This window comes from Nocardia sp. NPDC004415 (assembly GCF_053602435.1).
Genome location: NZ_JBSGDP010000004.1, coordinates 1 through 55,846, shown reverse-complemented (window position 1 = coordinate 55,846; position 55,846 = coordinate 1). Strand labels below are relative to the sequence as shown.

General features: G+C 68.7%; 58 protein-coding genes (1 of these 58 cut by a window edge). 26 read left to right on the top strand and 32 right to left on the bottom strand.

What is annotated here, in order from left to right; all coding sequences use genetic code 11:
* Nucleotides 1-346 carry the 5' end (the start) of a glutamine-hydrolyzing GMP synthase gene (gene guaA, locus ACWEMY_RS03105; protein WP_375934583.1) on the bottom strand. Its footprint begins 1,229 nt before the window's first position, so the window shows 346 of its 1,575 coding nt (coding positions 1-346); its start codon is at nt 344-346; its stop codon lies beyond the left edge, outside the window.
* 81 nt (nt 347-427) lie between these two features.
* Between guaA and ACWEMY_RS03100 the strand changes: the two genes are divergently transcribed.
* Entirely contained in the window at nt 428-1,228 is an 801-nt protein-coding gene (locus tag ACWEMY_RS03100) for an alpha/beta fold hydrolase (RefSeq protein ID WP_452388653.1), read from the top strand.
* Here the strand turns inward: ACWEMY_RS03100 and ACWEMY_RS03095 are convergent.
* Both ACWEMY_RS03095 and guaB read right to left on the bottom strand, forming a co-directional pair.
* On the bottom strand, nt 1,225-2,379 hold the full coding sequence (locus ACWEMY_RS03095; protein ID WP_452388652.1) for a GuaB3 family IMP dehydrogenase-related protein: 1,155 nt from the start codon (nt 2,377-2,379) through the stop codon (nt 1,225-1,227). The two genes, ACWEMY_RS03100 and ACWEMY_RS03095, sit on opposite strands and share 4 nt — an antisense overlap.
* Before the next feature lie 111 nt (nt 2,380-2,490).
* A complete protein-coding gene (guaB, locus tag ACWEMY_RS03090; protein ID WP_278264994.1) occupies nt 2,491-4,035 on the bottom strand; it encodes an IMP dehydrogenase in 1,545 nt (514 codons plus the stop codon).
* Nucleotides 4,036-4,254: 219 nt separating this feature from the next.
* Between guaB and ACWEMY_RS03085 the strand changes: the two genes are divergently transcribed.
* Complete coding sequence (locus ACWEMY_RS03085) at nt 4,255-4,668, top strand: DUF5319 domain-containing protein (RefSeq protein WP_022567296.1); 414 nt, start codon at nt 4,255-4,257, stop codon at nt 4,666-4,668.
* A gap of 121 nt (nt 4,669-4,789) precedes the next feature.
* Here ACWEMY_RS03085 and ACWEMY_RS03080 read toward each other — a convergent pair whose 3' ends face one another.
* The 3 genes from ACWEMY_RS03080 to ACWEMY_RS03070 all read right to left on the bottom strand — a co-directional run bounded on the left by ACWEMY_RS03080 (nt 4,790) and on the right by ACWEMY_RS03070 (nt 7,371).
* On the bottom strand, nt 4,790-5,782 hold the full coding sequence (locus ACWEMY_RS03080; RefSeq protein ID WP_452388651.1) for an anti-sigma-D factor RsdA: 993 nt from the start codon (nt 5,780-5,782) through the stop codon (nt 4,790-4,792).
* A gap of 109 nt (nt 5,783-5,891) precedes the next feature.
* Complete coding sequence (locus tag ACWEMY_RS03075) at nt 5,892-6,470, bottom strand: sigma-70 family RNA polymerase sigma factor (RefSeq protein WP_278264992.1); 579 nt, start codon at nt 6,468-6,470, stop codon at nt 5,892-5,894.
* 157 nt (nt 6,471-6,627) lie between these two features.
* Nucleotides 6,628-7,371 carry a hypothetical protein gene (locus ACWEMY_RS03070; protein WP_452388650.1) on the bottom strand — a complete coding sequence of 248 codons (744 nt, stop codon included), beginning with the start codon at nt 7,369-7,371 and terminating at the stop codon, nt 6,628-6,630.
* 711 nt (nt 7,372-8,082) lie between these two features.
* On the opposite strand from ACWEMY_RS03070, the gene ACWEMY_RS03065 reads away from it, so the two are divergent.
* From ACWEMY_RS03065 to ACWEMY_RS03055, 3 genes are all read left to right on the top strand, one after another.
* Entirely contained in the window at nt 8,083-8,376 is a 294-nt protein-coding gene (locus ACWEMY_RS03065) for a WhiB family transcriptional regulator (protein WP_278264990.1), read from the top strand.
* A 125-nt stretch (nt 8,377-8,501) separates the two neighbouring features.
* The gene (locus ACWEMY_RS03060; protein WP_278264989.1) at nt 8,502-9,119 is read left to right on the top strand and encodes a sigma-70 family RNA polymerase sigma factor; all 618 of its coding nucleotides are present in this window, start codon (nt 8,502-8,504) and stop codon (nt 9,117-9,119) included.
* A 1-nt stretch (nt 9,120) separates the two neighbouring features.
* The gene (locus ACWEMY_RS03055; RefSeq protein ID WP_375934567.1) at nt 9,121-9,369 is read left to right on the top strand and encodes an RskA family anti-sigma factor; all 249 of its coding nucleotides are present in this window, start codon (nt 9,121-9,123) and stop codon (nt 9,367-9,369) included.
* A gap of 63 nt (nt 9,370-9,432) precedes the next feature.
* Here the strand turns inward: ACWEMY_RS03055 and groL are convergent, their stop codons facing one another.
* Together groL and groES are read right to left on the bottom strand one after the other, a co-directional pair.
* Nucleotides 9,433-11,043, bottom strand: a complete 1,611-nt coding sequence (groL, locus tag ACWEMY_RS03050) for a chaperonin GroEL (RefSeq protein WP_452388649.1) — start codon at nt 11,041-11,043, stop codon at nt 9,433-9,435.
* 84 nt (nt 11,044-11,127) lie between these two features.
* Nucleotides 11,128-11,427 (bottom strand): co-chaperone GroES, encoded by a 300-nt coding sequence (gene groES, locus ACWEMY_RS03045; protein ID WP_110037083.1) that lies wholly within the window; start codon nt 11,425-11,427, stop codon nt 11,128-11,130.
* Between the two features lie 361 nt (nt 11,428-11,788).
* Here groES and ACWEMY_RS03040 point away from each other — a divergent pair, with 361 nt between their 5' ends.
* Complete coding sequence (locus tag ACWEMY_RS03040; RefSeq protein WP_452388648.1) at nt 11,789-13,297, top strand: Hsp70 family protein; 1,509 nt, start codon at nt 11,789-11,791, stop codon at nt 13,295-13,297.
* A 5-nt stretch (nt 13,298-13,302) separates the two neighbouring features.
* Here ACWEMY_RS03040 and ACWEMY_RS03035 read toward each other — a convergent pair whose 3' ends face one another.
* Nucleotides 13,303-14,136, bottom strand: coding sequence for a helix-turn-helix domain-containing protein (locus tag ACWEMY_RS03035; protein ID WP_452388723.1), 834 nt, complete (start codon nt 14,134-14,136; stop codon nt 13,303-13,305).
* A 127-nt stretch (nt 14,137-14,263) separates the two neighbouring features.
* On the opposite strand from ACWEMY_RS03035, the gene ACWEMY_RS03030 reads away from it, so the two are divergent.
* Nucleotides 14,264-15,115: an aldo/keto reductase gene (locus ACWEMY_RS03030; protein ID WP_452388647.1), complete on the top strand. Its 852-nt coding sequence runs from the start codon at nt 14,264-14,266 to the stop codon at nt 15,113-15,115.
* A 42-nt stretch (nt 15,116-15,157) separates the two neighbouring features.
* Here the strand turns inward: ACWEMY_RS03030 and tsaD are convergent, their stop codons facing one another.
* The 6 genes from tsaD to alr all read right to left on the bottom strand — a co-directional run bounded on the left by tsaD (nt 15,158) and on the right by alr (nt 20,172).
* The gene (gene tsaD / locus ACWEMY_RS03025; protein WP_452388646.1) at nt 15,158-16,204 is read right to left on the bottom strand and encodes a tRNA (adenosine(37)-N6)-threonylcarbamoyltransferase complex transferase subunit TsaD; all 1,047 of its coding nucleotides are present in this window, start codon (nt 16,202-16,204) and stop codon (nt 15,158-15,160) included.
* Between the two features lie 40 nt (nt 16,205-16,244).
* Nucleotides 16,245-16,739, bottom strand: coding sequence for a ribosomal protein S18-alanine N-acetyltransferase (gene rimI, locus ACWEMY_RS03020; protein ID WP_375935704.1), 495 nt, complete (start codon nt 16,737-16,739; stop codon nt 16,245-16,247).
* 29 nt (nt 16,740-16,768) lie between these two features.
* The gene (gene tsaB / locus ACWEMY_RS03015) at nt 16,769-17,461 is read right to left on the bottom strand and encodes a tRNA (adenosine(37)-N6)-threonylcarbamoyltransferase complex dimerization subunit type 1 TsaB (RefSeq protein ID WP_452388645.1); all 693 of its coding nucleotides are present in this window, start codon (nt 17,459-17,461) and stop codon (nt 16,769-16,771) included.
* 65 nt (nt 17,462-17,526) lie between these two features.
* Complete coding sequence (tsaE, locus tag ACWEMY_RS03010; protein WP_452388644.1) at nt 17,527-17,982, bottom strand: tRNA (adenosine(37)-N6)-threonylcarbamoyltransferase complex ATPase subunit type 1 TsaE; 456 nt, start codon at nt 17,980-17,982, stop codon at nt 17,527-17,529.
* Nucleotides 17,975-19,033: an alpha/beta fold hydrolase gene (locus ACWEMY_RS03005; RefSeq protein ID WP_452388722.1), complete on the bottom strand. Its 1,059-nt coding sequence runs from the start codon at nt 19,031-19,033 to the stop codon at nt 17,975-17,977. Before ACWEMY_RS03005 ends, tsaE begins: the two co-directional genes overlap by 8 nt.
* Nucleotides 19,034-19,044: 11 nt before the next feature.
* Nucleotides 19,045-20,172, bottom strand: coding sequence for an alanine racemase (alr, locus tag ACWEMY_RS03000; protein ID WP_452388643.1), 1,128 nt, complete (start codon nt 20,170-20,172; stop codon nt 19,045-19,047).
* 99 nt (nt 20,173-20,271) lie between these two features.
* Here alr and ACWEMY_RS02995 point away from each other — a divergent pair, with 99 nt between their 5' ends.
* From ACWEMY_RS02995 to ACWEMY_RS02985, 3 genes are read left to right on the top strand one after another with little or no spacing between them, the layout of a single operon-like run.
* Complete coding sequence (locus ACWEMY_RS02995) at nt 20,272-20,583, top strand: hypothetical protein (protein WP_452388642.1); 312 nt, start codon at nt 20,272-20,274, stop codon at nt 20,581-20,583.
* The gene (locus tag ACWEMY_RS02990; RefSeq protein ID WP_452388641.1) at nt 20,580-21,776 is read left to right on the top strand and encodes a WXG100 family type VII secretion target; all 1,197 of its coding nucleotides are present in this window, start codon (nt 20,580-20,582) and stop codon (nt 21,774-21,776) included. The genes ACWEMY_RS02995 and ACWEMY_RS02990 overlap by 4 nt, the downstream gene beginning before the upstream one ends.
* Nucleotides 21,773-22,327, top strand: coding sequence for a hypothetical protein (locus tag ACWEMY_RS02985; RefSeq protein WP_452388640.1), 555 nt, complete (start codon nt 21,773-21,775; stop codon nt 22,325-22,327). Before ACWEMY_RS02990 ends, ACWEMY_RS02985 begins: the two co-directional genes overlap by 4 nt.
* Before the next feature lie 6 nt (nt 22,328-22,333).
* Here ACWEMY_RS02985 and ACWEMY_RS02980 read toward each other — a convergent pair whose 3' ends face one another.
* A complete protein-coding gene (locus ACWEMY_RS02980; protein ID WP_452388639.1) occupies nt 22,334-23,806 on the bottom strand; it encodes an NAD(P)H-hydrate dehydratase in 1,473 nt (490 codons plus the stop codon).
* A gap of 69 nt (nt 23,807-23,875) precedes the next feature.
* Between ACWEMY_RS02980 and ACWEMY_RS02975 the strand changes: the two genes are divergently transcribed.
* Nucleotides 23,876-24,298, top strand: coding sequence for a cupredoxin domain-containing protein (locus ACWEMY_RS02975; protein ID WP_452388638.1), 423 nt, complete (start codon nt 23,876-23,878; stop codon nt 24,296-24,298).
* A gap of 36 nt (nt 24,299-24,334) precedes the next feature.
* Here the strand turns inward: ACWEMY_RS02975 and glmS are convergent, their stop codons facing one another.
* Entirely contained in the window at nt 24,335-26,215 is a 1,881-nt protein-coding gene (gene glmS, locus ACWEMY_RS02970; protein ID WP_375934533.1) for a glutamine--fructose-6-phosphate transaminase (isomerizing), read from the bottom strand.
* 88 nt (nt 26,216-26,303) lie between these two features.
* Nucleotides 26,304-27,467, bottom strand: a complete 1,164-nt coding sequence (locus ACWEMY_RS02965; RefSeq protein WP_452388637.1) for an RNA-guided endonuclease InsQ/TnpB family protein — start codon at nt 27,465-27,467, stop codon at nt 26,304-26,306.
* 35 nt (nt 27,468-27,502) lie between these two features.
* Between ACWEMY_RS02965 and tnpA the strand changes: the two genes are divergently transcribed.
* Together tnpA and ACWEMY_RS02955 are read left to right on the top strand one after the other, a co-directional pair.
* Nucleotides 27,503-27,904 (top strand): IS200/IS605 family transposase, encoded by a 402-nt coding sequence (gene tnpA, locus ACWEMY_RS02960; protein WP_452388721.1) that lies wholly within the window; start codon nt 27,503-27,505, stop codon nt 27,902-27,904.
* Nucleotides 27,905-27,977: 73 nt separating this feature from the next.
* Nucleotides 27,978-28,832 carry a poly(ethylene terephthalate) hydrolase family protein gene (locus ACWEMY_RS02955; RefSeq protein WP_452388636.1) on the top strand — a complete coding sequence of 285 codons (855 nt, stop codon included), beginning with the start codon at nt 27,978-27,980 and terminating at the stop codon, nt 28,830-28,832.
* A 75-nt stretch (nt 28,833-28,907) separates the two neighbouring features.
* Here the strand turns inward: ACWEMY_RS02955 and ACWEMY_RS02950 are convergent, their stop codons facing one another.
* The 7 genes from ACWEMY_RS02950 to ACWEMY_RS02920 form a co-directional block, all read right to left on the bottom strand.
* Nucleotides 28,908-29,345 carry a PIN domain-containing protein gene (locus tag ACWEMY_RS02950; protein ID WP_452388635.1) on the bottom strand — a complete coding sequence of 146 codons (438 nt, stop codon included), beginning with the start codon at nt 29,343-29,345 and terminating at the stop codon, nt 28,908-28,910.
* Entirely contained in the window at nt 29,333-29,611 is a 279-nt protein-coding gene (locus tag ACWEMY_RS02945; protein ID WP_452388634.1) for a hypothetical protein, read from the bottom strand. Before ACWEMY_RS02945 ends, ACWEMY_RS02950 begins: the two co-directional genes overlap by 13 nt.
* A gap of 109 nt (nt 29,612-29,720) precedes the next feature.
* Nucleotides 29,721-30,065, bottom strand: a complete 345-nt coding sequence (locus tag ACWEMY_RS02940) for a hypothetical protein (protein WP_452388633.1) — start codon at nt 30,063-30,065, stop codon at nt 29,721-29,723.
* 25 nt (nt 30,066-30,090) lie between these two features.
* The gene (locus tag ACWEMY_RS02935) at nt 30,091-31,674 is read right to left on the bottom strand and encodes a hypothetical protein (protein ID WP_452388632.1); all 1,584 of its coding nucleotides are present in this window, start codon (nt 31,672-31,674) and stop codon (nt 30,091-30,093) included.
* Between the two features lie 51 nt (nt 31,675-31,725).
* Nucleotides 31,726-32,040 (bottom strand): hypothetical protein, encoded by a 315-nt coding sequence (locus ACWEMY_RS02930; RefSeq protein WP_452388631.1) that lies wholly within the window; start codon nt 32,038-32,040, stop codon nt 31,726-31,728.
* A gap of 85 nt (nt 32,041-32,125) precedes the next feature.
* Nucleotides 32,126-32,434 (bottom strand): DUF6802 family protein, encoded by a 309-nt coding sequence (locus tag ACWEMY_RS02925; RefSeq protein ID WP_452388630.1) that lies wholly within the window; start codon nt 32,432-32,434, stop codon nt 32,126-32,128.
* A gap of 90 nt (nt 32,435-32,524) precedes the next feature.
* Nucleotides 32,525-32,716, bottom strand: a complete 192-nt coding sequence (locus tag ACWEMY_RS02920; protein WP_375934462.1) for a PspC domain-containing protein — start codon at nt 32,714-32,716, stop codon at nt 32,525-32,527.
* 146 nt (nt 32,717-32,862) lie between these two features.
* Between ACWEMY_RS02920 and ACWEMY_RS02915 the strand changes: the two genes are divergently transcribed.
* Together ACWEMY_RS02915 and ACWEMY_RS02910 are read left to right on the top strand one after the other, a co-directional pair.
* Nucleotides 32,863-34,503 carry an ABC-F family ATP-binding cassette domain-containing protein gene (locus ACWEMY_RS02915; RefSeq protein WP_452388629.1) on the top strand — a complete coding sequence of 547 codons (1,641 nt, stop codon included), beginning with the start codon at nt 32,863-32,865 and terminating at the stop codon, nt 34,501-34,503.
* A gap of 4 nt (nt 34,504-34,507) precedes the next feature.
* A complete protein-coding gene (locus ACWEMY_RS02910; protein ID WP_452388628.1) occupies nt 34,508-34,933 on the top strand; it encodes a hypothetical protein in 426 nt (141 codons plus the stop codon).
* 56 nt (nt 34,934-34,989) lie between these two features.
* Here ACWEMY_RS02910 and ACWEMY_RS02905 read toward each other — a convergent pair whose 3' ends face one another.
* The 6 genes from ACWEMY_RS02905 to ACWEMY_RS02880 all read right to left on the bottom strand — a co-directional run bounded on the left by ACWEMY_RS02905 (nt 34,990) and on the right by ACWEMY_RS02880 (nt 42,143).
* The gene (locus ACWEMY_RS02905) at nt 34,990-35,340 is read right to left on the bottom strand and encodes a hypothetical protein (RefSeq protein ID WP_452388627.1); all 351 of its coding nucleotides are present in this window, start codon (nt 35,338-35,340) and stop codon (nt 34,990-34,992) included.
* 221 nt (nt 35,341-35,561) lie between these two features.
* Nucleotides 35,562-36,899, bottom strand: coding sequence for a phosphoglucosamine mutase (glmM, locus tag ACWEMY_RS02900; protein ID WP_452388626.1), 1,338 nt, complete (start codon nt 36,897-36,899; stop codon nt 35,562-35,564).
* 165 nt (nt 36,900-37,064) lie between these two features.
* Entirely contained in the window at nt 37,065-37,583 is a 519-nt protein-coding gene (rpsI, locus tag ACWEMY_RS02895) for a 30S ribosomal protein S9 (protein WP_375934447.1), read from the bottom strand.
* On the bottom strand, nt 37,580-38,023 hold the full coding sequence (rplM, locus tag ACWEMY_RS02890; RefSeq protein WP_022567307.1) for a 50S ribosomal protein L13: 444 nt from the start codon (nt 38,021-38,023) through the stop codon (nt 37,580-37,582). The genes rpsI and rplM overlap by 4 nt, the downstream gene beginning before the upstream one ends.
* Nucleotides 38,024-38,200: 177 nt before the next feature.
* Nucleotides 38,201-39,517 (bottom strand): hypothetical protein, encoded by a 1,317-nt coding sequence (locus ACWEMY_RS02885; protein ID WP_452388625.1) that lies wholly within the window; start codon nt 39,515-39,517, stop codon nt 38,201-38,203.
* Between the two features lie 82 nt (nt 39,518-39,599).
* On the bottom strand, nt 39,600-42,143 hold the full coding sequence (locus ACWEMY_RS02880) for an FHA domain-containing protein (protein WP_452388624.1): 2,544 nt from the start codon (nt 42,141-42,143) through the stop codon (nt 39,600-39,602).
* Nucleotides 42,144-42,250: 107 nt separating this feature from the next.
* On the opposite strand from ACWEMY_RS02880, the gene ACWEMY_RS02875 reads away from it, so the two are divergent.
* On the top strand, nt 42,251-43,696 hold the full coding sequence (locus tag ACWEMY_RS02875; protein WP_452388623.1) for a neutral zinc metallopeptidase: 1,446 nt from the start codon (nt 42,251-42,253) through the stop codon (nt 43,694-43,696).
* Between the two features lie 3 nt (nt 43,697-43,699).
* Here the strand turns inward: ACWEMY_RS02875 and ACWEMY_RS02870 are convergent, their stop codons facing one another.
* On the bottom strand, nt 43,700-45,016 hold the full coding sequence (locus ACWEMY_RS02870; RefSeq protein ID WP_452388622.1) for an FHA domain-containing protein: 1,317 nt from the start codon (nt 45,014-45,016) through the stop codon (nt 43,700-43,702).
* Nucleotides 45,017-45,161: 145 nt separating this feature from the next.
* On the opposite strand from ACWEMY_RS02870, the gene ACWEMY_RS02865 reads away from it, so the two are divergent.
* The 10 genes from ACWEMY_RS02865 (at nt 45,162) to ACWEMY_RS02820 (ending at nt 55,742) form a co-directional block, all read left to right on the top strand.
* Nucleotides 45,162-46,358: a DUF7373 family lipoprotein gene (locus tag ACWEMY_RS02865; RefSeq protein ID WP_452388621.1), complete on the top strand. Its 1,197-nt coding sequence runs from the start codon at nt 45,162-45,164 to the stop codon at nt 46,356-46,358.
* Between the two features lie 177 nt (nt 46,359-46,535).
* Nucleotides 46,536-47,741, top strand: a complete 1,206-nt coding sequence (locus ACWEMY_RS02860) for a DUF7373 family lipoprotein (protein ID WP_452388620.1) — start codon at nt 46,536-46,538, stop codon at nt 47,739-47,741.
* Complete coding sequence (locus ACWEMY_RS02855) at nt 47,738-48,982, top strand: DUF7373 family lipoprotein (protein WP_452388619.1); 1,245 nt, start codon at nt 47,738-47,740, stop codon at nt 48,980-48,982. Before ACWEMY_RS02860 ends, ACWEMY_RS02855 begins: the two co-directional genes overlap by 4 nt.
* Nucleotides 48,983-49,070: 88 nt before the next feature.
* Nucleotides 49,071-50,639 (top strand): serine/threonine-protein kinase, encoded by a 1,569-nt coding sequence (locus ACWEMY_RS02850; protein ID WP_452388618.1) that lies wholly within the window; start codon nt 49,071-49,073, stop codon nt 50,637-50,639.
* A 180-nt stretch (nt 50,640-50,819) separates the two neighbouring features.
* On the top strand, nt 50,820-51,995 hold the full coding sequence (locus tag ACWEMY_RS02845) for a DUF7373 family lipoprotein (protein ID WP_452388617.1): 1,176 nt from the start codon (nt 50,820-50,822) through the stop codon (nt 51,993-51,995).
* A gap of 28 nt (nt 51,996-52,023) precedes the next feature.
* Nucleotides 52,024-53,292, top strand: a complete 1,269-nt coding sequence (locus tag ACWEMY_RS02840) for a DUF7373 family lipoprotein (protein ID WP_452388616.1) — start codon at nt 52,024-52,026, stop codon at nt 53,290-53,292.
* 328 nt (nt 53,293-53,620) lie between these two features.
* Nucleotides 53,621-53,944: a WXG100 family type VII secretion target gene (locus ACWEMY_RS02835; RefSeq protein WP_452388615.1), complete on the top strand. Its 324-nt coding sequence runs from the start codon at nt 53,621-53,623 to the stop codon at nt 53,942-53,944.
* A 39-nt stretch (nt 53,945-53,983) separates the two neighbouring features.
* Nucleotides 53,984-54,286, top strand: a complete 303-nt coding sequence (locus tag ACWEMY_RS02830) for a WXG100 family type VII secretion target (protein ID WP_452388614.1) — start codon at nt 53,984-53,986, stop codon at nt 54,284-54,286.
* Between the two features lie 627 nt (nt 54,287-54,913).
* Entirely contained in the window at nt 54,914-55,291 is a 378-nt protein-coding gene (locus tag ACWEMY_RS02825; RefSeq protein WP_452388613.1) for a hypothetical protein, read from the top strand.
* Between the two features lie 202 nt (nt 55,292-55,493).
* Entirely contained in the window at nt 55,494-55,742 is a 249-nt protein-coding gene (locus ACWEMY_RS02820; protein ID WP_452388612.1) for a helix-turn-helix domain-containing protein, read from the top strand.
* The last annotated feature ends 104 nt before the right edge of the window (nt 55,743-55,846 follow it).

Sequence of the window (55,846 nt, the reverse complement as noted above, 5' to 3'; positions counted from 1 at the left end):
CGATATTGAGTTCGGTGCGGCCGTATTCGCGGGTGCCGGTGTGCGCGACGGTGCCGCCCAGGGCCTGCGCCATCGCCTGGAAGCCGTAGCAGATGCCGAACACGGGCACGTCCAGCTCGAACAGCCGGGCGTCGAGTTGCGGTGCGCCCTCGGCGTACACGCTCGACGGGCCGCCGGACAGGATCACGGCCAGAGGCTGCTTCTCGGCGATCTCCTCCACCGTGGTGGTGTGCGGAATGACCTCGGAGAACACCCGCGCCTCACGCACCCGGCGGGCGATCAGCTGGGCGTACTGTGCGCCGAAGTCGACGACGAGGACCGGTCTCTGAGTTTCTGCCACCGCCACAGTTTAGTGACGGCACACGACAGCCGAGCTGGCGGCCCATTCCTTGCGCGCGGGCCGGTGGGGCTGGCTATCCTCGTGCACGTGCCATTCGCCCGCGCGATCGATGCCGACATCTACTACGAGGACAGCGGTGGCACGGGGCCGGTGGTGTTGCTGGCCCACGAATTCTTCATGGACCGCACCATGTTCGCCTCCCAGCGGGCCGCGCTGGCACCGGAATTCCGCATCGTGGCCTGGGACGCGCGCGGGCACGGACGCACCAGGGATCAGCGGCTGCCGTTCACCTACTGGACCGCCGCGCGCGACGCGCTCACCGTGCTCGACACCCTCGGGGTGGAACGCGCCGTCGTCGGCGGCACCGCGCAGGGTGGGTTCACCGCGCTGCGCACGGCGCTGGTCGCGCCGGAACGGGTCGCCGCGCTCATCCTGATCAGCACCGAGGCCCACGGCCCCACCCGGGAACAGTCGCGCGCCACCCAGCGCTTCCTCGACGAATGGCACGACCGCGGCTCACGCGCGGAAGCCGCGGGCAGGCTCGCGGACTGGCTGATCGGCGACGACGACTGGTATCGCGGCATCTGGACCCGCCGCTGGGTCGGCGACGCCCACAACGGCCTCGACGCCGCCGTGGGCTGCCTGCTCGGCCGCGATTCGGTGCTCGACCGGTTGCGCGAGATCACCTGCCCCGCGCTGATCATCCACGCCACCCACAGCGGCATCACCGGCGACCGGGCGCGCACGCTGGCCGACGGGCTCACCGCCTCCACCTACGTGGAGATCGACGGAGCCCGCCTGGCCGTCACGATGACCCACCCGGAACCGGTGAACACCGCGATCGCCCGGTTCCTGCGCGACCGGGTCTCGCTGACGCCCGCGCGTTAGCGGACGCTGAGCCCGACCTTCTGGAATTCCTTGAGGTCGGAGTAGCCCGCCTTGGCCATCGACCGGCGCAGGCCACCGACCAGGTTCAGCGAACCGAACGGGTCGTCGGAGGGGCCGTAGAGCACGCGCTCGAGGCTCGGACGCGCGGCGGCGCCGTCGGGACCGTCCAGCCAGGACTCGTCGACCGGCAGGAACGAGCCGCGCGGCACCGAGGGATGCGCGGTGGCCGAGGGCCAGTACCAGCCGCGACCGGGCGCCTCGGCGGCGGCCGAGAGCGGCACACCCAGCATCACGGCGTCGGCGCCGCAGGCGATGGCCTTGGCCAGCTGGCCGGAGGTGGCCACGTCACCGTCGGCGATGACGTGCACGTAGCGGCCGCCGGTCTCGTCGAGGTAGTCGCGGCGCGCGGCGGCGGCGTCGGCGATGGCGGTGGCCATGGGCACGCCGATGCCGAGCACCTCACCGGTGGTGGTGGCGCCGGGGAAGGAGCCGTAGCCCACGATGACGCCCGCGGCGCCGGTGCGCATCAGGTGCAGCGCGGTGCGGTGATCGCTGACGCCACCGGCCACGACCGGCACATCCAGCTCGGCGATGAAGGTCTTGAGGTTGAGCGGCTCGCCGTCGCCCACGTGCTCGGCCGAGATGATGGTGCCCTGCACCACCAGCAGGTCGACACCCGCCTGCACCAGCGCGGGGGTCAGCGCGCGGGCGTTCTGCGGGCTCACCCGCACCGCGGTGGTGACCCCGGCCGCGCGCACCTCGGCGACGGCGGCGGCCAGCAGATCGGGCTGCATCGGCGCGGCGTGCAGTTCCTGCAGCAGCGCGATGGCCTTCTCGTAACCCCCCTTGTCGACCAGATCGATGAGCTGGTCGATCTTGGACTGCACGTCGGCGTGCCGGGCCCACAGGCCCTCGCCGTTGATCACACCGAGGCCACCACGGCGGCCCAGCTCGATCGCGAACCGCGGGGAGACGAGCGCGTCGGTGGGGTGCGCGAGCACCGGGATCTCGAAGCGGTAGGCGTCGAGCTGCCAGGCCAGCGAGACCTGCTTGGACGAGCGGGTCCGCCGCGAGGGCACGATGTCGACGTCATCGAGCTCGTAGGTCCGCCGAGCGACCCTGCCCATACCGATTTCCACCATGTCACGCACAGTTGCTCCCTGTGTTCGGGCGCGCGTGTGCGCGCGTTTTCACGATCCTGAACGACCGCATGGCTGTGCGCCGGGAGCGTACCTCCCGGCGCACAAACGCATCTATTGTACTCAGCCGCGGCCGGTGTAGTTCGGGGCCTCGACGGTCATGGTGATGTCGTGCGGGTGGCTCTCCTTGAGGCCCGCGGCGGTGATCTGCACGAACTGGGCGTTCTGCAGGTGCTCGATGTTCTGCGAGCCGGTGTAGCCCATCGCGGCGCGCAGGCCGCCGACGAGCTGGTGGATCACCTGGTTGACCGGGCCGCGGAACGGCACACGGCCCTCGATGCCCTCGGGGACCAGCTTGTCCTCGGCGAGCACGTCGTCCTGGAAGTAGCGGTCCTTGGAGTAGGACTTGGCCTGGCCGCGGCCCTGCATGGCGCCGAGGGAGCCCATGCCGCGGTAGCTCTTGAACTGCTTGCCGTTGACCAGGATCAGGTCACCGGGGGCCTCGGCGGTGCCGGCGAGCAGCGAGCCGAGCATCACGGTGGAGGCACCGGCGGCGATGGCCTTGGCGACGTCACCGGAGTACTGCACGCCACCGTCGGCGATCACCGGCACACCGGCAGGCTTGCACGCGGCCACGGCCTCGAGGATCGCGGTGATCTGCGGCGCGCCGACACCGGCGACCACGCGGGTGGTGCAGATGGAGCCGGGACCGACACCCACCTTGACAGCGTCCACGCCCGCCTCGACCAGCGCCGCGGCGCCCGCCCGGGTGGCGACATTGCCGCCGACGATCTGGATGCGGTCGCCGACCTCGGCCTTGACCTTGGACACCATCTGCAGCACCTGCGACTGGTGGCCGTGCGCGGTGTCGACGATCAGCACGTCGACCCCGGCGTCGGCCAGCGTCATCGCGCGCGACCAGGAGTCCTCGCCGACACCGATCGCGGCACCGACCAGCAGGCGGCCGTCGCGGTCCTTGGTGGCGTTGGGGTACTGGTCGGTCTTGACGAAGTCCTTGACGGTGATCAGGCCACGCAGGCGGCCGTTGCCGTCGACGATCGGCAGCTTCTCGATCTTGTGGCGGCGTAGCAGGCCGAGGGCGGCCTCGGCGGTGACGCCCTCCTGGGCGGTGATCAGCGGCGCCTTGGTCATCACCTCGTCGACGCGGCGGTCCTGATCGACCTCGAAACGCATGTCGCGGTTGGTGATGATGCCGACCAGCGCGCCGGTCTCGTCCACCACGGGCAGACCCGAGATGCGGAAGCGCGCGCACATGGCGTCGACCTCGGCGAGGGTGTCGGTGGGACGACAGGTGACCGGGTCGGTCACCATGCCCGCCTCGGACCGCTTGACCGTCTCCACCTGGGCGGCCTGATCGGCGCCCGAGAGGTTGCGGTGCAGCACACCCATGCCGCCGGCGCGGGCCATGGCGATGGCCATGCGCGCCTCGGTGACGGTGTCCATCGCCGAACTCACCAGCGGGGTGCGCAGGGTGATGTCACGGGTGAGCCTGCTCGAAGTCTCGACGGAGCTGGGGATGAGATCCGAGGCCGCGGGCAGCAGCAGCACGTCGTCGAACGTGAGGCCCAGCATGGCGATCTTGGTCGGATCGTCGCCACCCGTAGGAGGGCGCACCGCGATTCGTTCGCCCGGCACGGGATTACTCATTCGGATCGACCCCTCCTGGTCGTCGGAGCCACCGACGCTGGAGATGCAACGCGACGACAGCTGGAACGGGAACGCTTGGATGGTCGGTGAGAACAAAGTCGCCGACGCCTGCATTCCATGGTATCCGGCGGGTGTTTCGCCCTGCGAAGTGAGCCCTTCCGCAAAACTTGCCCGGTGCATCGCTGGCGCAGACCACCGAGTACTGCGTACCGTGGGGATGTGCGTGACCATCTACCACCTGGCCTGCCGCCGGATCCCTTCGCCGGAGACCCCTCCGACCCGTCTGCCGCGCTCGACGCTATCGAGCCCGGTGAGCCGCTGGATCCTCATGAGCGCCTCGCGGTCGAGGAAGATCTCGCGGACCTCGCCGTCTACGAAGCCCTGCTGGCCCATCGCGGGATCCGCGGGCTCGTCGTGAGCTGTGAGGATTGTCGGCAAGATCACTACCACGACTGGGACATGCTGCGGGCGAACCTGCTGCAGCTACTCGTCGACGGCACCGTCCGTCCGCACGAGCCCGCCTACGATCCCACCCCCGAGGCCTACGTCACGTGGGACTACTGCCGCGGCTACGCGGACGCGTCCATGAACGAGGCGTTCCACGGCGACGGATTCGACGGCTTCGACAACTGAGCACGCCGCTCGCGGCATCGCTCCCCCGCTCCGGTCACGCGTGCGCGGGGGACGATGCGCCGGGCACCCGGACATACGACGAAGGCCCCGAACCAGCTGGTTCGGGGCCTTCGTCGTCGATTCAGGAAACCGGGACCGAGGGCGGCGGCACCGGCAGATTGGTCACCGCGGGCGGTGTCTGCAGGGTCGGTGGCACCGTGGGCGGCAACGGCTTCGAGGTCGGGACCACCGTCGGCACGGTGACCGGCGGCTCGACGACGGTCGTCGGCGGGTTGGTCGTCGCCGGGGCGGTCGGTTCGACCGTCACCGGCGGCGGGGTGGTCACCGGGGGTTGCGTCGGCTCGACCGGCTTGGTCTCCGGGGCGGGCGTCTGCATGATCACCGGCGGCTCCGGGTCGGTGGTGCCCGGCTCCGGCGAGGTGCCGGGACCGGTCGGCGCGACCGGGGCCGTGGTGGCCGGGTTGGGCGAGGGTTGCGGCTGCGCCGGCGACGGTGAGGTCGGCTTGGTCTCGCCGGGATTCGACGGCACCGTGGTCGGCAGCTGCGCGCCGATCTCCGGCGCCATCCGGACCAGCTGATCGCGCAGGATGTTCCACAGCGCGATCATCTCGTCGCGCTTGGCCTTGTCGTCGATCTGGCCCGCGGTGGCCGAGGCCTGCTCGAGGCGGGCCCGCGCCTGCTCCGCGTTGCCCGTGTCCAGCAGGCTCTGCGCGGCGGCCAGGTCGTCGCCGGCGTACTTCACGACCGTCGACTGGGCCTGCTCGCTGAACACGACCTCCTTGACCCGCCACAGCGGATCACCGGGAGCGGCATTGTAGGAGAACGCCGTGATACCGCCGAAGACCACGGCCAGCGCCGCGGCGGCTCCGAGGAGCGGGCGTACCAGACGTAGACGTCCGCGCGAGGATGCACCGACTCGAACCTGCCGCGCGCCGATCTCCTGGTTGACCGCCGCGAAGACGGTGTCCAGATCGGGGCCCGCGGGCATCGGTTCGGCCAACAGGTCGGCTCGCCAATCCGCGAGCAGCGACGCCAGCTGGAATTCTTCGGGGCTGTCGGTACGGACCGGTCCGTCGCTCGCGATCGCGTCGATCAGCGCATCGTCGCTGCGCACCGCCGCGATGTCGACCGGACCGGAATCACCGGCTTCCTCGGCGGCTGAGGGACCGCTGTCGTGCGACCCACGCCAAACCTTCCGGTCGCCTCGACCGCGCTCGCCATCCCTAGCCATACATTTCACCTGCCCTCGCCACTTGTGACTTCAGTTTCGCGAGTGCCCTGTGCTGGGCTACCCGTATCGCCCCCGCCGTGCTGCCCACAGCGGTTGCGGTTTCTTCTGCCGACAGACCCATGACCAAGCGCAGGATCAGGATTTCCCGATGTTTCTCGGGGAGCGTGGCCAGCAGAGTGTTCATCTGCCTGCTCGTCTCCGAGTCGAGAGCTCGCTGCTCCGGTCCCTGGTCGGTGGATATGACATCTGGTACTTCGGCCATCGCCTCCGCCTTGTTACGGGCGGCGTTGCGATGGGCGTCGGCGACCTTGTGCGAAGCGATGCCGTACACGAAGGCCATGAAGGGCCGACCCTGATCCTGATAGCGGGGCAGGGCGGTCATCACAGCCAGACAGACCTCTTGCGCAACATCATCCGCGGAGAGCTGCCCGCGCTCCGCGGCACCGATCCGAGCACGGCAGTAGCGAACCACCAACGGCCGGATCAGTTCCAGTACCTGAGCTAAAGCGGCCCTGTCGCCCTGCGCAGCCGCAGCGACGGCGAGGTCCAACTCTTCGCCCATATGCGTCATCGTCAGAGATTTTCCTGGCGTTACGAGTGGCGCGGTCAGATGTGACCGAGCTTCCACCGAAGTGGTGGAACGGAACTAACAATAGCGACCCTTCGATCCGTCGCCAGCCACCCTGCACCCTTCTGCGAAACCTCTCAGCAAGATCACCGGCGGCGCATCAGCGAGTCGGCAGGATGAAATCCCCGCCGAGCTCGCGGATTCGTGCCGCATGATCAGCGGCTTCGGCCGCGGCGGCCGCCGCGACGGGTGGTTCGGCGACACCGGCGCGCAGCATCGCGCAGGCCCAGCGCAGGGGCAGCAGGCCGTGGGCGGCGCAGTCGCGGTCGACCCGCGCGGCCTTTTCCGCCGCCGCGGCGAGGTCGCCGGAGGCGGCGGTGGACGCGGCCAGCAGCAGGGCCGATTTCACGCGGTGCCGGACCGAGGGCAGCGCCTCGGCGAGTTCGACGGCCCGCCCGGCGTCGGCCAGCGCGGGCGCGGCGGCACCGCCGGCCAGGGCGGTCTCGGCGCGCACCCAGTGCCAGCGCACCCGCGCGCGGGGCGGGGCCGCGGCCAGCAGGGGTTCGACGCGGCCGAGCAGGCGGTGGGCCAGGGCGAGCCTGCCGGTGCCGAGCGCGTCGGCGGCCAGGCCGGTGTAGGCGTCGGCCAGCGCTTCGGCGCGGGCGGGGCCGGTGGCACCGAGCGCGAGCGTGGCGGCGCGGCCGTCGAAGGCGGCGGCCGCGGCGTGTCCACCGAGCTGGCGCAGCAGCGAACCGCGGGTGCTCTCGACCAGCGAGCGCAGGCCCGGATCGAGGGGGGTGCGGGCGAGCCGCAGGAGGTCGGCCCTGGCGGCGGCGTAGCGCCCCTGCGCGCCCAGCGCGACGGCGCGGTGCCAGCGCGCGAGGGAGCCGGGCGGGTCCGGCAACTCCGCAGCGCCGCGACCGGGGGTCGCCCCGAAAGCCGTCGCAGCGAGTATTTCGGATCCGATATCCCCGGGTGAAGCCGTTGTCCGCACGCCGAGACTCTAGCCGCCGCCCCCGGCCGCGCGTTCCCGTGATATGCCCGGGCGGCCGCCGATCAGCTACCGGTCAGCTTTTCTTTCGTGGATCGATGTTGCCATCAGGTAAATCTCCGCCCGTGGCCGCCGCTGCCGCAAAGTCTCGAATTCACATGCGTTTCGCGCAATTAACCTCGGCGCCCCGTTTCGGCCATGTCGGCGGACCCCGCGCGACAGGTCCACTGTGACCCGAGCCACTGGGTCCCGCCGTGCCGTCACGGGCGAAACCCGGCCCTGACCGGCGCGACCTGGGGAAACGTCAGATTCCGCGGCCCGCGCGCCGGGATCGATCCATAGCCAACCGAACAGTATGGACGGAGTGAGTGTGAAATGTAAACAGTGCGCAGGTTAAATTTCAGCGATGCCGATTTGTGGAACCAATGCGCCGAACTATTGACGGAAATTCCCGCGTGCCCCTAACGTAGCTCACCGTCACGGTAGGCGCCGCGCGAAATTACAGCGACCCACGCCGGGTGACACCGTCAGGCACCGTCGAGCCGGCCACCGCGAGGTGGCACCGAGACCTGCCGCACCACTCGCTCGACAACGCTGACGAGCTCGCACCACAAGGAGTTCACCATGCCCATGCCCACTCACCTTCCCGGCCCGAACGCCGACGTCTGGGATTGGCAGATGCGAGGCTCGTGCCGCGGCCAGGACTCCGCCGTCTTCTTCCATCCCGACGGCGAACGCGGCCGCGCCCGCACCGCGCGCGAGATGCGCGCCAAGGAGATCTGCCGGGCCTGCCCGGTGCTCATGCAGTGCCGCGCGCACGCCCTCAAAGTCAGCGAGCCCTACGGCATCTGGGGCGGGATGTCGGAGACCGAACGCGAGATGCACGCGCGCCGCAACCGGCGTCGTATGGCCGTCTAGATACTTCGGCAAATCAACTCCCATCCTCCCGGCCCGGCGCGCCGAATCTCTAGCAAACAGCTGGCACGCGTTCAAAGCACCCCCGGGCGAAGGGAGGTCATAGCCGCGGGCTAGATTCGTGACCGATGACACAGAATGGGTTCCGAAGCGAAGCCTTCCCACCGAGCGTGGATTCTGCGGTTACCGCACGCGCGGCCGAAGGAGTCGAGCTAGCTGCACTGTTGGAACGATGCGGCCTTGCCGACCAGCAAGCGTTCGCCGAACTGTACGACCGGACGTCGGCGCGCGTCTTCGGCCTGGTCCTGAGGGTGCTCCACGACCCCGGGTACGCGGAGGAGACCACGCAGGAGGTCTATCTCCAGATCTGGCGCACCGCAACGAGTTTCGACCCCACCAAGGGGTCGGCGGTGACCTGGCTGATGACGCTGGCGCACCGGCGCGCGGTCGATCGGGTTCGTGCCGAGCAAGCCCACACCCAGCGCGAAGTCGCCTACGGGATCCGGGTCCTCGGCAACGAGTTCGACGAGGTCACCGAGGAGGTGGAACGCAGACTCGAACAACAGGCCGTCCAGCGCGGGCTCTCGACTTTGACCGAGACGCAGCGCGAGGCGATCTCGCTCGCCTACTACGGCGGGCGGACCTACGCGGAGGTGGCACAGTACCTCGGCATAGGGTTACCGACCGTTAAGTCCCGGATTCGGGACGGATTGACACGACTGAAGAAAAGTTTGGGGGTGACGTGAGATGAACGAAGCCCAGATCGATCTCGCGCACACCGTCGCGCTCGGATTGATCGACGACGAAGACCATCACGCGATCCAGACCATCATCGATACCGACGACCCGGCACTCTGTACCGAGTTCCTGCGCGAGGTCCGCGACACCCGCGGCACCCTCGCGCTCCTCGCGGAGCTCACCGCCACCGCCCCACCCCCGTCCCTGCGCACCCGTTTACTGACCGCGCTGGCCGAGGAACCCCCGGTAGCCAGCTAGCCATGAACGAGAAAGGCCCCCAGACCGCATCGCGATCAGGGGGCCTTCGTCGTCTCAGCTCACTCAGTGGGCGTGACCGTGGTGGCCGTGGTCGTCGTCTTCCTCGACCGGCTTGTCCACGATGGCGCTCTCGGTGGTGAGGATCATCCGCGCGACCGAGGCGGCGTTCACCACGGCGGAGCGGGTCACCTTGACCGGGTCGACGACACCGTCGGTGAGCAGGTCACCGTAGGTGAGGGTGGCGGCGTTGAAGCCGTCCTTGCCCTCGGCGACCTTGCTGACCACCACGGCGCCGTCGAGGCCCGCGTTGGTGGCGATCCAGAACAGCGGCGCCTCGAGGCCCTTGCGGACCACCTCGACGCCGACGGCCTGGTCACCGGTCAGCGAGTCGCGCAGCTCGACCAGCGCGGTCGCGGCCTGCACCAGCGCCGAACCACCGCCGGGCACGATGCCCTCCTCGACCGCGGCCTTGGCCGCCGCCACCGCGTCGTCGACGCGGTACTTGCGCTCCTTGAGCGCGGTCTCGGTGGCCGCGCCGACCTTGATCACCGCGACGCCACCGGCCAGCTTGGCCAGGCGCTCCTCGAGCTTCTCGCGGTCCCAGTCGGAGTCGGTGGCCTCGATCTCGCGACGCAGCTGCGCGCTGCGGGCGGCGACGTCGTCCTCGGTGCCGGCACCGTCGATGAGCACGGTCTCGTCCTTGGTGACGACGACGCGACGCGCCTGACCCAGCTGCTCGATGGTGGCCTCACGCAGCGTGATCCCCAGATCCGGGTTGATCACGGTGCCACCGGTGACCACGGCCAGATCGTCGAGGAACGCCTTGCGGCGGTCACCGAAGAACGGCGCCTTGACCGCGACGGCCTTGATCGTCTTACGAATGGAGTTGACCACCAGGGTGGACAGCGCCTCGCCCTCGACGTCCTCGGCGATGATCAGCACGGCCTTGCCGGACTCGGCGATCTTCTCCAGCAGCGGCAGCAGATCGGGCAGCGAGCTGATCTTGTCGCGGTGCAGCAGGATGTAGGCGTCCTCGAGGACGGCCTGCTGGGTCTCCGGGTCGGTCTGGAAGTAGGGCGAGAGGTAGCCCTTGTCGAACTGCACACCCTCGGTGATGACGAGTTCGGTGTGGGTGGTCGAGGACTCCTCGACGGTGACCACGCCATCCTTGCCGACGGTGGTGAGCGCCTTGCCGACCATCTCGCCGATCTCCTCGTCGCGCGAGGAGACGGTGGCGACCTGGGCGATGGCCTGCTCGCCGGAGACCGGGGTGGCCGCGGCCAGCAGCACCTCCGACACCTTGTCGGCGGCCAGCGCGATGCCCTGGCCGAGGGAGATCGGGTTGGCACCCGCGGCGACGTTCTTCAGACCGCCGCGCACCAGCGCCTGGGCCAGCACGGTGGCGGTGGTGGTGCCGTCACCGGCGACGTCGTTGGTCTTGGTGGCGACGCTCTTGACGAGCTGGGCGCCGAGATTCTCGAAGGGGTCCTCGAGGTCGATGTCACGCGCGATGGTGACACCGTCGTTGGTCACGGTCGGGCCGCCGAAGGCCTTGGCCAGCACCACGTGGCGGCCGCGCGGGCCGAGGGTCACCTTGACGGCGTCGGCCAGCTTGTCGACGCCGCGTTCCAGAGCCCGGCGCGCCTTCTCGTCGAACTCGATCTGCTTGGGCATAGGGGGATTCACTCCTGTGTGAGAACGCGATCCGCCCCGGGTCGGTGGACGACGCCGGGGCGGAACGCGAATGCGGCGTTGGCCTTACTTGGTGACGACGGCCAGGATGTCGCGAGCCGAGAGGATGAGGTATTCCCCACCCTGGTACTTGATCTCGGTGCCGCCGTACTTGCTGTAGATGACGACGTCGCCTTCCTTGACGTCGACGGGGATGCGGTCACCCTTGTCGGTGATCCGGCCCTCGCCGACGGCGATGACGGTGCCCTCCTGCGGCTTCTCCTTGGCCGTGTCCGGGATGACCAGGCCGGAGGCCGTCGTCGTCTCGGCCTCGTTGGCCTGGACGAGGATCTTGTCCTCGAGCGGCTTGATGTTCACGCTCGCCACGTTGAGCCCTCCACTTTCAGGGGAATTCGGTCGTCCGGAACTGGTGTCCCGGACCGGGTTTCGGTCAGCTTGCGACTCTGCGCGTCAGCCCCGTCGTCGCGGGTGCCGGGACCCCTGCCCAGTAGTCGGCTGGCACAAGTACAGCTACACAGTGCCGACTAGCACTCTATATGCGAGAGTGCCAGCGCTCAAGGCCGGGTTCTGCCAATGTCGCATTTTCGACACGCCCACACTCGCCAGTGATCTTCACATCGGTTGCAACAATCTGTAACGTTCGCATAACAGGCTGTGACAGAGTATGCATACGTTCCATTCGAGATGGTCGGCCACCGCGGAACCATCCGCTCGAAGGGAGGTGAACATGCGAACATCCCTCGGCATCTCGGCCGGGAACGAGGTGGTGTGCTCCGCACTGGTCGCCACCGGACCATCCGGCGAACAGCACTTCGACTACCGCGTCGTCTCCGCCGACGCGGCCCATTCCGATCTCGGCGACCTGGTGTCGTCCTCGATCGAGCTGATGACCACCCAATTACCGGTCTCGGAGACGGCCGGTCTGATCGGCGAGCCGCTCGGGCGCTACTCCACGGGCGTGCACCGGCGCACCGAGTCCACCCGCACCCGTCCGCCGACCAGCGTCGCCGTGGCCTACCGCGACAAGGAACAGGCCCAGGCCATCCGGGCGGCCACCACCCGCCGCCGTGATCTGCGGCTGGTCCCCGAGGGCACCGCCGCGCTGTCCTATTTACGCGAGACCGGTCTGCTCGACCGCTACGCCACCGTCGCCGTGATCGACCTCGGCGCGACCGGGCTCAGTGTCACCGTGGCCGACTACGCCGACGGTTCGGTGCTGCACAGCGAGCGCACGCCCACCCTCTCCGGCAACGCCATCGACGAACTCATCTACCACCACCTCGTCGACCTGCACTACGCCCGCCGCGGGGCCCGCCCCAACCGCGCCACCCTCACCAATCGTGGCCGCGCGGCCAAGGAACACCTCTCGATCGCGCCCGCGGTGACCATCGACCACGTGGCGGGTCAGCCGCTCAAGCTCACCCGCTCCGATTTCGAGGAGCTCATCGGCGGGCTGCTGCGCAATATCGCGCTGTTCTCCAGTTCGGTGTTCAGCCGCGCGCCCAGGTACCCGGAGGCGGTCGCGGTGATCGGCGGCTGCGCCAACATCCCCGCGGTGGTCGACACCCTCGGCGCCCGCCTGGACATGCCCGTGCTCACCGTGCCCGACCCGGAGGCGGTGATCGCCAAGGGCGCCGCGCTGGTCGCCGACGCGGCGGCGCCGTCGGCCTTACCCGCGGCCTTACAGGGCGCCTCGCTGAGCGATGTGCCCAGCGGCACCGTCACCAAGGTGGTCGGCACGCTCGCCGGCGCGGTCGTGGTCGTCGGCCTGGTGATCGGCTACGGGGTGCAGGCCATCGCGCCCGACAGCACCGACGTCACCCCGGCGGGCACCAGCAGTTCCGTGCGTCAGTCCCCGTCCTCGCCGATGCCCGCTCCGGCGCCCACCCCGCAGAACGACGAGAGCACCGACCGTCCCGGCACCGCGCCCGTCCCGCCGGTCACCGGCGTGCCCGGCACCTCCGCGCCCACCACCACGGTCCCCGCGCCGACGACCACCCCGTCGACCCCCGGCCCGTCCGGTTCGCCGTCGAGCACCGCGCCCACCCTGCGTCCCGACCCGAACCTGCCGCAGATCCCCTACCCGGAGTCCCCGCTCGGCCCGATCGACAGCGGCTCGTCGCGCCCCGGCCAGCAGCGCCCCTCCACGCCCAATACCCAGTCGCCCGCCCGCAGCGTCCTCCCGATCCCGCCCGAGGCGGCGCCGGACGAGCCGATCCTGCAGACGGTGGGCTAGCCGGCCTACGGCGCGAAGCTCTGGGTGCCGATGACCCGCAGCAGCGCGAGCTTGTCACTCGCGTCGGTACCGGGCAGGGGCAGGAACGCACGCACCCGCACATCTGCTTCGGGAGTCAGCAGGACCTCACACGACAGGTCGACCGCACCGACCTCCGGATGCAGGACGCGCTTACGGGGCAGTCGTCGCACGGTGACCTCGTGCAGTTCCCACAGCCCGCGGAATTCGGGGCTGCGCGCGAGCAGGGCCTCGACGAGTTCGCTCACGTCGCGGTCGCCCCGCCGGCGCGCGTAGGTCGCGCGCAGGTCAGCGACATGGGCGCTGGAGTGGGCGTCCCAGTCGGCTTCGGGAAAGATCCGCCGGGTCTCCGGCGCGGTGAACCAGCGCCAGGTGAGACTGCGGTCGAGGCCGGTGCCCACGGGTCTGCCCAGCAGCGCGTCGGCGAGGGGGTTCTGCCACAGCACCTGCTCGATATCGGTGCACACGCACACCGGGATGTCGGCGAGCCGGTCGACGAGGCCGAGCAGTCCGGGTTCGAGGTGGCCACCCGCGCGGCGCAGCGGCGGTGCCAGGCCCGCCAACCGGTAGAGATGATCGCGCTGATCCAGATCGCAGCGCAGCGCCCGGGCCAGCCCCGCGACGATCGGCGCGGACGGATTCGCGCCCCGTGACTGCTCCAGGCGCGCGTAGTAGTCGGTCGACATCCCGGCCAGCTGAGCCACTTCCTCGCGGCGCAGACCCGGGGTGCGCCTGCGCGCCGACGGTGGCAGCCCTACCTCCTCCGGGCGCAACTGTTCCCGGCGCCTGCGCAGGAAGTCGGCCAGACCCTGTCGATCGATCATGTCCTCCATCCTCCCCGCTCCCGTTCGCCCAGCCAGGGACAGCTTGTCCGTGGATGAGCTGGGCCTTCACCCGGCCCGCCGCCGCGGCGAGTCTGGACGGGTACCCGATCCACGGAGGAAGAACATGCGCTACCGCACTCTCGGCCGCACCGGCATCAAGGTAAGCCCCTACGCACTGGGCGCGATGATGTTCGGGGCCGCGGGCAATCCCGACCACACCGAGTCGATCCGGATCATCCATGCCGCGCTAGACGCGGGCATCAATGTCATCGACACCGCCGACATCTACTCCGGCGGCGAGTCCGAGGTCATCGTCGGCAAGGCGCTGGCGCGACGCCGCGACGCGGTCGTGCTCGCCACCAAATCGCACCTGCCGATGGGCGAGGACCCCAGCCGGCGCAGCAACTCCCGCCGCTGGATCGTCACCGCTGTCGAGGAATCACTGCGCCGCCTCGACACCGACCACATCGACGTGTTCCAGATGCACCGGCCCGACCCGGACACCGATATCGAGGAGACCCTGTCGGTGCTCACCGATCTGGTCCGCAGCGGCAAGATCCGCGCGTTCGGCTCTTCCACCACTCCGGTGAGCGAGATCGTCGAAGCCCAGTGGGCGGCCGAGCGGCGCGGATACGAGCGTTTCCGCACCGAGCAGCCGCCCTACTCCATCCTCAACCGGGGCATCGAACGCGAGGTGCTGCCCGCCGTGCGCCGGTACGGGATGGGCGCGCTGGTGTGGAGCCGGCTCGTCCATCCGGCCGTCTCCGCCGCGATCATCGGCCCGCGCACCATGGCCCACCTCGAGGACGCGCTGGCCGGGGCGCGGGTGACGCTCGACGACGAGATCCTCGACCGCATCGACGCGATCGTCGCGCCGGGCACCGATATCGGTCGCCTCGACATGGACTACGACACTCCGGCCGTCCTCGATCCGGCGCTGCGCCGCCGCCCGGCCGCCGATCGCGCCGCCGCCTGAGCACCTCCCGGCACCCGGCCTCGGGCACACCCGGAGGTGCTGTCAGCCGCGCAGCGCGCTCACCGACACCGGCAGACCCGGATCGGTCGCCACGGTCAGCTCGGCGGGCTCGGCTCCCGCCGCGATCACATGCGCGCCCAATGCCGCGATCATCACACCGTTGTCCGTGCACAGCCGTGGCTTGGGCACGCGCAGGGTGAGTCCCGCTGCGGCGCAGCGTTCTTCGGCCAGCGAGCGGATGCGGGAGTTGGCGGTGGCGCCGCCGCCGAGCACGATCGTGTCGACACCCACGTCGGTGGCCGCGCGGACCGCCTTCATGGTGAGCACATCGGCGACCGCCTCCTGGAAGGACGCGGCGATATCGGGGATCGGCAGTTGCTCGGGCGTGATGCCCTGGCGCTGCGCGGCCTCGACATAGCGGGCGACCGCGGTCTTGAGACCGGAGAAGGAGAAGTCGTAGCGGGCGTCGCGCGGGCCGGTCATGCCGCGCGGGAAGGCGATGGCGTTCGGGTCGCCGTCGCGGGCGGCCGCGTCGAGGTAGGGGCCGCCGGGATAGCCGAGGCCGAGTAGCCGGGCGACCTTGTCGAACGCCTCGCCCGCGGCGTCGTCGACGGTGCTGCCGAGCTCGGTGATCGGCGCGCCCAGATCGCTGACCTGCAACAGGTGCGTGTGCCCGCCGGAGACCAGCAGCGCCACCGCGGGCGGCAGCGGGCCGTGTTCGAGGGTGTCCACCGCGACATGCCCACCGAGGTGGTTGAGCGCGTAGAACGGCACGTCCCAGGCCGCCGCGTACGCCTTGGCCGCCGCGACCCCGACCAGCAGCGCGCCGGCGAGGCCGGGCCCGATGGTGACGGCGAGCGCGTCGGGCTTGCTGATCCCGGCCGCGGCCAGCGCCCGGCGCATGGCGGGCACGATCGCCTCGAGATGCGCGCGCGAGGCGATCTCGGGAACCACACCGCCGAAGCGCGCGTGCTGGTCGACGCTGGAGGCCACCTCGTCGGCGAGCAGCTCGAGCGTCCCGTCCGGGTGGCGCCGGACGATGCCGACTCCCGTTTCGTCGCAGGAACTCTCGATACCCATGACGATCACGCCGACGCCTCGTTCCGCTTCATCCGCACTGCCGATCCGGTCACGACAGCACCTCGTCCTGCCTGCCGCGCGCCGCCCATTCGTCGGCCGCGGCCGTGAGTTCGGGGCGGCGCATGGTGTACGCGTCGGCGCCGCTGGGGTGGTAGTAGTTCTTGCGCAGCCCGATGATGTGGAAGCCGTGCTTGGCGTAGAGCGCGATGGCGGGCGCGTTGTCGGTGCGCACCTCGAGGAACACCGGCCCGCCGCGTTCGGCGGCGGTCGCCAGCAGCGCCTCCAGCAGGAGCGTGCCGATGCCGCCGCGATGACACTGCGGATCGACCCCGATCGTGTGCACCTCGGCCTCGGGATGCGCGGCGTCACCGAGCAGCGCGATGCCCGCGTAGCCGACCATGGCGCCGGACGCGTCGCGCGCGGTGATGTAGCGGTTGTGCGCACCGGCCAGCTCGGACCGGAACGAGACGGCCTGCCAGGGATCGTCCTCGGGGAACAGCAGGTGTTCGAGTTCGACGCAGCGATCGATGTCGTGCACCGTCATCGGCTGGATCCGGAACTCGGACACGGCGGTCACGCCCCGGTCCGGTCGAGGGTGCGGAAGGCGTTCTCCACCGCGTCTGGCCTGCGCAGATACAGCGGTACCAGCGCCTCGGGCGCGGTCCCGGCCAGCAGCGCGTCGGCCGCCACGGTGACCAGCCCGGCGGGCGAGGGGGTCTCCACGGGCAGTACCGGCAGGTCGAAGTAGTCCACGTGCGCGGCCGACCCGGCGATCGCGCCCGCCTCGGGCACCGGCACGTCGGTGGGCTTGCCCACCTCGGGCCCGGCCACGCGCGCCCCGTCCAGGTATCGCGCCCAGTACACCTCGCGCCTGCGCGCGTCGGTGACCACCAGCAGCTCGCCCCGGCCGCGCGGCTCGTCGGCGGCGTCGGCGGCGATGGCATCGAGACTGCACACCCCGTGCACCGGTAGCCCCAGCGCGTCACCGAAGGCGGCGGCGGTGGCCATGCCCACCCGCAGCCCGGTGAACGGCCCCGGCCCGATGCCGACGACGACGGCGTCGAGCTCGGCGCGGCTCACCCCGGCTTCGGCCAGGCATTCCAGGATCTGCGGGGTGAGGACCTCGGCGTGGGCGCGGGCGTCGACCTTCACGCGGGCAGACAGCGTCGCCACGGCGGGCCGGGTGTCCGCGTCGGCGGCAGGTGACAGGTGCACCAATCCCGCTGTAACGGCGGGTGTCGCGGTGTCGACTGCTAGTACGAGCATGATTGTCTCAACAATACCGGGTGGTATCCGCGCTCGGCGCGCACCTGGCCACGGTGGTCGGCGAGTTATCCGATCCATTCCCAGATGGCTGTGCGCACATCGGATTCCGGTTCCCGGGCGAGTTGCACCCGCAGGTGCCGTTCGGACAGGTGCTCGACCACGCCCTTGCCCCACTCCACGACGACGACCGCGTGGTGCAGGTCGGTGTCGAGGTCGAGCGCGTCGAGTTCGTCGGGGTCACCGGCGAGGCGGTAGGCGTCCACGTGCACCAGCGGCACTCCCGGCGAACCGTCCGGGCGCTGTCCGGCCTTGTGCGCGCGGGCGATGATGAACGTGGGCGAGCTGACCCGGCCCGCCACCCCGAGACCGGCGGCGATTCCCCTGGTCAAGGCGGTTTTACCGGCGCCGAGCGGGCCGTCGAGGACCACCAGGTCGCCCGCGCGCAGGTTCTCGGCGAGTTCGCGGCCGAAGGCTTCGGTGTCCTCGACCGTGGTCAGGGTGCGCTGCTGGGGGTCAGCCACCGACGGCCTCCTCGCTGTGTCCGCCGGTCACGCCCGCGCGGGCGAGCAGCCGGTCGAGTGCGTCGAGGGTCACCTCGGGGAACTGCAGGTGTGGCATGTGCGCCGCCTCACGCACCCGCACCAGTTCGCTGTCGGCCAGCGCGGTGGCGAGCACCCGCGAGTTGCGGAACGGGATCACCAGGTCGTGCGCGCCGCCCAGCACCAGTCCGGGCTTGCCCGCCAGCACCGGCAGCGCGGCCGATTCGTCGTGCAATTCAATCGCTTTCAGGAATTTCTCGATGGTGGCGACCGGGGTGCGGTCGATCATCATGGTGGTGAAGCGCGACAGGGTCGGGCTCACCGGACCGTGGAACGAGCTCACGTGCAGGATCGGCGTGATCAGCTGCTTGCTCGCGGTGCGACTCACCTGCACCAGCGCGGGCGCGCTGCGCACCGCCATCCGGAATCCGCCGACCGCCGGATGACGCAGCAGCTGCGGAATCCCGGTGGCGGTCACCTCGGCGGCCGCGGTGCACCACAGGCCGACCCCGATCACCCGGGTCGCGAACAGTTCGGGGAACTGCGCGGCCGCGGCCAGCACCGACATCCCGCCCAGCGAATGCCCGATCAGCACCACCGGTCCGCTGGGCGCGCACTCGCGCACCACCGCGGCCAGGTCGCGCCCGAGCTGTTCGACGGTGCAGCTGCCGGTGGCCGGGGTGCCGGAGCGGCCGTGTCCGCGCAGGTCGAAGAACACCATGCGGACCCGGGTGCCCCACTGCCGCGCCAGATCCCGGCGCTGGAAGTGGAAGGACTCCATGGTGTTGCAGAAGCCGTGCGCGAACACGATGGTCACCGCGGCCGAGTCGTCGCCGTAGGTGCGGGTGGCCAGCGAGACCCCGTCGTCGGCGAGGACAACGCCCGGCTCGTCGGAATCGATCAGCGCGAAGTTCTCGTCGCGGTACTCGTCGCGTTCGGCGGGCCAGCGCACCCGCGCCCCGATCCGGCGCAGGGTGTGCGCGACGGCGAGCGCGCCGAGCAGTCCGGCCGTGGCCAGTCCGCCGCGCAGCATCACCCGCCTGCTCACGAGCCCGCCCCCACATAGCGGCGCACGGCCCGCCCGCGCGGGGCGCACACCACCTCGTAGTCGATGGTGTCCAGGGCCCTTGCCCAGTCGAGCGCGTGCGGGTGCCCCGCGCCGCCGCCGAAGAGCACCGCTGTGTCGCCCGCCTGTACCCCGCCCGAGTTCTCGCCCAGGTCGACCATGAACTGGTCCATGCACACCCGCCCGACATTACGGTGCAGCGCGCCCCCGAGCCAGACCTCGAAACGCCCGCTCAGCGAGCGGAACACCCCGTCGGCGTAGCCCGCGGGCACCAGCGCGACGGTGGTGTCGCGCGGGGAGATCCAGCGGTGGCCGTAGGACACGCCCTCCCCGGCGGCCACCCGCTTGACCAGCGTCACCTGGGCCTGCAGCGTCATCGCCGGTCTCAGCCCGAAGTCGCCGAGCTCGGGTATCGGCGAGAGTCCGTAGACCGAGATGCCGGGGCGCACGAGGTCGAAGTGCAGATCGGGCCTGGTCAGCGTGGCCGCCGAGTTCGCGATGTGCGCCTGCTCGGGTTCCAGGCCCTGCTCCTTGGCCTGCGCGAGCGCCGTGACGAACCGTTCGCGCTGCTCGTCGATCATCGGATGACCGGGTTCGTCGGCGTGCGCGAGATGGGAGAAGATCCCCCGCAACCGCAGCGTCCCCTGCTCCACCATCGTCCGCAGCGCGGCCAGGACCTGCGGATACTCGACCGCCGACACCCCGTTGCGATTGAGTCCGGTATCGACCTTGAGACTGACGATCCCGGTGCGTCCCACCGTCTGCGCCGCCCGCTCGACCGCCCGCAACTGCGTCAGCGAGGACACCCCGATCTCGACATCGGCCGTGATCGCCGCGCCGAAATCGGCGTCGATCGTATTGAGCCAGCACAGAATCGGCGCCGTGATCCCCGCGTCCCGCAGCACCAGCGCTTCGGCGACGGTGGTCACCCCGAGTTCGGCGGCCCCCGCCCCCAGCGCGGCCCGCGCCACCGCCACCGCGCCATGGTTGTAGCCGTCGGCCTTGACCACCACCATCACCGCCGCGCCCCGCGCGTACTCGCGCAGCACCCGCACGTTGTGGGCAATGGCATCCAGGTCGATAACCGTCTCCACTTGCGCATTCACAACCCCTCATCCTGCCAGGACGACCCCCGTTCCCATTGCGCGGGCCGGTCGCCGCCGTTAGCGTTGCCGCCGAAGGGACCTATGGGGAAATGGGGAATCATGGCTGGCACTTCGGATTTGGATCTCGATCCGACACGGACCCAGGAGCTCGCGACCACGCTCGGCAAAGCCGAGTCGGAGATGGCCGCGGTGTTCGGCGCGGACACCGGTAGCGCGTCGGTGACCCTGGACGGGACGAAGGTCCCGGACGCGGTGACCGCGGCGATCGCGAAGGTCGCCAAGGCGTCGAAAACGCTGGTCACCGACTACGAGGCGCTGTCGAAGGCGACCTCGACCGCGGTGACGGAATTCCAGGCGAAGGACACGCAGAACGCGGGTGCGCTCGACACCCAGCAGGCGGCCCTGGCATGAGCACGCTCGGAACCGACGAGTCCGAGGCGGTCGCGAAGGCGACACTCGGCACCCTCACCAAGACACAGGTGCTCGCCTGGCAGCCGACGACCTTGAACGCCCTGGGCGACGCGTGGTCGGCGCAGGCCCAGAAACTGACGACCTTCGACGACACCGAGTACCGCGCGGTCGACTCCAGCCGGGACTTCTGGACCGGCAGCGCGGCCGAGGCGATGCGGACCAAGCACGAGCAGATCCGCACCACCACCAAGACGTTCATCGCCGCGTTGCAGGACGGCGCGTCGGCCGCGCAGTCGGGCGCGAGCACTCTGGACGCGGCGAAGACGGCGGTGGCGAACGCGGTGCGCCAAGCCGAGGCCAACGGCTACGAGGTCGACGACGACGGCACCGTCAAGATCTCGACCAGCACCCACCAGACGCTGCTGTCGCAGCTGCCGGACGCGGCGTCGTACACCACGGCGGCGGGTGCGTTGCAGGTCGACGCCGACGCCTCGACGACGGCGACCAAGCAGGCCCTCGAGAACGCGCGCACGGCGGCGTCGTCGGTCGAGGCGGCGATCGAGAAGGCGTTCTCCGGTCTGCCCGAGGGCGATCCCGGCATTCTCACCGAGACCGCGCCGAGCCCGTCCTCGGCGTTGCAGGACAAGTACGGAGCCGACGCCGCCGCGCTGATCGAGAAGTCGCCGACACTGAAATCCCAGCTCGAGTCGCTCACCAAGAACGGCGTGAACATCACCTTCGGCGAGCCGGGAGCAGGCAGCTACACCCAGTACAACGGTGACAACAAGTCGATCGTGCTGGACGGCAACCTGAAGGACAACCCCCAGGCGCTCGTGCAGACCCTCGCGCACGAGGCCGGGCACGCCACCTACAACGGAAGCCTCAGCGGTGCGACCGTCGAGGACTGCGTGAACGCGCGACTCACCAACGAGGGCGCGGCGACGTTGAACAACATGGTCGTCCAGCGTGAGATCACCGCCAACGGTGGCTCCGATATCGGCGTCGCCGGTTACACCGACACCACCGGTCCACAGTGGGAGCAGACCTACACCGAGTACATGAAGACCACCGGCTCGCCGGAGGGCTACCAGAAGGCGATCTATCAGATCGGCCAGACCTATGGTGACAATCTGCGCCCGTCGACCGCGCCGAACATGACCTACCGCGAGTACTACACCCAGCAGTGCCGATGAGGCGGGCGACGCACTGGGTGCTCGCGGCCCTGTCACTGATCCTGCTGACCACCGCCTGCGCGTCCGGCGACGACGAACGCGCGGACAACTCCCGGGAGGGGACGACCATGACCGATCGACCGACCGACCTCTGGCAGCTGATCAGTGCCGTCACGGCACAGGCGCCATTGACCAACGACAAACTCAACACCCTGCTCGGCACCCGCTTCGAGGGCACCGGACGGCACGACTCGGGCCCGACGACCGTCACCGACGGCCTCGAACTGCCCAATGTCACCAATTTCAGCCGGGACAACGGCGACTGGGTGTTCTCCAGCCTCGACCTCGGCACCGAGCCGTGCGTGGGGCTCGACGAGGTGAAGGCGCACTACGGCGATGTCGAGCTGACGGCGGCGCCGAGCGGCCATTCCCTCGAGGAACGGTATCTGTGGACCTCCCAGCAGCCTTGGGGCGCACTGAATTTCGCCATCCGGGAGCGTGATCGCTGCCTGGTCGGGGTGAGCCTGTACACCGCGGGGGAATACAAGAACAAGCCGTTCCCGAAGGGCTGATCACGGCTACCGCCGCTCGCCCATCTCCCGTACCACCCGCACCGCCGCCCGGATGTGTTCCAGCAGCGGTGACGCCGAGATGGGCGCCGCGGCGGGCTGATCGTCGTAGGCGGCCAGGTTCGCCGCGAGCGCGTGCACCCTGGCCGCCGCCGCGGCCGCCCACTCCGGCGCTCGCCCCGCCGCCAGCAGCGCCCCCAGGATTCCCGACAGCACATCGCCCGCTCCGGCCGTCGCCGCCCACGAGCCACCCGCTTCGTTGACCGCGGTCGGCCTCCCCGGGGCCGCGATGATCGTCGCGCGCCCCTTCAGCAGCACAGTCACCTGCCAGTCTTCGGCCAGCCGCCGCACCGCCGCCACGCGATCGTCGCCGGGCGCCGACCCGGTGAGCCGCGCGAACTCCCCGGCATGCGGGGTGAGCACCGTCGGCGCCGTGCGTCCGCGCACCAGCTGCGGCTCGCCGGCGAGAATGGTCAGACCGTCGGCGTCGACGAGCACCGGCAGCTCGCTCGCGAGCACCTCGGCCAGCCGATCCCGAGCCTCCCCGTCGGTACCCGCGCCGGGTCCGAACACCCACGCCTGCACCCGCCCCGTCTCCGAAATCTTCTTGCCGGCGATCACTTCCGGAAACCGCGCCAGTACTTCGGCATCGTCGCCGACGTACCGCACCAGCCCGGACGTGGCGGCCACCGCCGCACCCGTGCACAGCACCCCGGCCCCCGGATACTTCGCGCTCCCCGCGCACACCCCCACCACGCCCTGGCTGTATTTGTCGTCGGCCGCGCCCGGCACCGGCCAGCCCGCGCCGATCGCCGCCGGTTCCCACTGCACCAGATCGGGCTCCGGCAGCTCCAACCCGATGGGCACCAACACGATTCGCCCACACCGCGGCGCGGCGAGCACATGCACGGGTTTGTAGGCACCGAAGGTCACCGTCACCTCGGCGCGCACCGCGGGCCCGTCCACGGCCCCGGTATCCGGATCGACGCCACTGGGCAGATCCACCGCGACGACCGGAACATCAATCCCCGCAACGATATCGGCCGCACCGGGACGCAGCGGCCCACGACCGGAGATGCCGACGATCCCGTCGAGCACCAGATCCACCCCGTCGAGCCGTGCGAGCACCCCGTCCACGGCCTCGCGCCCGTCGACCACCCGTCCACCGGCCGCCCGCAAGGCCGCGAGCCCTTCCCGGTGCGCCCGTTCGGGATTCAGCAACACCGCCACCACGGCCACTCCCCGTCGCCGCAGAAAAGCACCGGCCCACAGCGCGTCGCCACCGTTGTCTCCCGAACCGACCAGCAATCCCACCGCCCGGCCCGCGACCCCACCGGTCCGCGCGCGCAATTCCCCCGCAACCACCGTCGCCAGCCCGTGGGCCGCCCGCCGCATCGGCATTCCCGCAGGCACCCGGGTGAACAGCTCCGCCTCCGCCACCCGGACCTGGTCGGCGGTGAAATAGCCACGCCGGTCCGTCATCGTCGCCTCCCGGCCGCCCGCACGGGCCACGCCCGGCCCGTGATCGTTCGCAGACTACGCTCCGGAACCATGTCGATGGTTCGTCACCGCGCCGCGTCCGTCCGGGTTCTCACCGGAGCGGTCGTCGCCGCCACCCTGTTCACCGCCGGCTGCTCCGGCTCCGACGACTCCGCGGCCAAGCCGACCCGCACCCCCCGCCCGGTGAACACCACCACCACGACGACCCACAGCGGCCCCACCGCCCTCACCGTCGACGTCTCCGGCATGAAGTACTCCCCCGCCGACGCCACCATCAAGGTCGGCGAGACGGTCACCTGGAAGTTCTCCGACAAGGCCCCCCACAATGTGCAGGGCATCGGCGACAAGGCGATGGGCATCAACAGCCCCATCATCGACAAGGGCGAATGGTCCTACACCTTCACCCAACCCGGCACCTACCGCTACCTCTGCACCCTGCACCCGGACATGCGCGGCACCATCACGGTGGAGTGAACCGGTCGGCCGCGCACCGCGGCCGACCGATCGTCATCACTCGACGGTGACCGACTTGGCCAGGTTGCGGGGCTTGTCGACGTCGTAGCCGCGGGCCTGGGCGATCTCGGCGGCGAAGACCTGCAGCGGGACCGTGGAGAGCAGCGGCTGGAACAGGGTCGGGGCGGCCGGGATCTCGATCAGGTCGTCGGCGAACGGGCGCACGGTGTCGTCGCCCTCCTCGGCGATGACGATGGTGCGGGCGCCGCGGGCCTGGATCTCGCGGATATTGCTCAGCAGCTTCGAGTGCAGCACCGCGCGGCCCTTGGGCGAGGGCATCACGATGATCACCGGCAGGCCCTCTTCGATCAGCGCGATCGGGCCGTGCTTGAGCTCACCGGCCGCGAAACCCTCCGCGTGCATGTAGGCGAGTTCCTTGAGCTTGAGCGCGCCCTCCAGCGCCACCGGGTAACCCACGTGGCGGCCCAGGAACAGCACCGTCGGCACGTGCGCGAGGTCGCGGGCGATGGCGCGCACCTGCGGCGCCGTCTCCAGCACCCGCGCGATCAGCTTGGGCATGCCTTCGAGCTCGGCGAATTCGCGGGCGACCTCGTCGGGGTACTTGGTGCCGCGCGCTTGCGCAAGCGCCAGACCGACCAGATAGTTCGCCGCGACCTGCGCCAGGAACGCCTTGGTCGAGGCGACCCCGATCTCGGGCCCGGTGCGGGTGTAGATCACCGCGTCGGACTCGCGCGGGATCTGCGCGCCGTTGGTGTTGCAGATGGCCAGCACCCGCGCCTTCTGCTCCTTGGCGTGGCGCACGGCCTCGAGCGTGTCGGCGGTCTCGCCGGACTGCGAGATCGCCACCACCAGCGTCGAGCGGTCCAGCACCGGGTCGCGGTAGCGGAACTCGCTGGCGAGCTCCACCTCCACGGGCACCCGGGTCCAGTGCTCGATCGCGTACTTGGCCAGCAGGCCCGCGTGGTAGGAACTGCCGCACGCGACGACGAACACCTTGTCGAACTCACGCAGTTCCTGATCGGCGAGGCGCTGCTCGTCCAGGACGACCCGCCCGCCGTGCTCGTCGATGACGAAGTGGCCGATCAGCGTGTCGGCGACCGCGGTCGGCTGCTCCTCGATCTCCTTGAGCATGAAGTAGTCGTGGCCGCCCTTCTCGGCGGCGGCCAGATCCCAGTCGATGGTGAAGGGCCTGCTGACCACGCCCTCGGTGTTGCCGGCGAAGTCGGTGACGACGTAGCTGTCCTTGGTGATCACCACGGCCTGGTCCTGCCCGAGCTCGACCGCCTCGCGGGTGTGCTCGATGAACGCGGTGACATCGGAGGCGATGAACATCTCGCCCTCGCCGACGCCGACGACCAGCGGCGTCGACCGGCGCGCCGCCACGATCGTGTCGGGGTGATCGGCGTGAGTGAACACCAGCGTGAACGCGCCCTCGAGCCGCTGCAGCACGGCCAGCGCGCTGGCGGTGAAGTCACCCGCGGTGGGGCCCTCGGCGTAGGCGCGGGCCACCAGGTGCACCGCGACCTCGGTGTCGGTGTCGCTGAGCAGCTCGACCCCGGCGTTCTCCAGCTCGCGGCGCAGCGGCGCGAAGTTCTCGATGATGCCGTTGTGGACCACGGCCAGCTTGCCGGTGGCGTCGCGGTGCGGGTGGGCGTTGCGGTCGGTCGGCGCGCCGTGCGTGGCCCACCGGGTGTGTCCCATGCCACTGGTCCCGCCGAACCGCTCGGCCCCCGCCTCGTCGAGCTCGGCCTCCAGATTGGCCAGCCGCCCGGCCTTCCGCTCGACCGCGATCGCGCCCTGACCGTCGAGGATCGCCACCCCCGCCGAGTCGTACCCGCGATACTCCATGCGACGCAACGCGTCGACGACAACGCCGAGCGCATCCCGGTACCCCACGTAGCCCACGATTCCGCACATGGTTCTCCACCCTAGGCGATACATACCACTTCTCGCCGTGTCGGTGTCTTTAACGGCTCCCTGCGGCAGACGCCACGGGATCTCCAGCTCAGACTGCAGGCGAGCCGCGGTCCCCGAAGGGAGCCACGGACTCGTGACTTACGTCGTCGACACTGGTGTGGCCCCGTTCTGCCACAGCCAGGATCGTCCTGGCAGCGTTCTGGTCTCTTCCGCAGATCAAACCGCAGGATCGGCACGAGAAAGTTCGTTCGGCGAGCCGCAGTCGCTGCGTGGTTCTTGCGAAACAACGGTGGCACGTCATAGTCGTGAAGGCGGGCGCAACGATCACCACCGTTCGCCCGGCCCGCTCGGCTCGGTCTATCAGCTCGCGCTTCGCAGCACCGATTGCGGCATCCGCGGCTTTTCGCGCCATCGTCGACTTCGCCAGGAACTTCGGCTTGAAGTCTTCGACGGCGATGAACTGGTGATCGGCGACGAGGCGCTTGGCCCAGACACGGGCCTCGTGGGTGTTCTGCCGGGATGCGCGCTTATGCAGCTTCGCAACGTCACGACGCGCACGCCTGTAACCGTTCGACGGCGCGACACCCCGCGGCCGCCGACGTCTCGACATTCGTCGCTGCAGCTTCGCCAACTCGGACGCACAGCGACGCCGGTGCCCGCCGAATGGCAGATCGTGCGCCGGATTCGTTGTGGTGGCTGTCGTGGACACACCCCAGTCGATTCCGACCCGTCCCGAGGCGGCCGGAAGCGGAGCGACACCGCGCCGAACAACGAATGAGGCATACCAATGGCCGAGAGAGTCCCGGTACACCCGCACCGAGCTCGGTTCTGACGGCAACTCGCGCGACCACACAACAGGAATCGTCACCCCTTTCGGCAATCGCAGCCGACGGTCCGCGATGCCGAACCCGTTGCGGGTGTACTCCAGTGACGGATACGCCGTCGTTCGCTTCTTGTGGCCGGGCCTGCCGCACCCTTTGACCTTGAACGAGCGCTCCAGCGCAACGACGTAGGTGTTCAGAACACCAGCTTGAGCATTCTGTGAGCCCTCACGAAGCCACGAGTTCGCCGATCGTGCGGCAGTCAACAACTTTCCGAGCTTTGCCCTGGTCGGCCTGCGACCTTCGCGCTGTTGGTGCACGGCTTCATTCCACAGGAACCGGCATCGGTGCCATTCGGCGACAAGTGCCCGCTCCGCCGTCGCGCCGGGACGCAGACGATAGGTGTACCGCGCGACCCTCTGCACCCACATGACTATACACCTCAATGCTATATATTTCGGGCGTGCTGGGTACCGACGAAATCAGATCCAACAAGAACGTGGTTTACCGATGCACGTACCAGGTCGTGTGGTGCACGAAGTATCGAAGGGACGTCCTCGAAGACGGTGCCGACGCGCGCCTGCGCCACATCGCTCTGGAGGTCTGCACCGAACGCGATGCGCCGATCCACGCGATGGAGATCCGCCCCGACCAGGTGCGCTTGTTCGTGTCGTGCGATCCCCAGTTCGGCATACACCGACTGGTCAAACAGATCAAAGCCCGAACCTCACGTGCCCTCCGACAAGAGTTCCCACAGGTCAAATCCCGCATCCCGACGCTGTGGACGAACTCGTACTTCGTTGCCACCGTCGGAGATGCCGCGCAGGGATCCGTCGAGCAGTACGTCGCGGATCAACGCCACGCGTGAGTGATATCCGGCACCTCACCTCGGTGAACCTCGGCCTCCTTGCAGCTCACCGGAATCGGATACTCTTCATGGCGTGTCAGCGTCGGTGAAGTCACTCGTCAGCACCCTGTCCGCGCGTGGCCCCCACCGGGTGTTGCGGGGAAATCTGGGGATCGCGGGCCAGCCGGGTGTGGTGTACACGCCCGAGTCCGGGCTGAACCTGCCCGCTGTCGCGTTCGCGCACGGCTGGCTGACCAGCGCCGAGAACTACAAGGGCCTGCTCGAGCATGTCGCGTCCTGGGGTTTCGTGGTCGCGGCGCCCGACACCGAGCGCGGCCCGATCCCGTCACACCTGGATCTGGGCACCGACCTGCTCACCACGCTCGACATCGTCAGCAAGGTGCGCCTCGGTGACGGCACCATCAGCGTGCGCCCCGACCGCCTGGCCCTGGCCGGGCACGGCATGGGCGCGGGCGCGGCCGTCATCGCCGCCGCCCAGCGCCGCGTCGCCGCCGTCGCGGCCCTGTTCCCCGCGCCGACCTCCCCCGCCGCCCAGAACATCGCCCCCGACCTCGACACGCCCGGCCTGATCCTGACCGGTGACGACCTCGACTCGGTCAGCTCCGATGCCCGCGCCCTCGCCGCCGCCTGGGCGGGCCCGTCGCTGCTGCGCCGCATCGACGGCGCCTCCCACAACGGCATCGTCGAAGGCCGCCGCCTCTTCGCCGCCCTCGGCGCCGGCCGCTACGAACACAAAACCGAGAGGGCCACCCGAGCCCTCCTCACCGGCTACCTCCTCAACACCCTCCTCGGCGACAAGACCTACGCCGCCTTCGCCGACCCCACCGCGGAGATCCCGCACACGGCGGTCATCGACCCGACCGCCGAGGTCGAAGTGGAAGCCCCCAAACTCTCCATCGGCACGGTCGCCAAACTCATCCGCGGGTAGCTCCGCCATGGACAGGTGGTACGGCACAATCCAGCGATATGAAACAGTCGTCGAGCAGCCGCGACCGATTCCACCTCAGCTGAAACGCACCGTACGGACTTCCAGGCCGGGAATCCGCTCGAAGTGGCGTGTGTTCGCGGTGGCCACCCGCCATCCGATACTCATCGCAGTGGCGGCAATGAGTACGTCGTGGGCACCGATCTCCTGACCTCGACCGGCGAGGTCGGCCCATACCCCGGCACGGATTCGCGCAGCCAGCAGGTCGAAGGGCTGTGGAGGGAACGCGGCGATCGCCATTTCCACGAAAGCCTCACGCCGAGCTCGGAATTCGGGTTTGGCGCGATGGACACCGTGCAGAAGCTCCGATGCCGTCACCGACGACATCGCCACGTCTTGATCGACACCGATCTGCTCCGCCAGCTCGTGCGCGACCTCGCCGAAGTCGGACCCTCCCCTACGCGTATGCGCCCGCTCGAGGTCGATGAAGACCGACGTGTCGATCAGCGTTCCCACGGGTCCTCCGGCAGCTGGCCTACCGCGTCACGGACAGCTTCCAGGTCGTCACCGAACTCAGGGTCGGGCGTCGCGGCCGACGTGAGCAGCCGCAACGCCTCGCGCATGGAACGCCCGCGCCGACGACCGGCCTCCGGGAACTCGTCGGGATGGACGATGACGTAGGCAGGGCGGTCGTGGCTGAGCACCACGACCCGCTCATGCCGGTCGACCGCTTCCTTCGCCCGGCGGGGAAGACGCGTCTCTTCGGCCCTGATCGTCGTCATAGCATCAGGCTACGGCAAAACCGTACAGATCTGTACAGTTCTTGCCTGCGCTGGCAGAGCCTGGCGACCGTCGCCATCCAGCTCGAATTCCACTGGCCGGAGTGACGCCTCAGACCAGCCAGCTGTTGCGGCGATAGTATTCGCCCTCGGGGTCGTAATCGTCTCCGTCCAAGGGAGCCGCGTAGTTGTTGGCCTTGCGGGCAGCGATCGACCGCGCGATCGCATCTTGCTGCTCCCTGGCCTCGGCTTCCTGGCGCTCGCGTTCCTCGGCTTCGAGCCGCTCGCGCTCCGCGGCCTCGGCCGCTTCGCGTTCGCGGGCCGCTTGGATATCGGCGAGGATCTCGTGCCCGTTGTGGACAGCGAGACTGCTCCGCATCGCGTCGTACTCGTCGTCCAGGATCTGGACGCGGCGAAGGAACTCGTACGCTCCCTCTTCGATCTTCGATCGACTCATGAGCCAGTCCTCTCAGCTCGGTAACTCATAGCGGTCCGGCCTCTGCCAGTTCGGCCCCGGAATCACCCGGATCGACCTGCGGGACAGCGGGATAGTCACCCGACCAGTGTTCGCCGTCGGCTTCGTCTTCCGACGACACAGCCGAGCCACCCCAGGGCTGGTTCGGCGCGTGTTCCGCAGCAGTGCCCTTGGCGTTGAGCGACCCGGTCGGGTTGGCAGTCGTCTCCGACGACGTTCCACCATCCCCTTCGTCGAGACCCGCGGGGCCCTGGCCGGTGCCCGTTTCCGGTGTGCCCGTGCCGATGTCACCGGTTGTCTGATCGTCGGTGACCACCGGCACACCGTTCTCGTCGAGCTTCACCCCATACTCGTGGGTGGTGCCGTTGGCGTCGGTGGTGGTCATCGTCAACTGCCCGTCGGCGTCGGTTCCGATGCTCACCTGTGTCCCGTTGACGTCGAACGTCGCGCCACCGGACATCAGGCTGCTCAGCTGGCTCGACAGCGAGTCGAAGCCCTCCTGGATCGTGGTACCGAGCGAAGTCAAGCCTGCGCTCAAGGTTTCCGCGGTGGTCGTGACGAGTGATTCGAGCTGACTGACCGACGAAACCAGGGATGTCAGATCGGAGACGACATCGCTGATCGTATCGGCGATGTCGGTGATGTCGGTGTCGTCATCATCCTTGTCGTCGTCGTTCTTGTCATCGTCTTTGTCGTCGTCGTCATCGGTCGTTGTGGCCGGTTTCGTCGACGTGTCCGTCGATGGGGTGTCGGTCGACGGAGTACCGCCGGAAGGTGTCTCACCCGAGGGCGTTTCACCGGTCGGTTTGACCGTCTGCGGCTTGCTCGCCTCCTGCGGCATCGGATACGCCGCAGTGTCGAGCCCGTTCAAGGCTTCGACGAGCACGCCGTACACGCGACGGACCTCGGTATCGACTTCTTTGCACAGTTGAACAAATTTGTCGTACGTCGCGTCGACATGGGGGATGAATGTCTTCGTCAGCCATTCTTTGGCGACTTCGTCGTCGTAGTACCTGACACTGTCGATCAAAGAGTCGATTGCGGTGCGACCCAGCCCGTTACCGTCCTGCTGGGGGATATCGGGCATGTTGGACGCCCAGAAGCTCTGGACTGTCACCGCCTTGTGCCGCACCGCATTACGTAGCGCGATGGCGACGTAACTGAGTTCCAGCGAGACCGTCGCGGCGTCGATACGATCTTGCTCGGCTCGAGTTACCTGAGCGTTGAGCATATTGAACGCAGCGTCACCAGCTTGACCCTGCCAAATCGTGGGCAGTGCGGACAGCTGCCGTCGCTGCTCGTCGATCTCACCCGGCAGCTTCGACATGACCTTCGTCAGGGCGGACGACATCCGATCTATTGCCTCGATGTCCATTCCACGCTCGGTGTCGTACCGCGCATAGATCAGCTTGTCCATGTCGGCATCGATGAGTTCCGGCTTGTACCCTGAGGCTATCCTCGTGTATTTGACCGCATTTTGATAGCGCGGCAGATACTGCACGAAATATTGCAAGCCTTCCGCACCGATATCCAGCATGTCGTCTGCGCTACCGTCGCTGGGGATATTCTCGAATACCGGAGTCTCAGCCATCGATGTCTCCCCCTCCCCCGACTGGGCGGGCTTCCGAAGAAATCGCCCTCATCACAGATTGACCCCGGCCGCGGTGATCTTCTTCACGTTGGCGTCATCGACCGTCGCGTAGGTATCCGCGCTGGTGGTGAACTGAGCGCCCGTCTTGTCGATCGCGGTCTGCCAGTTCTTCAGCCAGGTCTCTACCTTACCGATCACGCCCCCGACCTTCGTCCCCTCCGCACCGTAGTTCCCGCCCGCCTGTGCGGCAGTGAAGGACCACCCCTTGATGTCGGCGGTATAGGTTCCGATGTCGGCCGCCGAGGCCTTCAAGTTCGATCCGGCGTTACGCAGGGTCGTCGGATCGACTGTTACCTGATCGCCCACTTCTCCCTCCCTCTGTTCAGCGCCGAAGCGCAGCTACTCACTTGGACGCGGCCCGCCGCCACCAGGTTCCATGGATTCGGAAAAATTACTCGCCGAGATTGCCCGAATCGGTTCGGCGCCACTCCGAGGTTCCGTCGGGGTGGCGGTGGTACTCCCAGGCCGCGTAGTCGCCGTCGCCCTCGACGACGGTGACGTGGTCGGCGAAGCCGTCGTGGTCGTAGTCGGACCAGATGCTGGTCGAGTCGGGGGTGGTGTCGGTGATCGAGTCGACGACACCGTCACCGTCGAGGTCCTGGCTGGGATGGTGCAGTTCGACGGGGCCGAGGTCGCTCAGTGGCGAGTGGGCGTCGATATCGGGCAGGCCGAGGCCGGGGATGTCGCCCGAGGTGACCATGACTCCTCCTCAAACGGAAAACTCGCGGATGACGGCGGCGGATTACCCACCATCCTGTCATCCGCGAGCAGCCCGCGGGAAGTTCGGGCCCTACTTCTTCGGCATGATCAGCCACAGCACCAGGTAGAGCAGGAACTGGGGGCCGGGCAGCAGGCAGGACAGGACGAAGAGCAGGCGGACGACGTTGGCGTTCCAGCCGAAGTACTCCGCGATCCCACCGCAGACGCCTGCGATCCAGGAGTCGCTGGTCGAACGGGTGAAGCGGCGGGCGGGGGCGGTCATGATGGGCGCCTTCCTGTGGAGCGGGTGATGACTCCACTGTGCCGCGCGGTGGGTGGCGGCCGCATCGGTAGCAGGACCGATACGCACCCTGATTTCCGCGCGCCCCGGCCTCAGGGTCGCACCCCGAGACAGGCAGAATCATGGCGGTGAGTGCCACCTTGCAAGCGACCGGTCTGTCCGCGGGCCATGCCGAGCGGACCTTGTTCGCCGACCTCGATTTCACCCTCGCTCCCGGCGATGTGATCGGGCTGGTCGGGGTGAACGGCGCGGGCAAGTCGACGTTGCTGCGGATGCTGGCGCAGCGGTCGCCGGGCGAGGGCGCGATCACGTTGAGCCCGCCGGACGCGACGGTCGGGTATCTGGCGCAGGAGCCGGAGCGGATCGAGGGCGAGACGGTGCTGGAATTCCTGGCCCGGCGCACCGGTGTCGCGCAGGCGCAGCGGGTGATGGACGACGCGGCCGTGCGGCTCGGCGAGGGCGGGGACGACGACTACTCCCCCGCGCTCGAGCACTGGCTGGCGCTGGGCGGGGCCGATCTGGACCAGCGGGCCGAGGAGGTGGCCGCGGATCTGGGGCTCACCGACGGGCTGGCGAGCGGGCTGGCCACGCCGATGACGGGACTGTCCGGCGGGCAGGCCGCGCGGGCGGGTCTGGCCTCGGTGTTGTTGTCGCGCTTCGACATCCTGCTGCTCGACGAACCGACCAACGATCTCGATCTGGACGGCCTGGACCGGCTGGAACGCTTCGTCGCGGGCGTGCGGGTGCCGCTGATGGTGATCAGCCACGACCGGGAGTTCCTGGCGCGCACCGTGAATCAGGTGCTGGAGCTGGATCTGGCCCAGCAGCAGGTGGGTCTCTACGACGGCGGGTACGAGGCGTATCTGGCCGAGCGGGAGATCGCGCGCAGGCACGCCCGCGAGGCCTACGACGAATTCGCCGACACCAAGGCGGGTTTGGAGGCGCGCGCGCAGATGCAGCGCAACTGGCTCGAGCACGGCGTGCGCAACGCCCGCCGCAAGGGCAAGGGCGACTCGGACAAGATGGGCCGCAAGACCCGCGCGGAGTCCACCGAGAAGCAGGCCGCCAAGGCCCGCCAGACCCAGCGCCGGATCGAACGGCTCGACGTGGTCGAGGAGCCGCGCAAGGAGTGGGAGCTGCGGATGGAGATCGCGACCGCGCCCCGCAGCGGCGCGGTGGTGGCCACGGCGGCGAACGCGGTGGTGCGCCGCGGCGAGTTCACCCTCGGCCCGGTCACCACCCAGATCGACTGGGCCGACCGGATCGTGCTCACCGGCGCCAACGGCTCGGGCAAGTCGACCCTGCTCGGGGTGCTGCTGGGCAAGATCGTCCCCGATTCCGGCACTGCCGCACTGGGTTCCGGCGTCCGGATCGGCGAGGTCGATCAGGCGCGCGGGCTGTTCCGCGGACCGGAATCGCTGGCCGACACCTTCGGCGCCGCCATGCCCGACTGGCCCGACGCCGACGTGCGCACGCTACTGGCGAAATTCGGCCTGCGCGGCCCGCACGTCACCCGGGCCTGCGACACCCTGTCCCCCGGCGAGCGCACCCGGGCCGCGCTGGCGCTGCTGCAGGCGCGCGGGGTGAACCTGCTCGTCCTGGACGAACCGACCAACCACCTGGATCTGCCCGCCATCGAGCAGCTCGAACAGGCCGTCGAATCCTTCACCGGCACGCTGATTCTGGTGACGCACGACCGCCGCATGCTGGATTCTGTTCGCGCGACCCGCCGCTGGCACATGGCCGCGGGCACGCTCACCGAAGGATAGAACGATGGACCTGGGGATCGATACCCGTCTCACCTTGCTCGTCACCGGGCTGATCTTCCTCAGCGCCCTGCTGCTGGGGGTGTGGAAATACCACGGCATCCGCACCTCGCCGACCGGCGCGGCGCACGTGTATGTCGACATCGCGCACCGCGCGGCGCTGATGTACTCCTTCGCCGGGGTGTTGCTCGCGGTGTTCACCGAGCTCAGTGCCTGGCCGACGGCGGTGAACCTGATCGCGGATCTGGTGGTGCTGGCGTTCTTCGCCGGCGCCATCGCCAGCTATGTCCTGCACGGTGCGCGTCGCGATACCACCGATCAGTTCGCCGGGGAGGTCCCAACCGCGCTGCGGCTGTCCATGTACGGGCTGATCGTGGGTGAGGTCGGCGGCTTCCTCGTGCTGTTCACCGGTTTCCTCGTCGGCCAGTTCTGAGCTCGAAAGCCGAACGCAGCGGGGTCAGCCCACGGCGCAGTGCCGCCGGCCTGTGGTCAGAATGTTTGCACCACAACCGGTTCCGGGGCGCCGAACAGGTCGACATCGGAACCGAGCTTGGCGCCGATCAGGCCCGCCAGCGCGGTGGTCAGCAGGACCACGACGACCGTGATGAGCGAACGCGAGCGCGGAACCCGGGGCGGGGCCTGGCTGGTGCGCGGCGGCTGCGCGGGCGCCAGCTCGTAGAACTGCTGGCCGTAGCCCTCGTCGCGGATCGGCACGGTGTGCGAATAGCCCTGCGGCACATCCCGGCAGCCGGGTCGACCGCAGGCGCCGCCGCAGCGGTGCGGCTGGTCGGCCTCGCCGTACTCGTAGTACTGACCACCGTAGTTGCGAGCAGGCAGCATGACCCGTCCCCCTTCGAATAGTGCTGCGCGCCAAATCATCCGCCTGCGCCTAGCAGCACACGCGCCACGAGCACACAGGTCCTGATGGCGTACGCCGATAGTAGATGGGCATGCCCGGACACGCCACCGGGTCGACTGGCGTCAGCGTGCGATCCGGCCGCGCCCGATCGATATCACGCGCGCGACGCGACAGAACGCACGACGACGCCGGCCGGATCAGGTCAGACGGCCGCGACCCGCTTGGCCAGATCGTCGGCGAGCTGATGCGCCTGCTCGGGATCGGTGGCCTCCACCATCACCCGCACCAGCTGTTCGGTTCCGCTGGGCCGCAACAGGACCCGGCCCGTCTCGCCGAGAATCCGCTCCGCCTCGGCGACCGCCTCGCGCACCTCGGGCGCCGCGGCCACGGCGGCCTTGTCGCTGACCGGCACGTTCACCAGCACCTGCGGCACGGTGGTCATGATCGAGGCCAGCTCGGCCAGGGTGCGGCGGGTCTGGGCCATCCGCGCCATCAGCCGCAGGCCGGTGAGCACACCGTCACCGGTGGTGCCGTAGCGCGGGAACACCACGTGCCCGGACTGCTCGCCACCGAGGCTGTATCCGCCGCGGCGCAGTTCCTCGAGCACGTAGCGGTCGCCCACGGCGGCGGTGATGACGCTGATCCCGGCGGCGCGCAGGGCGATGTGCAGGCCGAGATTGCTCATCACGGTGGCGACGAGGGTGTCGCCGACCAACTCGCCGGATTCGCGCATGGCCAGCGCCAGCACGGCCATGATGGCGTCACCGTCGACGATCTCGCCCGCGGCGTCGACGGCCAGGCAGCGGTCGGCGTCGCCGTCGAGGGCGATGCCCAGGTCGGCACCGTGCTCGCGGACCGCGCGCCGCACCGCGTCCAGGTGGGTGGAGCCGCAGCCGTCGTTGATGTTGAGACCGGTGGGTTCGGCGTTGATCGCGATCACCGTCGCGCCCGCCTCCCGGTAGACCTGCGGGGCCACCTCGGCGGCCGCGCCGTGCGCGCAGTCGACCACGACGGTGAGCCCGGACAGATCCTGGCCGGTGGATTCGAGCAGGTGCTCGACATAGCGTTCGTGGGTGCCCTCGACGGTGTAGTCACCGCGCACCCGGCCGATGCCCGCGCCGGTGGGGCGCACGGTGACGCCCTCGGTGATCAGGGCCTCGATGCGCTGTTCCACCGCGTCGTCGAGCTTGTGCCCGCCCGCAGCGAAGATCTTGATCCCGTTGTCGGGCATGGGGTTGTGCGAGGCGGAGATCATCACGCCGAAGCATGCGTCGTAGAGGCCGGTCAGGTAGGCCACGGCCGGGGTGGGCAGCACGCCCACCGAGAGCACGTCGACACCGGCCGAGGTCAGGCCCGCGGTCACCGCCGCTTCGAGCATCTCGCCGCTGGCGCGCGGATCGCGGCCCACCACGGCGACCGCGCGCTTCTTGCCGCGCGAGAGCACCTGCGCCGCCGCACCGGCGACACGCATCGCCAGTTCCGGGCTCAACGATTCGTTGGCGAGTCCACGAACACCGTCGGTACCGAACAGCCGTCCCATAAAACCCTCTACTGGTAGTAGGTCCCCGTATACAGCACGAGAGCAGGCGACCAGCGGTGCTGGCAGCCTGCTCTCGCACACGTGCGCCGCCGACCGTGGCTCAGCCCCGCTCTCGCGGGGAGCATACCCAGGGTATGCGAACGACCGTGGCCGGCAGTGCGTAAATCAGCGCTTCGAGTACTGAGGCGCCTTACGGGCCTTCTTGAGGCCGTACTTCTTGCGCTCGGTGGCACGCGGGTCACGCGTCAGGAAGCCGGCACGCTTGAGCGCGGGGCGATCCTCCGGGGTGACCTCGATCAGCGCGCGGGCGATGGCCAGGCGCAGAGCGCCCGCTTGACCCGACGGGCCGCCACCGACCAGGCGAGCGTAGATGTCGAAGGACTCGACCCGCTCGACGGTGACCAGCGGGGACTTCACGAGCTGCTGGTGCACCTTGTTCGGGAAGTAGTCCTCGATGGAGCGGCCGTTGAGCTCGAAGTTGCCCGAACCGGGCACCAGGCGCACGCGGACGACGGCTTCCTTACGGCGGCCGACGGTCTGCACCGGGCGATCGATCACGATCGGCGCGAACTCGGTCTCTTCGACGTACTCGGCTTCGTAGCCTTCGCCGTCTTCCACGACCTCGACGACGGCCTCTTCGGCCACGTCGAACTCTTCGTTGGCGAACTCTTCAGGAGCGGTCACTGGGCCACCTGCTTGATCTCGAACGGAACCGGCTGCTGCGCGGCGTGGGGGTGGTTCGGGCCTGCGTAGACCTTCAGCTTGCCCGCGATCGCGTTACCCAGCTTGTTCTTCGGGATCATGCCCTTGACGGCCTTCTCCACGAGACGATCGGGACGGGTCGCCAACACCTCGCCGACAGTGCGCGACTTGAGGCCGCCCGGGTGTCCGCTGTGGTGGTGGATGAGCTTGTCCTGCTTCTTGTTGCCGGAGATGGCAACCTTGTCCGCGTTGATGATGATGACGAAGTCGCCACCATCGACGTGGGGTGCGTAGGTCGGCTTGCCCTTGCCGCGCAGCAGGCCAGCGGCCTGCACGGCGAGACGGCCGAGGACTACGTCAGTGGCGTCGATGACGTACCACTTGCGGGTGACGTCACCCGCCTTGGGGCTGTACGTAGGCACAGTCGTTCCCTGTCTGTCGTCGGTGTTGCCAGCCACGGGTGTGGATCGACACTGCCCCGGCGGCTGGTGGAGACCCGGGACTTCGAGGAGACGCCGATCCGCGAACGGTTCGGCGTTCCACACGCCAGCGAGCCACGATACCAGTCGCGCATCACCGACCCACAATCGGGCGAGCGGCTAGATGACCACCGGCGGTCCGGGGTCGGTCGCGCCCGCGGTGCCGGGGATCAGGTAGCGCAGGGTGTCGATGCCGGGGGCCACGCAGGCGCGGTCACCGATCAGGGTGGCGCCCGCGGTGGCGATGCCCTCCGGCGGGACGGTGTTCGCGTACGGGGTGAACGCGCAGGTGCTCGCGTCGGCGGCCGTGACCACCTCGGCCTGCCAGCCGGTCGCGGCCAGGGCGAGCGCGCCCGCCACCGCCGGGGCACCGAAGAAGCCCTTCTTCACCTTGCCGATGAGCTTGCCGCGGCGGTCGTCCTCGTCGTCGAGGGCGTGCCGGGGGGCGCTGTGCGGCGGCTGCGCGGGCGGACCCGCCACGAAACCGGCCGGGCCCGGCGGTTGGGCCGCGGGCGGCGCCGAGGGCTGCGCGCCCCAGCCCACCTGGGCGGCGTAGGCCGCGCCGGGGTGCTGGGGTTCCTCGTACTCGTCCTCGTCGAACGGCTCGGTGACCAGCAGATGCGCGGCGCCGAGCACCAGCGCGTGCATCGGATGATCGGCCACGTGCAGCCGCTGGCCGAGGTGGTTCTGGAAGGCCAGCCGCAGCGCGTCGTTGAAGCAGACATTGCCCGCCAGCAGCACCGTCGAGGTGTCGGCGCCGATGGAACGGGCCGCGGCCATGGCCTCGATCACCACATTGTCGGCGGAGCGGGCGTCGCGCAGTGCCTCGGCGCTCACCGCGACCTCCACCGACTCGGTGGGCTGCTCGTCGTCGCCGTGCACCGCGACCACCAGCAGCGTGCGGCCGTCGGAGTACACGCCGGTGGCGCCGACGCCGGTGCGGTGCCGCTCGCTCGGCGGCTGCACCAGCCCCAGCGCCCGCACGTAGCCCGACAGCGCGACGCTCTCCGGCAGCGGTTCGACGGTGACGTCGAGCTGCTCGACCAGCGCCGCGTACACCTCGACCTTCTCCTCCGGCCAGCTGTCCGGATACGGCAGCGCCACCAGCTGCGGCTTGCCGCGCAGGTACTTGCCGATCGCGGCCAGCGGGTTGTAGAGCCGGGCCCGGAACACCAGTTCGGCGGGCCAGGTCGCCCCGGCGATCACGATCTGCGGGTGCCCGAGGATGTCGCGCACGTCGGCGATCGCCATCCCCAGGTCGGGTCGCTGCCGGTCGACACCGGCGGTGTGCAGCCTGCCCGCCGCGTCGGCGAGCAGATAGGCAGGCGGGGTATAGGTGCCCTCGACCTGAACCGGGCGGATCGGCGTGTCTCCGCCACCGGCGGCGACGGACACCACATCCCACCCCAGGTGCAGGGCGCCAACTCGAACGGTCACAGGCTCAAGTGTGCCCGGTCGGCGCACGACACGCGCAGCGTGCCCGCGGATAGCCCTCTGACCTGCCTCATGCCCGCCTCGCTCATGCCTGGGACTTCTTCAGCCGCAGGCGCGTCCAGGTGATCGCGGCCAGTACCGCGGTGATCACGACGACCATCACGATGTCGAGGATCCAGATGCCGATGGTGTGCTTCCAGAGCGGGTCGTCCTGGGCGCCCCAGAAGATCGTCGTCAGGTCGACGGTCGAGGCACCGGCGGCGTAACCCCAGCGGGCCGGGAACAGGTAGGACACCTGCTCGAGGCCGACGCGGTCGGTCACCGGGATCAGGCCACCGGCCATCACCAGCTGCACCATGATCATCACCACGAGCATCGGCATGACCTGCTCGTTGGACTTGGCCAGACTCGACATCAGCAGACCGAACACCACACAGCACACCGCGGTCATCGCGATGTCGATGTACAGCTCGATGCTGCCGTTCGGGATCAGCGAGCCCGCACCCGGCGGCTTCTTGCCGACCAGGGTGATGCCGATCAGCACCGCCGACTGCAGGAACGCGACCACGCTGAACACCGCGATCTTGGCCAGCAGATACGCCGAGGGCATCAGCCCGACCGCGCGTTCGCGCTGGAAGATCGACCGCTCACCGACCAGATCACGCACGCTCAGCGTGGCACCCATGAAGCAGGCGCCGAGGATGAGCACCACCAGCAACTGCTGGGTCTCGCTGCCGCCCGAGCGCGCGAAGGACCCGTCGGCCTGGGCGACGAGCGCGCCCGCGGCGAAACCGTTCTTGCCCGGCACCACCAGCGACAGCGCGCCGAGGATGAACGGCAGCACCACCAGGAACACCAGGTAGCCGCGGTCGGCGAAGATCAGCCGCAACTGCCTGCGCGCCAGCGTGGAGAACTGCCGCATCCCGTTGGACTGCGGCGGCGCGCCCATGCTGCCGCGCTGTGGCGGCGCGGGCGGTGGCGGCGGCACATAGGCCTGGCGGGAGCGATAGGCCGCGAAGGCCTGGTCCGGATTGGCCGCCACATTGGCGAAGATCTCGGCCCAGTCACTGGTGCCGAGCGCGGCACCGACGCCACCGGGATGCCCGGCGAAGGCGGTCTTGCCGCCGGGGGCCAGCAGCACCACCTGGTCGCACATGTCCAGGCAGGCCACCGAGTGGGTCACCACGATCACCACGCGACCGGCGTCGGCCAGCTCGCGCAGCATCTGCATGACCTGGCGGTCCAGCGCCGGGTCGAGGCCCGAGGTGGGCTCGTCGAGGATCAGCAGCGACGGGCCGGTGAGCAGCTCCATCGCCACCGAGGCGCGCTTGCGCTGACCACCGGAGAGCCGGTCGACGCGGGTGTCGGCGTGCTGAGTGAGCGAGAGCTCCTGCAGCACGCCGTCGATCACCTGCTGGCGGTCGGCTTTGGTGGTGTCGGGCGGCAGCCGCAGTTCGGCGGCGAAACCGAGGGCCTGGCGGACGGTGAGCTGACGGTGCAGCACGTCGTCCTGCGGGACCATGCCGATACGCGAACGCAGCGCCTCGTACTCGGCGTGCAGGTTGCGGCCCTCGAAGGTGACCACACCGCCGGAGGGCTGGGTATTGCCCGCGATCAGCTTCGACAACGTCGACTTGCCCGCGCCCGAGGGGCCGATCAGGGCGGTGAGCGTGCCGCGGCCGGCCTGCATGTTGACGTCGACGAGCAGCTGCTTGTTGCCCTCGACGGTGAACCCGACCCCGTGCACCGTCAGGCCCAGCTCGGCGACCGGCTTCTGCCGGTGCGTCAGCGCGCCCTGGTTGACGACGAAGTCGATGTTGCCGATGGTGACGATGTCGCGCTCGCGCAGCACGGTGCGCTGCTGACGGTGACCGTTGACGAAGGTGCCGTTGGCCGACCCCAGGTCCTCGATGGTCAGGCCCTCCGCGGAGGACACCAGGCGAGCGTGCCTGCGCGAGGCCAGCGGATCGTTGACCACGATCTGGTTGTCGGAGGTACGGCCGATACTCAGGCCGCCGGCGGGAATGCGGTCACCGCGGGCGACGGGTTCGGTCGAGGCCGCCTTGCGCACCGGCGGCAGCATCGAGGAGTCGGCGCGGCGGGTCATGTTGATGTTGTCCTGCGGCGCCTTCGGTTGCGAGGGCAGCTGCGAGGTCGGGACGTACTGCGGCGGTTGCTGTGGCCGCTGGGCCTGCGGATTCGGTCGCGAGGGCGGCGGGAACTGCGGACGTTGCGGTGGGCGGGGCTGTTGCTGCTGCGGTGCCGACTGCGGCTGCGACGGCGGTGCGAGCACGGTGGCCGCGTGCCGCGACCCCAGCGCGGCCGGGACCAGGTGCAGCAGCGGACCGCTGATCGCGTCGCCCAGACGGACCTGGGTGGGACGGTCGATCGACACGGGCTGGCTCAGCCTGCGCGCGTCGACGAAGACGCCGTTGGTACTGCCGTTGTCGGCGAGCACCCAGGCGCCGTTCTGGAAACGCAGGGTGGCGTGCACGCGCGAGACCAGCGGACTGTCCACGAACAGGGTGACCTCGGGCGCCCGGCCCATGGTGATCTGCTGGCTCGCTTCGAAGACTCGTTCGGTTCCATCATGGCGCACGGTGATGGTCTGCGCCCCCGGTGAAGACATGGAGCGGATACTATGCCATCGCCCGGACATCGGCGGTGCCCCCGAGACGGCTTCAGTGCCGATCCGGTGATCGACCTGCACACGGATCCGGCCGACCAGGGGGATAGATGCCGAAAGGCCAAGTGTTCGTTGTGATCACCGCCGTGCTATGCGCACTGGCCGGTGTGGGGTGCACGCGAGCGGTCGACGGCCACGGGGTCTCGATCTACGACGACCCCTTCCAGGTCGCCGGTCTGCCCACCACCGGCGGACCCAACGGCCCACGTCCCGGCGTCCCCGACGCCGATCTCACCGCCACCAACGGCGACGACGGCGAGGTGGACCAGCTGGCCCTCAACGCGATCGCCGACATCCAGGCGTACTGGCAGTCGGTCTTCGGCACCGAATTCCGCGACCAGACCTTCGACCCGGTCCAGAAACTCATCTCCTGGAACGCGCGCGCCCCGCGCAGCCAGGCGGTGGAATTCTGCAAGGAGACCACCTACCACCTGGTCAACGCCGCCTACTGCCGCAGCGACAACTCCATCGGCTGGGACCGCACCATGCTGCTGCCCACCATGAGCGAGACCTTCGGCCAGATGTCGGTGGTGATGGTGCTCGCCCACGAATACGGCCACGCCATCCAGACCATGGCCGGGCTCGCCACCAAGAAGACCCCGGTGCTGGTCAAGGAACAGCAGGCCGACTGCTTCGCGGGCGCCTTCATGCGCCACGTCGCCGAGGGCAAATCCGAGCACTTCACCATCAACACCTCCGACGGCCTGAATTCCGTTCTCGCCGCGACTGTTTCGATCCGCGATTCCGACCCCGACGACCCGGAGAGCGTGCACGGCTCGGCCTTCGAGCGGGTCACCGCGGTGCAGATCGGCTTCACCGACGGCCCGCGCGGCTGCAAGGGCATCGACTCCGACGAGATCGAACAGCGCCGCGGCAATCTCCCGCAGAGCTTCTCCGGCGACACCGGCCGCGGCGAGTACCCCATCTCCAAGGACAACCTGGTCGAGCTGAGCAAGGCGCTGCAGGCGATCCTGCCGGTGGAGGACAGCCCCAGCTACGACTACTCCGGCGCGCGGATCGACTGCGCCGACGGCGCCGCCACCGAACCGGTCACCTACTGCCCCGCCACGAACGTGATCGCCACCGACGTCGCGGGCCTGGCCGAACGCGGCGCGGTCGACACCGAGGACGACGGCCCGCTGCCGGTGAAGGTCAGCGGCGACTACAACGGCTACGTCGTGTTCATCTCCCGCTACACCCTGGCCGTGCAGCAGAGCCACGGCCAGGCGCTGACCGGCGCGAAGACCGGCCTGCGCGCTGCCTGCCTGTCGGGCGTGGTCACCGGCAGACTGGCCGAGCCCAACCGCCCGGTCAGCCAGGGCGATATCCAGCTGTCCGCGGGCGACCTCGACGAAGCCGTCTCCGGCCTGCTCACCGACGGCCTGGCCGCCAGCGACACCGAGGGCAACACCGTCCCCAGCGGTTTCTCCCGCGTCGACGCCTTCCGGGCAGGAGTCCTCAGCGGCGAGACCACCTGCCTGTCCCGCTACAGCTAGTCCTCAGCCGAACGGGGGTGGGGCGGCGGGTTCGTAGCGGAGGACGCGGTTGCCGATCATGACCTCGGTGCCCGGGACCAGCACCATCGGCTGGTTCGGGGTGAGGCGGATCCAGTCGCGGTAGCCGGGCAGGCGGGAGCGGGTGCCGTTCGTGGAGCCGCGGTCGAGCAGTTGCACGTCCCAATTCACCAGGTGCACTTCGGCGTGCGCGCGGGACATGCCGCCGGAGGTGTCGTCCACGCGCAGCGGGATCAGGCCGCGCTGGGCGGCTTCGGAGTTCTCCGGGTCGCGGCCGATCACGGCGTCGGCGGCCAGCAGGAAGGTCATCCCGTCGTCGAGGACGAGCATGCCCAGCGGGGGCCGCACGACCTCCGAGAGCGGCTGGGTCTGGTCGACCGGCATCCCGCACACCGTGCAGAACGCCGCGCGCGGATCGCTGGGATGGGCCCGCGCGCACTTGAATCCCATCACCTTGACCGCGAGCACGGTCGAACGCGCGGTGGCTTCCAGTCTGCGCTGCAGGTCGGGGTCGGGTTCCGGGGCGGGATTGGTGCCCGCCTGCCGGGTCTCGGCGTGGTGCGGGTCGACCGTGGCGTGGGCGGGCCCGGTCGCGCTGGTGACCGCGTCCATCATCGAGGTCGCGGGCTGCATTCCGGTCGCGGGCGCCTCGGCCGGTCGCGAATCCTGCTGCGGCGCGGGCGGTTCCCGGTCGATCCGCGCGGTGGGCGGCGGCGGGCGACGGACCGCGCCCGCGGGTTCGGCGGTGCGCACCCGGCTGCGCACATCGTTGGACCACACCACGGCCCCGCCGGCCTGGGCGATGCCCTCGACCAGCCAGCCGATGCCACGCTCCGGCGGCAGGTCGGGAATCCGGCCCTTGGCGTCGTCGATGAACAGCGCGACGCCCCTGGCGGGCTCGGAGGCCACCCGGTCGACGGTGAACGCCGCGTCACTGCCGCGGTAGTACTCCGGGCCGTGTTCCCCGGCGAGCACGGCCGTCACCGCGCCGTGCAGGAAGATCGCGATACCGCCGTTCTCGGCGGCCGAGAGCACGCCGAAATCGATCGGCACGCCGGGCGAGATCTGCTCGGCGTACTTCATCAGCCAGCGGGTGGCCTCACGCGCCACCACCGAACCCGGACCACCGGGCGCCTCGTCGGCCGCGGCGCGCACCAGCTCCGCCAGCGATTCCAGCGCGAGGGCGGCGGTGTCGCCCGGGCCGGGTCTGCCCTGCCCCCGGTGCGCCACCACGATCACCGCGCCCGCGACGTGCGCGACCGCGTGACTTCCGGGCACCACTTCGACCTGCCGATCCCTCACAGGTATCGGCCTCCACCGGAACCACACAGCAGGGTCGTCGCCATAGCTCCCAGACTATGGCAAAGGTCCAGACATAGGTCCCCCTGGGCGGGATTCCTCCGGTAACTTCACAGGTATCGCGCGAGAACGTCGAGGGGGCGCTGTGATGAGCTGTTCGACCAGGATCCGGCTCGCGGCCGCGCTCTGCTGTGCCGCGCTCGTCACCCTCACCGGCTGCGCGGTCGGCGGCACAGCGGTGCCCGGCGAAGCCGATGTGCGCGGCCTGGAGACCGGCACCTATGCCGTCGACCGTCATCATTTCGACGACAAGGCCGGCACCAAAGGCGCTCTCGTGGAAGGCATGCGGATGTCGGCGGCCGTCGCACCCGCGGTCCGTATCGATTCCTCGCTGACCTACGGGCGCGGTGGTGCCGTCGCCGGGGATGTCACGCGCGCACTGGATTTCGTCGCCAATGTGTCCAGACCCGTTCTGGAGAAACGCAAGTACGTCACCGGTTACGCCGCCCTCGGCGCCGACAAACCCGACCCGGCCGACTCCAAACGTCCGCCCGCCGACGCCACCGCCGTCAGTGTCTTCGTGCTGCGTTTCCCCGACACCGCGGCCGCCACCCTCGCCGCGCGCGAACTCGAGGACGTCGACCTGGCCGTCTCCCCCGACAACCGCAAGCTCACCTCCACCCGCTATCCGGCCGCCTACCTGCACTGGCGCCCCGGGGTCGCGACCGTCGGCGCGTTCCACGCCTACGAGCAGTTCGTGATCTCGCTGTTCATCCAGCGTCCCCGCGCCGAGGCCACCGACCTGACCGACTGGGTCGACCGGGCGCTGGCCGCCGAACTCGCCCAGCTGTCCCGGTTCACCGCCACCCCGGCCGACAAGCTCGCCGACCTGCCGGTGGACCCCGACCGCCTGCTGTCGCGCGCGATCGTCGAGGACCGGCGCGGCCTGCGCCCCGACCAGAACGTCTTCGGTGTCTACAGCACCAACCACCTGGTCAACCGCGCCTACGACCAGACCACCCGCCAGGAACTCGTCGACAGCACCGGCGCCGACCAGATCGCCGTCGTCGACGGCGGCTCGATCACCCGCACCCGCGACCAGGCTGCCTCCGAAGCCCTGATGAAGGGCCTCATCGACTCCTCCGACCGCTACGACACACTCCCGGCCCCCAGCGACGTCCCCGGCGCCCAGTGCCTGAAACTGCGCACCCCGGCGGACGACACCGACACCTACCGCTGCTACGTCCCCTACAAGCGCTACCTGGGCATCGTCAGCGCCGAACGCGAACCCGAAGTCCGCCAGAAGATCTCGGCCCAATACGCGCTCCTCGCCAACAGCCTGTGACCCGTTTGTCCGGATCACGGTGGCCACACCCGGCCGCTCGGCACGCCACACGATCGTCACCGGCACGGGGTCGTCGGGGCGGGTCCGTGCCGGGGTCACACACCCGGTGACCCGCGACTTCGTCGGACCGGTGCCGTACGATTCGGCCGACGACCGATTCCGGGGAGGGAGATCGACGTGGGAATTCCTGTTCCAGCCAGGGCTGCGTGCGCCCTGCTCGCGGCCGTGCTCGCGACGGGGGTGATCGCCGGTTGCGACTCCGGTCCCGACGCGCACGCCGCCACCGACCCGCCGGTCGATCTCACCACCCTCGACGTCGGCAACTACGCCACCGAACCGCGTGAGGTCGGGGTGGTCGCCAATCAGGACCAGGCCCGCTTCATCGAGGCCGAGCGCCTCGGCGACCATGTGCCGACGCCCGCCGACATCGACCCGCGATTCATCCACACCAATCCCACGATCGCCTCGGTGTTCCTCGATCCGGAGGCCGCGCTCGGCAAGATCATGGCCGTCGACCGGTTCGCCGAGGCCGCGCCCGATTTCATCGGCGGATTCGTCAGCTCCGCGCAGACCGAGCCCAACAACCAGGGCATCGACATGGTCAACGCGGTGATGATCTTCCCCGACGAGCAGAAGGCGGCCACCGCGGCCACCGAGCTCGAACGGCTCGATTTCGGCTACGCGCCCGGCAACCAGCCGATCGAGATCCCCGGCTATCCGGGCGCCAAGGCGCACTGGCAACCCGACCAGCAGTCGATCGGCTCCTGGTTCGCCACCGGCCACCTCGTCGTCTACACCTGGCTCTACGACTACCTCAAGATCTATCTCGAGAAGGTCGACAAGCAGGCCCTGCTCGACCTCACCCGCAAGAGCCTCGACACCTTGGTCCCCGAGCTGACGAAGTTCACCCCCACCCCCACCGACCAGCTGATGAGCTTGCCGCGCGACCGCGAGGGCATGCTCGGCCGCACCGCACCGCGCCCCCGCGAGGACTCGTGGATCAACCCGCCGGGCGTGTACGCGGGCCGCACCGCCCGGCACTTCACCTCCGATCCGGTGGCGATCGCGCAGGTCATCGAGGAGGCCGGCGTCGACCTGTACGCCTCCGACGGCGCCGATGTGTACCGCGCCCGCGATGTCGCGGGCGCCCAGGCCGTGCGCGACGAGCTCGGCGGCCTGACCCGCAAGTTCACCGCCTCCGAGCCGCCGAAGAACCTGCCCTTCGCCCAGTGCAAGGAATACATCGGCAGGCAGCGTTTCGCGATCCGCTTCTACTGCGCCGTCTCCTACGACCGCTACGCCGCCTACGTCTGGTCGCATCAGCTCCTCGACGCCCAGCAGCGGATCTCCGCCCAGTACGCCCTGTTGGTGAATGCCGCATGAGAACCTCGACCCGCCTCGCGACCGCCCTCGTCGCCACCGTCCTGACCGCGGTGCTCACCGCCTGCGGCTCCACCGTGGCAGGCTCGGCCCTGCCCGCCGAGACCGATTTCCGCACTCTGGACACCGGCTCCTACCCCACCGAACCGATCAACGCCCACGACGACGACCCGGTCCTGCCGTTCTACGAGATGTACGAGGTGGCCGCGATGCGGATCGCCGACTACGTGATCACCGCTCACGACATCGACCCGCAGATGGGTTTCGGCAAACGCGCCCGCACCGCGTCCGCGGGTGTGATGCCCTGGGCGCTGGGCGACGACACGGTGATGTCGGGGATCGCCAAGAAGCACAAGATGCTATACGGCTTCGAGTCCAACGGCGCGGCCAGGGACACCAGCGTCAACACCCTCGGCGGCTGGCCCTCCAAGCAGGCCAACAACCGGCTCACCGCCACCACGATGGTCTTCCAGTTCCCCGACGCCGAGCGCGCGAACGCCGCGGCCCGCGAGTTCCACGATGCCGACTTCGCCGCCCAGGAGGGCAAGAACCAGCCGGTATCGCTGCCCGGATACCCTGCGGCACTGTCCCATTGGCGTCCCGACTCGCCGTTCCTGCGCACCCTGCTCCCGCACGGCCCGTTCGTGATCGCCTTCCTGCTCTCGGTCGACAAACCCGACCAGCAGGCCCTGACCGCCCTCGCCGAAACCGCCTACGCCAAGCAGATCGAGGCCCTGGACAAGACCACCGCGCTCACCGACGAAGAGGTCATGACCCTGCCCTGGGACCCCGAGCACGTGCTCATGCGCGCCCTCAACCCCGAGCAGCTGTCCAGCCCGGAGGGCTCGGGCCAGTACCTGCTCGTCGGCAAGCAGGGCATCCTGCACTACTCCGGTGATCCGCTGCCCAGCGACCGGCAGTACGTCGACGAGCAGCTCACCAAGATGAACGCCGAGCAGATCGCCGTCTCCTGGGGTTCCTACGTCATCCGCACGCCCGACGGGGACAGCGCCCGGCGCGCGGTCACCGAGAAACTGTTCCCCTGGCGTACCGACATCGAGGCCGCCGCCCCACCCAATGTTCCCGATTCCGCCTGTGTGGAGAACACCCGGCTGTCCGCGTCGAAACGCTACAGCTGTGTGCTCGCTTACCACCGGTATGTCGGAATAGTAAGCAGCAACCAGCTTTTGGATGCCCAGCAACGTGCGGCAGCGCAATATGCGGTTTTCGCCAACACCCGATAATCCCGCACCTGCCCGTCCCCGCCGAGTCCGATATGCTCCAGCCGGGAAAAGCGGCAGGGTGCGGCACCGAGTCAGGAGATCGTGAAAGATGGCGATGAGCCCCGGCACCATCGTCGGCGGGTACCGCGTGCAGCGCGTGCTGGGCGCCGGCGGTATGGGCACCGTATACCTGGCCAAACACCCCAGCCTGCCGCGCATGGACGCCCTGAAGGTGCTCAGCGCCGAGCTCAGCCGCGACCCTGAATTCCGCGCGCGCTTCGAGCGTGAGGCCAATCTCGCCGCGGGCCTGGACCACCCCAATATCGTCTCGGTCTACAATCGCGGCGAAGAACACGGTCAGCTGTGGATCGCCATGCAGTACGTCGACGGCACCGACGCCGCCGCCGAACTCGCCCGCGACCGCCACGCCATGACCCCGCTGCGCGCCCTGCGCATCACCACCGAGGTCGGCAAGGGCCTGGACTACGCGCACCGGCGCGGCCTGCTGCACCGCGACGTGAAACCGGCCAACTTCCTGCTGTCCAGCACCGACGGCGACAACGAGGACGAGCGCGTCTTCCTCACCGACTTCGGCGTCGCCAAGTCCACCGACGACGCGACCGAACTCACCCAGACCGGCAGCTTCCTGGCCACCATCGCCTACGCCCCGCCGGAGCAGCTCAGCGGCGCCCCCCTCGACCACCGCGCCGACATCTACAGCCTCGCCTGCGCCTTCTACAAACTCCTCACCGGCCAGAACCCTTATCCCGCGGCACAACCCGCCATGGTCATGATGGGCCACCTGCACGAACCCCCACCCCTGGCCACCAAGGTCAACCCCGGCCTCCCCCACGCCATCGACCACGTCTTCGCCCGCGCCCTGGCCAAAAACCCCGCCGAACGCTTCGCCACCTGCCGAGAATTCACCGACGCCGCCGCCAACGCCCTGGTCCCCGGCTTCAACCCCACCGGCCACAACACCTCCCCCACCTACCCGATCCAGGTGATGCCACCCCAGCACACCACCGATCCACGAACCTCCCTCTCCGGCCCTAGTCAGATCTTCCAGGCACCCGCACCCACCCAGCCCACACCCGGCAAGTCCCGTCGCCTCGCACTGCTCGGCGGCGCGGCCGCGGTCATCATCGCGCTCGCCGCGGGAATCGGCATCTGGGCGAGCAACGATTCAGGTGGCGGTACCGATCCTTCCCCCGCCGCCGCCACCGAAACCACGGGTACGCAGACTCCACGCGAACGAGCGCGTGCCGAGAACCCGGGCTTCGAGGGCAAGACGGTGACTCTGGTCGATGTCCTGTCCAACAGGGAGATGGCGATCTACCTGCGTTCGACGCCGCAGACGCAGTTCCTGGAAAGCCTCGGGTTCGTCTACAACCTGGAATACACCAAGACCGGCGAGGAAGTCTCCCCCCGGCCTATCGACGATATCTTCGACCGGGTGAAGGCCGACGACAACACCTACATTCTCGCCGTGCGCACTGATGAGAAGGCCGGGGGCGGCGGACTTTCCGGCCTCCCCGATGACCTCGCACGATCCAGGGCCACAGTGATTCCCATCGATGACCCCGCCACGGTTTCGGCACTGCGCAACTGGAGCGAAGGCTCCGATCAGGTGCTCCTGCAGAAGCTCGTACCGGTTCTGCAGAACCGGATCAAGTGATCAAGCCCGCGGGCTTCCGAGTCGTATCCACATAGCCGAGATGCTATGTTGACGCGAGCGATGCCGACGGCCGAATAGGGGCCGGGCGCTCGCCATGGGGGATCCAGTTCTGACCGATCTGTCCTCCACCTGTGCGTGTATACCGATGGAGGGGGCCAATTGCGGGCACTATCGACCTTTGTGGCTGCGGGCCTTGCGCTGACCACGTTCGGAGTCGTCGGATGCTCCGGAGACGCCGAGCCCGCCGACCCCCCAGCTCCGCCTGTCGACCTGTCGGCGCTGGACGTGGGCAGCTTCAAGACGGCTCCACGGACGATCGGCACACCCAATTTCGACCGCGCACGCATGAGCGAGGGCCAGCGTCTCGGCGGCTATCTACCGACTGCCTCCGACGTCGACAGCCGCTTCGCATACCAGTCCAGCAAAGACTCGGTAGCCGTGTTCGGATTCATCGAACAGGTGTACACGATCGGCGACTCCGAAAAGTTCAAGGAAGACACACCAGGATTCGTAGCAGGTTTCTACAGCTGGGGGATGTCACATGACGACATCTTGATCGCCGATACCCTGGCCAACACTGCCATGGTCTTCGACTCCGAGCAATCCGCTGCCGCTGCGACTGACGCACTCGCGAAGCGCAAACGGGAAAGCAAGGAGAGTTTCGTTCCGGTCGACATCCCGGGGTTCAAGGGCGGCAACGCGTTCTGGGATCCCGCGCGCCAAGAACTGTTCGCCGTGACCTCATACAACAAGATCGTTCTCTATACGGTCATCAAAGACTACGCGATGATCGAAGTCGGAACGACGAACCTCGGCGCACTGACAACGCTGGCGGAGAAGAATTCGGCAGCGGTCCGACAACGCCTGAGCGAGTTCGAACCGACTCCGGTCGATAAGCTGACAGCTATCGAGATGGACCACGATCAGCTTCTCGGACATTCACTCACGCGGCCAGAAGGGGAAGGCGCCAAGAATCCTCCCGGAATCTACGACCGCCGCGGAGCACTACATCTGAGCATCGACCCGATCAGCGACAAAAAGCTGTACGAAGAGGCGGGCCTCGAATGGCTCGGCGTGAACGGCACCGAACTCTATCAGGCCAAGGATTCCGATGGCGCGCAGCTCATCGCCGCTACGCACTCAGCACTGAACAAGAAGCTCCGATCGGCGGATTCCCCGAGGGAGCTACCAGAAACCAAGTGCAACGAATACAAGATCAAGAGCAGCCTGACTACTCGATTTCACTGCACTCTGGTTTACGACCGTTATGTCATCGAGGTCAGGTCCAATCAGTTGATCGATGCCCACCAGCGAATTTCGGCCCAGTACATTCTGCTCAACTCCATGGGCAAGTAGCCGGCCCCGACGACTTGGAGACAGCACAATGAAAATCCGAGGCACGCGAAAAGCCGCCATCGCACTCGCAGCACTTTTCGTCACGTCGTGCGGGCAGACGGTGACGGGAACCTCTGGTCCCGGCGAAATCGATGTACGAACCCTGGAAGTCGGCAAGTACCCGACCGAGCCACTCGACGACTACTACTCCTTCGCACACTCGGTCCGCAGTGGCACCACCTTGGCGATCAGCAGACTCGCCGATCACATGGTCATCGGCACCGACGTCGATCCGAGGCTCCGGTTCGGCACCGGCATCCAGGAAGTAGCCAAGCCCCGCGACATCACCGAGTCCATGGCCGAGCCGAGCGAGGCGGTCGCCGAACGCAACAAGATGCAGTTCGGATTCATCTCCGGCAGTAGCGACGTCCAACCTGTGGCCTTCCAGAAGGTTCCGGAAACCGCCACGCTGGTCACCGTCACAGTTCTGCAATTCCCGAGTCCAGAGGCGGCGTCAACCGCCGCCGCCGAGTTCGAGCAGGTCGATTTCGACATCAACCCGACGGAGAACCAGCGGGTCACCATCGACAAATACCCTGCCGCACATGCCCATTGGCGACCAGGAACACCGACCATCGGAGCAACCGCCGCGCACGGCAACTACACGGTGACCGTGTTCGCCGCCACGTCGAGCCCGGATCTGCCGCTGCTCACCTCGCTCGTCGAGAAGACCTACGCGGCCCAGTTCCCCATGCTCGATACGCTTCCGCCGCTGAGTCCGGAACAGGTGATCCGCACGGATCTCGACCCCGAGGGAATGAAGCGGCGTGTATTGAATCCGATCAAGCTCGGGGTTCCCGCCGTCGGCGGTCTGGCGACCAACAGGTTGCAGGGCTTCCTGCATTTCCAGACCGATCGCGAGGCCGCCAAGACGCTCTACGGTGGCGCCAACGTCGAGTACATCGCGATGGGCGAGGCCTATTCGGCCTGGACCTACAGTCTCTCGAAGGGCATCGCCCAAGGGTTCGGCACAGGATCGTCGGAGCTGCTGGACGGGTCCATCGTGTTCCGTAGCAGTGATGAGGAGTCGGCCGAGCGGTTGTCGACCGCACTCGTTCCCACTCCCGACGCCGCTATGACGCCGACCGGACTGCCCGGCGGCAGGTGCTCGGAGCAGCCTCGGCCTGGCTCGACAGCCAAGCTGTTCGTGTGCGCCGTGCAGTACCGCAACTACGTCGGCAAGGTCTGGAGCACTCAACCCGAAGACACGCGACAGCGGGCCGCGGCGCAGTACGCGCTGCTCGCCAACAGCCAGTAGTCCTGATCGAAAGAGGGATCGCGCAGTACCCCCTCGTTTCGGTAAGGTGGGCGAGTCAGCCCACTCACCGTCAATCGGTCAGCACAGTGGGAGGAGGGGACCAGGGGCTGATTACCGAGACCGGAACGCCTCGGCTGGCGCCGAGTGAGCACCGCCGCTGACCAGCGTGGACGCCGCACCATGGGGGCGCGCGAGCGCCGGTTGGCATCGAACCAAAATTTCTGGCAATTGGATGGAACCGATCGACTCCGGTCGGCGTCCAAGTATATGAACTGGGAAAACCGATCCCAGACGAGCAGCCAGGATCGAACCCGAAAGGAAGCCAAACATGGCAGGACAGCTTGACGCGAGCAACGAGAAGATCGGTACCTTCGCGAAGGACATCAAGCAGAAGCACCTCGATCTGCTCACCGCCATCAAGACCCTGAAGGCCAAGGAGGACCAGACCACCGCGACGTGGAGTGGTTCTGCCCGTACCGCATTCGACTCGTTCATGGAGCGGTACTACTTCCAGGCCGACAAGCTGAACGACAAGCTGCTCGAGACCTCGGAGCAGCTCATCAAGGCCGGCTCCAAGTACGAGGAGCAGGACACCGACTTCGCCCAGCAGGTGAAGGCTCAGGTTTCCAGCCTCGACCTGCCCGCGCTCTGATCCACTTTCTCGATCGACACTCTTAGACAAGGAGCTCAGATGGCTGCCAACGACCCCACTCGGATTTCCGCGAATTTCGGCGAAGTCGAGGCCGGTGCCCAAGCGATCGTCAGCGAGGCACGCAACGTCATGACGATGCTGGAAGACTTCCACAAGTCGGTCACCGACTTCGTGACCAACAACTGGAAGGGTGACGCCAACGACGCGTTCACCTCGCTGCAGACCCAGTGGAACACCCACGTCCAGCAGCTGAACGCTACCCTCGAGGGTGCCGGTACCCTGGTCAGCTCCGGTAACTCGGACCTGCAGGGCACCGATACCGCGCTCGCGGGTCTGTTCTGATCCCAGCGGTACTCCAGTCAGGCCCCGGCTCGCGCCGGGGCCTGACTTGTTTTCGGGGGTATGCCGCTGCGCTTCGGGGGTTCGCGGCGAAATGCGTTGGCATACTGTCGGATTGAGATCGGTAGGTGCTATCGGCGAGGGGGTTCGTGTGGGGACGGTTGGGCAGCGGTTGGTGGGGCGGTGGGGACCGTCGGGGTGGCGGCGGCGGTGAATGCCGGGACGTGGCTTGTTACCGACCATGGGAGCGTTGCTTGGTGGGTGTCGGGGGCCGTGTTGCTGGTTGTGGGGGTGGTGGTTGTGCAGTGGTGGCTGCCGGTGGGGGTGGCGGGTTCTCGGCGGAGTTCACAGGTGGTAGAGGATGCGCAGGTTGGTGGCGGGGTGCGGCTCACCAGCGCGGGGCCGAGCGATCAGGTCGTGAAGGGGTCGCGGGTTCGGGGCGATGTGGTTCATGAGGCCGGTGACGTGTAGGTGTTCGGCCGGGGATCTCGGACGTCGATTCAGAACTCGCATGTCGGGGGCAGTGTCAATCACACGCATGTCCACAACGTTCACCATCACCACCACGGCGGACGTCGTGACGGTTATCGGCGGCCGAGCCGGCGGCGGTCACGGACTCCGTCGAGGCAGGTGCTCAGCTGGCTGCTGTTGATCGCGTGCGTCGGCGCGGTAGTGCTCCACGTGTGGTTGGCGGGGCAGGTCGATCCGGCCGCGGAAGCGCCGAGCGCGACCATCCATGCCTGGACGCATACGCCCAGTGCGCTGGCCCAGCAGATTCTGCTCGGGGGTTGTGCCGCAGTACTTCTCGTCGTCGCGGTGCTCACCCACGGGTTCACGGATACCGGAGGGTGGCGGCTGCCGCTCTACGTGGTCGCTGTCGTCGTGTCGGTGCTCGCACTGGTGCCGGTGGTGGTCGCTCTGGCTCTGCTGGGGATCACGATCGCGGTGAGCCTGGTTGCACCCATCATTGCGATGGCGGTTCTGGTGTCTGCCATGAAACGTCGCTGATGGCGACTATCCGGGCGTGCTTGCTGACAACGCCGCGGAGCGGACCAGGCAGTGTTCGCTGCGCACTTGCACGACCGGATGCCCGGAATCGGCGATGCCTCCGGGACAACACCGAGACAATGCCATCTATAGATGGTCGACGTAGGCGTGGCGAGTCGGGAATCTCGGTGGCGTGCCAGAATCCGCCGTCGAGGAGCAGCTCGTGGCGATTCTGGGGCAGCATCTGGCGGCGCTACGGACGGCCAGGGGGCTTACGCAGGAAGAGGTCGCGCTGGCGGCGGGGATCAGCCGGCAGCATTATCAGCTGCTCGAGATCGGATTGCGGGCGCGTAATCCGAAGAAGCTTGCGAATCCGACGTTTTCGACATTGGTCGCGTTGAGCGACGTGCTCGGCACGCCGCTGCCCATACTGCTCGACGAAGTGTTCAGCCGCGCGGGATCTGACGCGTAGACGCCCATAGATCCCCTAACGGGTTCGGTCATGTAGCGGTGAGACCCGCTGTCGTGCAGGATGTTTCGTCGTGGCAGCACCCTGGATCGTAGATGACGAGTTGT

Excerpts from the sequence above, each read along its gene's own strand:
- guaB (WP_278264994.1), bottom strand. The coding sequence starts at position 4,035 with ATGAGTAATCCCGTGCCGGGCGAACGAATCGCGGTGCGCCCTCCTACG.
- ACWEMY_RS03075 (WP_278264992.1), bottom strand. The coding sequence starts at position 6,470 with ATGACGCATATGGGCGAAGAGTTGGACCTCGCCGTCGCTGCGGCTGCG.
- ACWEMY_RS03065 (WP_278264990.1), top strand. The coding sequence starts at position 8,083 with ATGCCCATGCCCACTCACCTTCCCGGCCCGAACGCCGACGTCTGGGAT.
- ACWEMY_RS03060 (WP_278264989.1), top strand. The coding sequence starts at position 8,502 with ATGACACAGAATGGGTTCCGAAGCGAAGCCTTCCCACCGAGCGTGGAT.
- ACWEMY_RS03055 (WP_375934567.1), top strand. The coding sequence starts at position 9,121 with ATGAACGAAGCCCAGATCGATCTCGCGCACACCGTCGCGCTCGGATTG.
- groL (WP_452388649.1), bottom strand. The coding sequence starts at position 11,043 with ATGCCCAAGCAGATCGAGTTCGACGAGAAGGCGCGCCGGGCTCTGGAA.
- ACWEMY_RS03040 (WP_452388648.1), top strand. The coding sequence starts at position 11,789 with ATGCGAACATCCCTCGGCATCTCGGCCGGGAACGAGGTGGTGTGCTCC.
- ACWEMY_RS03030 (WP_452388647.1), top strand. The coding sequence starts at position 14,264 with ATGCGCTACCGCACTCTCGGCCGCACCGGCATCAAGGTAAGCCCCTAC.
- rimI (WP_375935704.1), bottom strand. The coding sequence starts at position 16,739 with ATGACGGTGCACGACATCGATCGCTGCGTCGAACTCGAACACCTGCTG.
- tsaB (WP_452388645.1), bottom strand. The coding sequence starts at position 17,461 with ATGCTCGTACTAGCAGTCGACACCGCGACACCCGCCGTTACAGCGGGA.
- ACWEMY_RS03005 (WP_452388722.1), bottom strand. The coding sequence starts at position 19,033 with ATGCTGCGCGGCGGACTGGCCACGGCCGGACTGCTCGGCGCGCTCGCC.
- ACWEMY_RS02995 (WP_452388642.1), top strand. The coding sequence starts at position 20,272 with ATGGCTGGCACTTCGGATTTGGATCTCGATCCGACACGGACCCAGGAG.
- ACWEMY_RS02990 (WP_452388641.1), top strand. The coding sequence starts at position 20,580 with ATGAGCACGCTCGGAACCGACGAGTCCGAGGCGGTCGCGAAGGCGACA.
- ACWEMY_RS02985 (WP_452388640.1), top strand. The coding sequence starts at position 21,773 with ATGAGGCGGGCGACGCACTGGGTGCTCGCGGCCCTGTCACTGATCCTG.
- ACWEMY_RS02980 (WP_452388639.1), bottom strand. The coding sequence starts at position 23,806 with ATGACGGACCGGCGTGGCTATTTCACCGCCGACCAGGTCCGGGTGGCG.
- ACWEMY_RS02975 (WP_452388638.1), top strand. The coding sequence starts at position 23,876 with ATGTCGATGGTTCGTCACCGCGCCGCGTCCGTCCGGGTTCTCACCGGA.
- glmS (WP_375934533.1), bottom strand. The coding sequence starts at position 26,215 with ATGTGCGGAATCGTGGGCTACGTGGGGTACCGGGATGCGCTCGGCGTT.
- ACWEMY_RS02965 (WP_452388637.1), bottom strand. The coding sequence starts at position 27,467 with ATGTGGGTGCAGAGGGTCGCGCGGTACACCTATCGTCTGCGTCCCGGC.
- ACWEMY_RS02945 (WP_452388634.1), bottom strand. The coding sequence starts at position 29,611 with ATGACGACGATCAGGGCCGAAGAGACGCGTCTTCCCCGCCGGGCGAAG.
- ACWEMY_RS02940 (WP_452388633.1), bottom strand. The coding sequence starts at position 30,065 with ATGAGTCGATCGAAGATCGAAGAGGGAGCGTACGAGTTCCTTCGCCGC.
- ACWEMY_RS02935 (WP_452388632.1), bottom strand. The coding sequence starts at position 31,674 with ATGGCTGAGACTCCGGTATTCGAGAATATCCCCAGCGACGGTAGCGCA.
- ACWEMY_RS02925 (WP_452388630.1), bottom strand. The coding sequence starts at position 32,434 with ATGGTCACCTCGGGCGACATCCCCGGCCTCGGCCTGCCCGATATCGAC.
- ACWEMY_RS02920 (WP_375934462.1), bottom strand. The coding sequence starts at position 32,716 with ATGACCGCCCCCGCCCGCCGCTTCACCCGTTCGACCAGCGACTCCTGG.
- ACWEMY_RS02910 (WP_452388628.1), top strand. The coding sequence starts at position 34,508 with ATGGACCTGGGGATCGATACCCGTCTCACCTTGCTCGTCACCGGGCTG.
- ACWEMY_RS02905 (WP_452388627.1), bottom strand. The coding sequence starts at position 35,340 with ATGCTGCCTGCTCGCAACTACGGTGGTCAGTACTACGAGTACGGCGAG.
- glmM (WP_452388626.1), bottom strand. The coding sequence starts at position 36,899 with ATGGGACGGCTGTTCGGTACCGACGGTGTTCGTGGACTCGCCAACGAA.
- ACWEMY_RS02880 (WP_452388624.1), bottom strand. The coding sequence starts at position 42,143 with ATGTCTTCACCGGGGGCGCAGACCATCACCGTGCGCCATGATGGAACC.
- ACWEMY_RS02875 (WP_452388623.1), top strand. The coding sequence starts at position 42,251 with ATGCCGAAAGGCCAAGTGTTCGTTGTGATCACCGCCGTGCTATGCGCA.
- ACWEMY_RS02865 (WP_452388621.1), top strand. The coding sequence starts at position 45,162 with ATGAGCTGTTCGACCAGGATCCGGCTCGCGGCCGCGCTCTGCTGTGCC.
- ACWEMY_RS02855 (WP_452388619.1), top strand. The coding sequence starts at position 47,738 with ATGAGAACCTCGACCCGCCTCGCGACCGCCCTCGTCGCCACCGTCCTG.
- ACWEMY_RS02850 (WP_452388618.1), top strand. The coding sequence starts at position 49,071 with ATGGCGATGAGCCCCGGCACCATCGTCGGCGGGTACCGCGTGCAGCGC.
- ACWEMY_RS02840 (WP_452388616.1), top strand. The coding sequence starts at position 52,024 with ATGAAAATCCGAGGCACGCGAAAAGCCGCCATCGCACTCGCAGCACTT.
- ACWEMY_RS02835 (WP_452388615.1), top strand. The coding sequence starts at position 53,621 with ATGGCAGGACAGCTTGACGCGAGCAACGAGAAGATCGGTACCTTCGCG.
- ACWEMY_RS02830 (WP_452388614.1), top strand. The coding sequence starts at position 53,984 with ATGGCTGCCAACGACCCCACTCGGATTTCCGCGAATTTCGGCGAAGTC.